Consider the following 57,671-nt stretch of genomic DNA (forward strand, 5'->3'; position numbering starts at 1 on the left):
GGAGTGAGGAGTGAGGAGTGAGGAGTGAGGAGTGAGGAGTGAGGAGTGAGGAGTGAGGAGTGAGGAGTGAGGAGTGAGGAGTGAGGAGTGAGGAGTGAGGAGTGAGGAGTGAGGAGTGAGGAGTGCTCGGCGGGTGATGGGCCGAGAGATTGATGGTGGAGATCGATCGGGAATAACGTGAAGCGAAAAGCCGGTTGTTCGGGCTTCATCTTTTTGTCACCCATTTTTTTGCCTGATTTTGTCGTCAGCGGACGTCGTTTTATTGAGCTCAGGGGGCGTCAATTTGCTTCGTCCTTTAGGCAATGAGTCGATCGCTGCCGCCGCTCCCGCGGCAAGGCGGTGTTGTCGATTCCGAAACCCCATGCTTACGCATGGGGCTAAGTGCTGCCGCCGCTGTCGCGGCTGACCTGCTTTGCCAATTGTGGCCACGTAGGAACGATACGTTGTCCAGAGCACCGGATTGTTACTCAGTGCTAGAGCGACGGCGAATTTGGTTCGGTCGTTGCTCGAACAATGGGTAGACAGAAAAATGGGCGCGACAGAAAAATGAGAGTGCCATGGCGATTCCCGTTTCATTTCCAACGCTGGCGTCGTTGCTATTTTCTAACCTTCCATCTTTTAACCTTTTGCTTTTTCCGGTGGTGCGCTGCATCAGGAAGGCGATCGCTGTTGTTGTGTTACAAGAAGTTGATGCGACGAATGAGCTGAAACTCTTGACGGCTTGTTGATTTTGTCCAAATGCAAATCGTATCGGTGAGCCGTAAGGCAGCGGGTGGTGCCTGGGACCCGGCCGCTGACGCGTCTCGGCTCAGTAAATCAATAAGCCTTTGGCGTGAGCGATGGGGAGAGTGTCGGAGCGAGAGTATCGCGTGCATCGATCATGGGGCGTATGGGCGGTGGCGGTTCCAGCTTGGAAAGCTGGCCGACAATGGTGGGTGCCGAAACTTATGACAAGTTTCGCTACGGGGAACATTGTCGCTCGGCTTTCCAAGCCGATTGCGTGCGGTGTGGTTGGATTGTTAACGCGAGAGAATCGCGTGCGTCGATCATGGGGCGTTTGGGCGGTGGCGGTTCCAGCTTGGAAAGCTGGTCGACAATGGGGGGTGCCGAAACTTTTGACAAGTTTCGCTACGGGGAACAATGTCGCTCGGCTTTCCAAGCCGATTGCGTGCGGTGTGGTTGGATTGTCGGAGCGAGAGAATCGCGTGCATCGATCATGGGGCGTTTGGGCGGTGACGGCTCCAGCTTGGAAAGCTGGCCGACAATGGTGGGTGCCGAAACTTTTGACAAGTTTCGCTACGGGGAACATTGTCACTCGGCTTTCCAAGCCGAGTGCGTGCGGTGTGGTTGGATTGTCGGCGCGGGAGAATTGCGGGCATCGATCATGGTGCGTTTGGGCGGTGGCGGTTCCAACTTGGAAAGCTGGCCGACAATGGTGGGTGCCGAAACTTTTGACAAGTTTCGCTACGGGGAACATAGTCGCTCGGCTTTCCAAGCCGGTTGCGTGCGGTGTGATTAGAGTATCGGAACGAGGATATCGCGTGCGTCGATCATGGGGCGTTTGGGCGGTGGCGGTTCCAACTTGGAAAGCTGGCCGGGATGGTGGGTGCCGAAACTTTTGACAAGTTTCGCTACGGGGAACATTGTCGCTCGGCTTTCCAAGCCGATTGCGTTGCGCCGTGATTAGAGTGTCGGAGCGAGAGAGTCGCGTGCGTCGATCATGGGGCGTTTGGGCGGTGGCGGTTCCAGCTTGGAAAGCTGGCCGACGATGGTGGGTGCCGAAACTTTTGACAAGTTTCGCTACGGGGAACATTGTCGCTCGGCTATCCAAGCCGATTGCGTTGCGCCGTGATTAGAGTGTCGGAGCGAGAGTATCGCGTGCGTCGATCATAGTGCGTTTGGGCGGTGGCGGTTCCAGCTTGGAAAGCTGGCCGACAATGGTGGGTGCCGAAACTTTTGACAAGTTTCGCTACGCGGTGCATTGTCGCTCGGCTTTCCAAGCCGGTTGCGTTGCGCCGTGATTAGAGTGTCGGAGCGAGAGTACCGCGAGCATCGATCATGGGGCGTTTGGACGGTAGCGATTCCAGCTTGGAAAGCTGGCCGACGATGGTGGGTGCCAAAACTTTCCACAAGTTTCGCTACGCGGTGCATTGTCGCTCGGCTTTCCAAGCCGATTGCGTTGCGCCGTGATTAGAGTGTCGGAGCGAGAGTACCGCGAGCATCGATCATGGGGCGTTTGGGCGGTGACGGCTCCAGCTTGGAAAGCTGGCCGACAATGGGGGGTGCCGAAACTTTTGACAAGTTTCGCTACGGGCATCATTGTCGCTCGGCTTTCCAAGCCGATTGCGTTGCGCAGTGATTAGAGTGTCGGAGCGAGAGAATTGCGTGCGTCGATCATGGTGCGTTTGGACGGTGGCGGTTCCAGCTTGGAAAGCTGGCCGACAATGGGGGCCTGATCGTGGTTTCGAAACTCTTGACGAGTTTTGCTACGCCCGGACCACGGTAGGGGACGCTTATTTGGGCTTGGTCTTGGGCAACGACAGGTTGCTTGGGCCACAGGTGTATGTGAACCCCGTTTTGATGAATGGTACTAGTACGCTGTCACGAGCGACCGAGATGTAGATGTCGTATTCGTCGGCGTCGATTTGATTGATGGTGCATGGAATCGATTCGCGAACTCCGTTCGCGTACAGATCCAGCGTCGCTGTGAAGGTTCCTCCAGCGTCTTTAAGGTGCTGCTCCCATTCATCGATGCCAATGAACTCGTATTCCGAATGTTCGTCGTCATCCGTGGACGGGGCTTCCCGCAACGGTGGGGCTTTTACCGCGTGTTGCACCGGAACTCGATCGGTCCACGCTAATTGTTGTTGTAACTTAGGCCCTGACCAGATTTCGTCGCCACCGGACCAACGGAACGCCTTGGCGTCTTGGCCAGCGAGTTCGGATGCAATCGAAAACAATCGCAATAACGAGTTCGCTTGCTCGTCCAAGATGGCGATTTTGGTTGCCATCACCGGCGTGCTCAAGGAATCGCCAAGCCCACCGGGCAAATTGTCAGTTTGGTATTGGCGTTCACGCCAGCTGATTAGGATCCGTTGACCTGCAGTTGACTGAAATAGCCACGCTTGGGTGTCAGCATTCTTATCGCGACGATTTTCGTGTTTGACGGATTCGAAGGTAAAGGATTCACCCAAGACGGATTCCAACGCATCGGCTAATGGTTGCGGCTCGAATGACGCATCGCGTTCACGCAAGAGTTCGCCTGCAGAATCGACCAGGATATAGGGAATTCGAAGCGGATATTGCCGGATCAAATCGGCTAGTTCGGGCGAATCTACATCACGGTTCAATCCAATGGTGCTGGATCGACGCTGCAGCCATCCGGTTGCACTCGATTTTACGGCTGCATCAAGGTGGCTTTGTAGTGACGCAAAATCGCCGTTGGCGATGTCAACGACGGCTTGATCAGCCACCTCACTATCGGGAATTGGGTTTGCCGCAATCCACTGTTTGGCTTCGTCGACCTGCCCAGCACGAACCATCGCAGCGACGGCATCCTCGATCCGTTGCGGAAGGCTCCACGAATCATCACCCGAGTGTTCGACGCTCCTTTGGTAGGCGTCAATCGCATCCTGCAATCGGTTGATGCTGAGGTAGTAATCACCGATTTCGGATTGCAAGCCGGGATCGAGATTGTCCGAATGTTGCGGCAATTGTTCCGCACGTTGCAGCCAAGCGGCGAGTTCGTTGTCGTCCGCGATCCGGATGGACTCACGAATGGCGGCACTTGTCAAAACATCCAGATCGATCGTGTCCTCGAAATCGAGATCGTCAAGCGTGGTGTCGGCTGGAACCGCATGGGCGTAGACCAGATCACTCGCAAATTGGCGGATTAGTTCGTTAACGAAATAGCTTTCGTCGGCCTCGTATACCGAGGACCCCAAATCAATCGCTTGGCGATGATAGGTCATGGATTGTTCGGCTTCTTTGTTCGCCGTCGCCTCGGCGGCCTGGATACGCAGTCGCTGGAGGCGAACCGAATCCGAGTGGGTTGTGGCGGTGGATTCAAGGAAGCGATCGACCAGTGCCGAATTGGTACGCAGTAGCAGAAAGCTGCCCACACGATTGTGTTTGGCGGCATCGTCGGGCCATCGCTGGAGGATCTCGAGAGGACGATTGAGTTCCAGCAGCGAGTCGACGAGATAGTCCGCCGTGACATCGTCAAGCCAGCTGTCGTCGTCGAGTTCGTCTTCTGTCGCCTCGTCCAACTCGTCTGTCGCTTCCCACGGCTCGGTGTTTTGCGATTCGTTTGTTGGCTGGGAGTCGACCGAGTTCCGCCAAGCCAGGAAAGCGTCGAACGACGTCACTGCTTGTTCGTAGTCACCGTTGGTGTAGTTCGCCCACGCGGATAGCGCGGTGTGCCAACCGTTATGGCTAAGTGGGCTGTCCGACTTTAACGCCGAGAGCAATTTATCAAGATCGCAGTACAGCGAATCATCGTAAGCTCGCAGGACTAGGCTGCGCAACAAGTCATCATCGGGAGGTGATTCGGCAAACAGTTGATCGAAGTCATCGTTTTCCAAACGGACATCGAGATGATTTTCAGTCGCAATCGTCTTGAGGTAATCGGATTCCGCGTTCTTTTTGCCTGCTAAGAAATGGGCAGCGGCGGCGTCGAGTTGATCGTGACTCCAGGCCAAATTGCCCAAGGCAATTTCCAGTAACCCTGATGGTACATCGGATCGACCTTTGAGTTCGTCGACGATCGCCTGGGGCAATTCAGAGGACTTGCGAAACGTTTGCGATAGCAGCTGTGTCCATTGGTATTGTTCGTCGTGCTCGGCAATGATATCGATGATTTTGGCAACGTCCTGCGGGCGTGCCTGGGCGATCGCGTTGTAGAAGATGACCGAATCCAAGGGACAGACGCGAAGTGCCTGGATTGCCGCAACCGATGCTTTTTCGTTTTGATCCAGTTCGTCATAGATCAACGATCCGATCCAGAATCCGTTGGGATGATTTGGCGATTGTTTCTGAGCCTGGTTGACTGCTTGCAGCGCAAGATCGTACTCGGCGAGGTTGTAATAGCAGACCGCTAGCGATGGCCACACGCCCCACATCGAGTTGGGCGATTCAATGGACTTTAATACGCGTACGGCTTCATCGTATTGCTCTAGCCGCATCCACGTGTACGCGGCTTGTAATCGCAGCACCGGACGGTCTTGCGGCAACATCGGCATCATTTCCGCTTTCCGGATGATTTGCTTCGCTCGCTCGAGGTCGTCGTCATACCATGCGATTTCTGCTTCGCTTAACTCAGCCAACGCATTGTCGTAACCTTCGTCCAGTGGCGGATCGCCATGTAGGTACGAGGCATATTCATCCGATAGCCGCCGGCCAAACTCGAGCCGCTGCCAGTCATAAAATTTCCACTTGCCGTTTTCGTAAACTAAGAACCACTGCAACGATTCGACTTGATCGTCATCGGAATAACCCATCAGGTCGACGACGGCGAGTTTGCCAGTCGAGTCGATGCGAACATCGAGGATACGTACTTCACCCGAGATTGCATCGGGATTCGGTTGGAATTGCGTCAGCCAGTTTCGCAGTGCCAAACGATCGATGATGCTGAGTGAACCGCCACTCTCGTTGCTCATCGCAACGGCTTCGATAAACATCGTCAAGCTAAAGGGGACGTCATCGCCGTTTTCCAGTCTGGCGTTGCTGGCGTTGACAAAATCTTCGATCGCCGGGTCAATCGAAGAAGTGGATTGCGTTTGTTTTTCATCGAGTAAACGGTCCAGCGACCGATTGAAATCGACCGCGTCCTGCTGGAATGCATCTTCGCGTGCTGCCAGTTCCACCTCAGTTGCCGGTCGTGCCATTCGCTGCATGGCAACGTAGGCGATGGTGCCCAATCCAGCACAAAACAGGGCCATCGCCGCCATGATGATCGCAACAATGATCAACACGCGTTTGGTGGATGGTGATGCCGGATCCGGTTGATGAGCGGGATATTGTTCCGAAAATGGATTCGATTGAGACACGTCCGTTATCCGTTGCGAATGGTGGCACTTGGGGATCGCCGGTTTAGATTGGTCGGCAGCACCGACCGTTGGGCGGCAATCATGTTACCTGCAAAACGTGTCCCGCCCAATTCGCGGTTGGCCAATTTACGGAGCGATTGGGCCAATTCTCGAGTCGATGTAGCGAATTGGGGAGTCTATTTAGCGGATTCGCGGGCGTTGAATTCCATTTTCCACTTTTCGTCGCCGCGTGTGCTATGGCACCACAACTCGAACATCCCCAATTCTGTGATCCGGCTGGCGAATTTTACAGGGATGAACGCTTCGCCCGAAGTTGATTCGGAGGTCAGATGGACGGTGATCGGTTCGATCTCGACGACTTCCTCGGGACTCCAGCGATCGAGTTTCGACCCGGCTTGGTCATCCGAGCGGACTGCGGAGCTGAAGAAACGAAATTGAGCCGGTTTTCCGACGACGATTCCGACTTCTTCGCTTGGTACTTCGGTTTCGGTGCCCTCTTCCATCCCGCGAGCCGCAACGCACAACGCACGCAGCGGTCGCGGTACGCCGGGGATCGCCAATCCGGCGGTTTCGATGCCCACGTAATACGAGCGGGCCGTTCCGCCGCGGATGCGAATTCCGCCGCTTTGCTTGCTGAATCCGTAATACGCGGCGCCCATCGCGACAGAGGTATCCAGATCATCAAGCCCACCAAGGACGACGGGATCGTCATCGTACCAGCTGTTCAGCGTGTCCAGCATCCGGGTGCGAAGCGTTTCGCTACGGAAAACGCCGCCATTGAACAGAACGTGCGTTGGCGTCACGTTGGCGCTCGATTCGTCGGACGACTGGGCTGCCAAAAACGCAGCCACATGTTTGGTGATCGCCGCATCGGCTTCGTAGGGAAGTCCGATGTCTTGGAACCCCGATGCCGCGTTGTGTTCGGGTCGCGCTGCGGCGTCACATTTCGGGAAGAAACCTTCAACGATCAACTGCTGAGTTTCCGCCTTGCCAATTTCGGCGGATATCGTGCCACCGATCAGCGAGCTGCCGCGTCCCAACACCGAGACGGTTTGTTGTTCTGGGCCATCGGGTGACAGCAGTTGCTCTTTGGCATCGCGACACGCGTGCCATAGTGCCACGCTTTGCCAGGGATCCAAATCGTGGCCTGATTCCGCGAACTTGGTGCTGGCGAAATGTGCGAGCGCAAGGTCCATGTTGTCACCCCCGAGCAGCAAGTGGTTTCCGACTGCAAGCCGCTCGAGGTTCAGTTCCCCGTCTTTCTGTGAGACGGACACAAGTGTCAGGTCGGTGGTCCCGCCACCGACGTCAACGACCAACATGACATCGTCGGCATGCAGCGTTTGACGCCAATCGTCACCCTGGGCCGATAGCCATCGATACACGGCGGCTTGCGGTTCCTCGAGCAAGACAAAGGTTTCGGGCAGCCCCGCCGCCACGGCGGCTTGCCGCGTCAATTCACGTGCCGCCGGTGCAAAGGACGCAGGAACGGTCAGCACCACCTGCTGCTCGCGCAGCGGAGCGTCGTCGTGTTGTTCGTTCCACGCGGCGACCAGGTGTGACAGGAAGCGGACGGTGCATTCGTACGCCGACACCTTATTGACTTCGGGTGGTGATTGCCAAGGCAGCACGGCATCGGTGCGACCGACGCTGCTGTGGCAGAGCCAGCTTTTAGCGGCGACGACGACTCGCTGCGGATTGTCGGCGGCTTGAGATCGGGCGTACGCACCAACGACTCCACCAGCGGGATCCGGGTTATAGGCGGTGCGTAGCGAGTCGACTTCGGATTCGCGTGGCAGGTACAAGAAGGACGGAAGCGATTCACGGGCTTCGATTTGCCCCGGTTGGACCAATTGCGGAATCTTCATCAGTTGAAGATCGTCGGGGGCGTCCAACGGGCAAAACGCCACCACCGAATTAGTGGTGCCGAGGTCGATTCCGATACTGTAGCGGGCGTTCATATTGGAATAGTCTGTGGAGTCAATCGAGAGAGAGAAGACGCGAGCGCGATGGCCCCTGCGGTGGTATTGTCGACGCAAAATCGAAGCGTGCAAACGTGCCCTTTTGCCGAAGCGGCGGAGGTGTCCATTAGCACGCGATTATGACCCGATCTCGGCCTCTATCAGGCAACGCTGGCAAACCGAGTCCTATATCAACCCTGAATTTTCCGGTAGCGAAAGTCGTCGACGGCTTGTTGATTTAGCGAAGTTTCCTGCGGCAAGGGGTGTAGGATGGACTTCCTAGTCCGTCAATGGTGGATTCGACGGACTAGGAAGTCCATCGTACGACTAAATCGACAAGCCGCCCGCGACTTCCGCAACGCCACAGACGCACGAAGGCTTAAAAAAGATCGTTCACGGCGTTGGGCAGAAGTCAAGAAACGAGTGGCTTACTAACGCTGGACTTGTGCCGGTGCGATCACGTTGGCGTCACGCTCGCTGCCGCGGTACGTCGGCAATTCCACCTTGGTCGCTTGCCAGCCTTGGTGGATCAGTTTGCCTGAGGTCGCCGATCCTTCGCCGATCCACTGGTAGCGTTCGGGCGATCCGTCTTCGCCAACGTCCAACTGAGCCCCTTCGCCCACATCGCTGACGGGCGCGAGTTCAAAGAATCGGGCCAACGTCGATGCACACTGTTGCAAACAGGGTCGGGCGGCTGCGCCGACTTGAGCGTCGGCATACTTGGTCAGATCCTCTTGAACCAGATCAACAAAGCGGGCCTCGCGCTGCAGCGCCGACAGCAACGTGATCGCATCGCTTCGCACGGGCTTTGCCGCCGGCGGTGGAGCGGCCGCGGCGGGCTGCGGTTCCGTTTTCGGCAATAATTTCGGTTCGGTTTCCGGCGACGACTCGGGCTGTAACGCCTGACGAATTCGTTCGGAAGCCTGGTTGTCAAAAAGTGCTGCTGAGAACGCTCGAAAGGCGATTCCTAAGCCCATCCTACATGTCCCTAAAAATAAGGCCGTACAAAGGTGTCGTGATGACAGGCTAGACGCCTATCCCGGGGTTACTCGTTTTCGCTCTCGGCGATTTTCAGATCTTTATATTTTTCGTTCAGCTCTTCGACCAACAGGAAGCCGATGTCGGTGTTCGCGACATTGATGTACTTCAGTTTTGGAAGCGAGGCGAGTTTGCTGAAGCCTTCGTCCGTAAACCTTGTGCCGGCGACATTCAAACGTTCGAGGTTTTGCAATTTCATCAGCGTGTCGACCGACTCGTCGCTAACCTTCGTCGACATCAAATTGAGTTCCGTCAGATTGGTCAAATTGCCAAACGCGTTGACCGCCTCGTCATCGGTTTTGGTTTCCCATAGCCCGAGGTAGGTTAGCTTGGTCAAACCGCCGATGGTTTGCAGGCCTTCGGAGCTGACCAGCCGACATTCACTGATGTCGAGGAATTTGACGTTGGGCAGTTCGCTGATGATTTTCATTCCATCGTCATCGAGCGAGGTGTCGCGAAGTTCCAATCGTTCGAGCGTTTTCAGGTCCGCGATCGATTTAAGTCCTTCACCGGTCACATCGGAACCACGAATACGAAGTCGTTTTAATTTGGTCAGACCCTCGAGCGCCGGCATCCCTTCATCGTCGATCTTGGTGTAGTCGAGTTGGATGGATTCGAGTGATTTCATTTTGCCCAGCACTTCGAGCGACTTGTTGCTGATCGACGTGCAGTAGTTGGCGTTGAAAGATTTAAGCGAAAGTCCATCGAGTTTGGCGACGCCTTCGTCGGTCACCTTCGATTTTTCGAGCTGGATGTCTGCGAGCGACTTGATTTTGGCCAACGAGTCCAATCCCGCGTCAGCGATGTTGGTGTTACGCAGATCGATCGCACGCAGCTTTTTCAGCGGCGTCAAATGGGCGAGACCTTCGTCGGTCACTCCGGTACGACGCAGAAACAACGCCTCGAGATTTTCGAGTTTGCCCACCGATTGCAGCGTCACGTCGCTGATTGCCGAATCGGTCAAGGTCAAACGCTTGAGTTTGCCGAGTGACTCGATCGCCGCCATGCCTTTGTCGTCAACGCCGGGACCGTTAAAGATCGCCACCTCGACGCTGGGGAGGCCTCGCAGATGTGGCAGCGAGTCGGCGATGCTGACATCGCTTGAAACCGCGAGTTCGACCACGTTACCCGCGTGGTTTTTCTCCAACACATATCCCGCTTCCTCCAACGCCTCGACATCCTCGTCGTTGTCTGCGATGACCGGAGCCTTTTTAGGCTGCGAAACGGCCGCCGAGTCGCCCGGTTGTGACTGCGAATTCACTCCATCGGAATCCGATCGCGAACATCCAATCAGCATGGCAACGGTCAGCAACATGACGAATCGTGCTGCAGCGATGGGATGAAAACGAGTGTCGAAGGAGTGTTTTTGAGTCATGGAAGCTACTCGTGACTGAGAGAGGGAAGGAGGGGGGGATTCCATTTTATCGAAATGGCACGTTGCCGAAAGGGAGTCCGTTTCGTCAAAGGTGAAACCAACGATCGGTGAGCTGACCGATCGGTGATCCGACCGAGCGGTGACCGTCTGACAAACAACCTTAGTTTCAATGTTTTGCAGGGGAAAATACTAAAGTGTGAGGCTGTTTGTGGCAATCACGTTACGTCGGCGTAAAATGCTATAATCGTTAAATGTTGCCGCCGTGAGCTGCCGTTGTTATGGTAGCGTGGCGGTTTAACGCCCCATTCTCTCAACCTACCCCATCCTGTTACTTCCCTCCTTAAGGACCTTAGATGAGCAAGAAAACAACACGTCGAAACTTTATTGGCCAAAGTGCCGCATTAACAGCGGGCGTTGGTTTTTGGTCGGGAACTTCGCTAATTAGCCACGGCCAGGATTCGGCACTGCAAGGACTTTCGGCGGCCTGTATCGGCGTTGGCGGTAAAGGCGGCAGCGATACCAGTCACATCGGCGAACAAGGCGTCAACATCGTCGGTCTATGTGACGTCGATGGCGGCACGCTGACAAAGAAGGGGCGTGAATTTAAAGACGCAGAACAATTCACCGATTTCCGCGAAATGCTCGACAAACTTGGCGACAAGATCGACATCGTGACCGTCAGCACCCCTGACCACACTCACGCTGCGGCCGCGGTTCGTGCGATGCAGATGGGCAAACACGTTTATTGCCAAAAGCCTCTGACATGGTCGATCAGCGAAGCTCGTTTGATGCGTGAGACCGCTGCGGAGATGGGAGTGGTCACCCAAATGGGTAACCAAGGCACCTCGGCTGACGGGATGCGAGAAGCAGTCGAAGTCATTCGCAGCGGCGTGATCGGTGACGTCACCGAAATCCATATTTGGTCCAACCGTCCCGTTTGGCCTCAAGGCAAGGGACGTCCGGCCGGCGAAGATCCGATTCCAGAAGATTTGAACTGGGATGCTTGGATCGGCCCAGCACCGATGCGTCCGTTCAAGAAAGGCGAATACCACTCGTTCAATTGGCGTGGTTGGGTCGACTTCGGTACCGGAGCACTCGGCGACATGGCTTGCCACACGACCAATTTGTCGGTGATGGCATTGAATTTGTGGGATCCCGTTGCGGTGACCGCGGTCAAGAACCCCGGTATCTTCGAAGGCGAAACGTTCCCCGCCAGCTCGGCGTTGATGTTCGAGTTCCCTGAGCGTGATGGCTTGGCGGCTTGCAAGTTCCATTGGTACGACGGCGGTGAATTGCCATCGGACGACATCATCAGTCAATTGCCTGAGTCGTTCCAGAAAAAGATTGCTAACCAACGATCCGGTGGTGGCAAAACCAGTGGTGCCGTGCTTATCGGAACTAAGGGCGTTCTGTTTTCACCGGATGATTACGGTGCCCAGTACATCTTGTTGCCACGTGGTGAATTCGTTGACTTCAAACCACCAGCACAAACGTTGCCACGCATCCCATACAAGGGCGGTGGCGATGAGCGTCAAAAGTGGGAATTTGTGCAAACGGTCAAGGGCGACTACGAGCCTGGCACAATGGCAAACTTCGATTACGCAGGCCGCTTGACCGAAACCATCTTGGTCGGCAACCTCGCACTGCGAGCAGGCGAAGGCAAGCGAATCGAATGGGACGCCAAGACGATGCGAAGCACTAACGTTCCCGAAGTCAACCAATTCGTGCAACGTGAATATCGCAAGGGCTGGGAAATTCCCAAAATCGCAGCGACCGCAAACCGCTAAATCACTGCGTTGATTTGAGCTAATCTAGAAACCGCGCAGGCCGCAAAAGCCTGTGCGGTTTTTTCGTTCGGTTGTGGGATCGGCTTCCAGCGAGTCCGCCGTCCTATCATCGCGAATCACGCCACAGGTTTCGCGACGATTTCCTACCGTTCAAAATCCGGACTGGTTGCCCAACGGACTGGTTGTCCAACAATGCGGCAAGCGATTCTAATTGCCACGATGCAAATGTGCCTCACACCGCTCAACGAAGAAAGTCCATCATGTCCCGTAAGATTTTGATCCAACTCGACACGGATGCTCACGCCAGCACGTTCGATAGTGTGGTGGCGTACGATTCGGGAGTGGACGCATTGCTGAGCCACGCAAGCGTCACGTCGGAGAATGTCACACCACTGGTTCATGGAGCGATGTTTACTCGCGGCGGCGATGATCTAAAAAACACCGCGATCTTTATTGGCGGTTCGGACGTGCGACGTGCTCAATCGCTACTTGGAAAGGTCAAAGATTGCTTTTTCGGGCCCGTTCGCAACTCAGTCATGCTCGATGCTAACGGATGCAACACGACGGCGTCAGCGGCGGTGGTTTACGCCAGCCGCGAAGTTGATTTGGCCGGAGCCACTGCGGTCGTGATGGGAGCCACCGGACCAGTCGGCGAGAGAGTCGCTCGGCTGTTGGCGGCCGATGGTGCCAACGTGGTGGTCACCAGTCGATCGCTGGAACGGGCGAACGAAGTCGCCAACGTGATCAACGAACAAACCGAAGGTGGCTCGGTCAGCGGAGCTGCCGCCAGCGGGGCGGAGGATGTCAAAGCGTTGCTTGCCGACGCGAAGATTCTGATTGCATGTGGGGCGGCGGGTGTCCAGCTGGTCGACGGAGCGACTTTGAAAAGCAGCTCGTCATTGCGGGTGGCAATTGATTTGAATGCGGTGCCGCCCGCAGGGATCGAAGGCATCGGCGTGACCGACAAAAGCAAATCGATCGGCGAATTGAAAGTCTACGGCGCGATCGGTGTCGGCGGATTGAAGATGAAAACGCATCGCGCTGCGATTGCGTCGCTGTTTGAAACCAACGACCGCGTGCTCGATTACAGCGAGATCTACGCGATCGCCAAGAACGTGTCGTAGCGGAACTCGCGGGCGGCTTGTTGTTTTATTCGTACGATGGACTTCCTAGTCCGTCGAATCCACCATTGACGGACTAGGAAGTCCATCCTACACCCGTTGCCGCAGGAAACTCCAATAAATTAATGAGCCGTCACGAGTTTCGACAGATCACGGCCGAGCAACGTCCCTCGGCTTACCTTCGCTTTAATCTCGCACGTTCGGCCTCGTACCGGCGTTTAGCGCGTTTGTACTCACTCGCTTTGGTGCTGGCGTGAATCGCGCCAAAAAGACCAACGGCGATGAACACCAGTCCGAACAGCGGAAAGATTTTGGCCATGCTAAACGGTGATCGCGAAGTGATCGCAAATGCCATCACCGTCCAAAAGCCGCCGAATACCACAGCGACAATGCCGCCTACCATCGCGGTTCCTTCGGTCGGCAGATGGGTGCGACCATTTTTCCCCGTGATCATAAAGTCGTTTCGTTGCAGCTCCCATTGACGATCCAGGTCTGCGATTTCCTGGTTCGCTGTCAACTGGCTGACTTGATCGCTCAGCGATTTGGTGGTTTCCGTCAGCTTGTCTACCGCTTCGGTAAACGTCACATCATGCTCGCGATGCACCGCCAACTGGGCGCCGCAGTGATTGCACTTGATGAAGCGGGCCGAGTTGGGCACTTGCATCGGCGCCCCGCACGAATTGCAAGCCAAGCTCTCCAACATTTGTCTTCCTTCCCTCAAACGCAGCGGACTGGTCACTTTCATGGTTACAAACAACATAACAGCCCCACGATGACGCGGCTGTTAGCTAAGGGCCTGATTGTCGCATCGAAGGGGCGCAAAATCGCAGAAATGCAGCAAGAAAACATCGTTCGACAGGGGTGATCATGCAAAAGTCCGCGGTTCCCGCTGAAATCATTCGCCCACCGCAGTCGATTCACCAACCACGCTTAAGGTGGCCGGATAGTCGAGCACGAGTTGTTTCACGGCCGTTCGCACGAAACTTTTGGGCATCGTTTGATCAAACGCAAAATTGACGATTCTAGCGTTATCACTCGCGGAATATTTTTTCAGATGTGGCAACAGATCACCCTCGACATCTTTGTTGACATCGACCGTCAACGCATCGCTGGCGGGATCAAAATCGAGGTCGTCGAGGTCGAGTGTGCGAAGGTTCGATGCGGTTTGAGTCGAGAAAGTGATTCGTTTTTTGGCGGGCTCATACACGATGCTCCACTGCGTCAAACCAGGTTGAGCGACTTTGGACAGCGATTGGCGGGCGTATTGGATCGGATCCGCCGTCGCGGCATCCTCGTTCGCCAATTGGACTTGGCATACGGCTTGGTAGTAGCGATGCTCACTATCGTTTCGCCAACGTTGCTGGCGGAAAGCGTCTCGTGAATCGATACAGGTTGAATTGGCGAGCGCACAATCTTGGATCTCGTTGCCGCGATGCACGTTGGCTTTGCCGCCCAAGAATTCGATCGACGCAACGTCGCCGGATGCATCCGTTACAAAGTAGTGCACGCGTTCGATGCTGGGGACCATCGGTGTCGGGTAAATCTTTTCGAGACTGGCGACTACGTCGGCGACCGTCGCGGCGGTGTCGAGTTGATATTGCACCCACTGGACCACATTCACTGAGTGTTTACCGGGTTGGATGACCGGAAACTGTGCTTGATCCAATTGCAGCAAATCAACGGTCAGTCCTTTTTCGTTCATACCTGCAAACGGTATCTCGCGTCCGAATTGCACGAAAGAAACGCTGCCGTAGGTGGACACCCATTTGGCAGGCTGGACCGGAGAAATCGCCTGTTTTTGAATGCCTCTTGGGTTAACGACTAACAAGCCTTCGCCAAAGAACCAATCATGATTGCGAGCGACAACGATCCGTCCGTCGAAGGAAAATCGCATCACCGTACATGCATTGGCAACGTTGCGGATCGGCAGGCACCCCATGCAGACGAAGGCGGCCAGCAGGATTGAGATTCGAATGTGACGTGATTTCATGACAAATGCCTGTTGGTCATTGGGAGCGAAAGTTGACAGACGGGCCGCGTTTGTGAATCGCATTATGTCCGATACACTACAGGAATGAAACAAGAACCTCCGCATGGCGACCAAGCCGATCACCCGTCGCACCAAAGCCCAAGTCCGGCATTGGTCGCGACGGCGTATCACGAAGCGGGGCATGCCGTGATGGCGCTGTCGCTGGGCCGTCCGATCGACAAGGTGACGATTTCGCCGCGTCGACTGCAAGTCGAGGGGGGTCGATTGGGGGCCTGCAAGATTCAAAAGGGGCGAACCAAATCGAGCCGAGATTGGCTCGAGGACGAAGTGTTGATTCTGTTTGCGGGCATGGTTGCCGAAGCGATCATCACTGGCGAATATTGCGAATCGGGCGCGGCGCAAGACCTGCGTACCGCCCGACGGTTGCTGCATACGCGTCCCGGCACGCCACAGCAGATGGAGCGGATCGAACGACGCTTGGTCGACAAAACCGCCCATATCCTCAGTGATGAGGGGCACGCCAAAGCGATCACGATGATCGCGGAAGAGCTGCTCGCGAAAACGACAATCAGCGGCCGCGCGGTTCGGCATTTCTTTAATATGGCCGTCAAGTCGCATGATAAATAGCCAAACGTGCAAGGCACCGGGGATCACGTGGGACCCGGCCGCTGACGCGTCGCGGCTCACTAAATCAACAACCCGTCAAAGTTTTTGTCCGTTTTCTGGTCCACTCGACAAACGGCGATGCAAGAGATTTCTGGCAACGCAAGCGACACCTGGTAACGCAAGCGGAAACGTTGCTTCTGGAAGATGCTAATGACATTGAAGTGGCGGCTAGCTAGAATCCGCCGCCCTGCTGACAAAATCGACAAAACATTTCATTGAGAAATCGGATGGCTACGAAAACGGAAAACGTGTTTGATATCGATGCTGCGACTAAAGCGATCGCAAAAGAGCTGTCATTGCCACTAAAACAGGTTCAATCGGCCGTTGAACTGCTCGATGCTGGCAATACGATTCCGTTTATTGCGCGTTATCGAAAGGAAGCCACCGGCGGGCTCGACGAAATTGCATTGCGAGCGATCGAAGATGCGATGGAAAAGGCGACGGCGCTTGCCGCTCGCAAAGCCACCGTGCTGAAGACGATCGACGAGCAAGGGTTGTTGACCGCGGCCCTTCGCAAACAAATCGAAGATTGCACCGACATGCAAACGCTCGAGGCGATCTATTTGCCTTACAAGCCGAAACGGCGAACGCGAGCGACCATCGCGCGAGAACGCGGGCTGGGGCCATTGGCCGATCTGCTGCTCAGCCAGAGTAAACTCGGCAAATCAAAAGACGATGTTTTAAAAGCGTTCGTCGACGCGGCCAAAGAAGTTCCCGATACCGACACGGCGCTGAAAGGTGCGCTGGATATCGTGGCGGAACAATGGTCCGAAGACGCCGACACACGGACCTGGATGACCAAGAAAGCCTTTTCGCAAGGCCGGATTACGTCGTCGATCAAACGAGGCAAGAAGGATCAGGCCGAGAAATTCGAACTTTATACCGACCACAACGAATCGGCTGCAAAAATCCCCGGTCACCGTTTGCTGGCGATGATGCGAGGTGAATCCGAAGGCGTGCTGAAAGTCGGCATCCAGCTCGAAGATTCGCAGGTGCTCGCGGAACTGAAGCCCAAGCTTGTTCCCAATCGTGATTTCGAGTTTCGCAACGAATTGCTTGAAACCGTCGACGATTGTTATCAGCGGTTGTTGATGCCGGCCACCGAATCGACCGTGATGCAAACGTTAAAGGAAAAGGCGGATGAAGAAGCGATCGCAGTATTCGGCAAAAATCTGCGAGAGTTGCTGATGAGTGCACCCGCGGGGCCGCGAGTGACGATCGGGATTGACCCCGGGTTTCGTACCGGTTGCAAGGTCGCGGTGGTTGATGGCACCGGCAAATATTTGACCAACACCACGATCTATCCAACCGCGCCCAAAAACGACACGGCTAATGCCGGAAAAACGCTGTTGGCGCTAATCCAAAAGTACAACGTCGAGTTGATAGCGATCGGCAACGGGACGGCGTCACGGGAAACTGACAGCTTTGTCGGCGATTTGATTCGCCAGCACAAACTTGATGTCACCAAGGTGATGGTCAGCGAAGCGGGAGCGTCGATCTATTCGGCAAGCGAGTTGGCGTCCAAGGAGTTTCCCGATTTGGACATCACGGTGCGTGGTGCGATCAGCATTGCGAGACGTCTGCAAGACCCGCTGGCGGAGTTGGTCAAATCGGATCCGAAATCAATTGGCGTCGGTCAATATCAACACGATGTCAACCAAACACAGCTTCGCAAGTGTCTCGATCGGACGGTCGAGTCGTGTGTGAACAGTGTCGGGGTCGATTTGAATATGGCGAGTGTTCCACTGCTTTCGTACGTCGCAGGGATCGGTCCCAAGTTGGCGGAGAACATTGTCGAGTATCGCAACGCGAACGGTCGCTTTGCAAATCGAAAACAGCTGAGCAAGGTGCCCAAATTGGGCAAGAAGGCGTTTGAGCAAGCGGCAGGCTTTCTACGGATTCGCGGCGGCGATGAGCCGCTGGACAATTCGGCGGTGCATCCGGAAAGCTACGTGTTGGTTAGCCAGATGGCCAAGAAATTGGGGACCGATTCTCGTTCGCTTGTCGGCAACGCCACGCTGAGCCAGAAATTGAAGCCAAGCGAGTTTGTCGACGATCAATTCGGATTGCCCACGGTGGCGGATATCATTTCCGAATTGGCCAAACCGGGACGCGACCCACGCAGTGAGTTCCGCGCGGTCAAGTTTGATGACAGCGTCAACTGCATGGAGGATCTGAAGCCGGGCATGGTGCTCGAGGGAGTGATCACCAATGTCACGCACTTTGGCGCGTTCATTGACATCGGCGTGCACCAAGACGGGCTGATTCACATTTCGCAGCTTGCCAACACATTTGTGCAGGATCCAAGCGATGTCGTGTCGGTCGGCGATGTCACCAAAGTGAAAGTGCTAGAGATCGATCTGCCACGCAAACGAATCTCGGTGACCCGCAAGTTTTAAGAGAACCGGTGGTGCGTGGTTCCACTGCAGCGATGAAGAGATAACTGGAGTAACTTCAGTAAGCAGGAGCGCGTACTGTCGCCTCTCCCGAGCTTTATCGCGGGAGAGGTCGAACGGGCCCTTTAGGCCTCGTTCGGGTGAGGGCCGACCGCGCATCGGAACTTGCAGTAGGCCGCTAGCTTGCTCTGACGGCCCTCACCCGAGCATCGCTATAGGCTCTGCTCGACCTCTCCCAAACTACGTTCGGCAGAGGTGACACGACGCAAGCCACCTCTCCCGAGCTTTAGCTCGGGAGAGGTCGAACGGGCCCTTAGGCCTCGTTCGGGTGAGGGCCGACCGCGCAACGGAGCTTGCAGTATGCCGCTAGCTTGCTCTGACGGCCCTCACCCGAGCAATCGCTGAAGGCTCTGCTCAACCTCTCCCAAACTACGTTTGGGAGAGGTAACACGACACAAGTAACCTCTCCCGAGCGTTAGCCCGGGAGAGGTCGAACGGGCCCTTTAGGCCTCGTTCGGGTGAGGGCCGACCGCGCAACGGAGATTGCAGTGGGCCGCTAGCTTGCTCGGACGGCCCTCACCCGAGCAATCGCTGAAAGCCCTGCTCGACCTCTCCCAAACTACGTTTGGGAGAGGTAACACGACACAAGCCACCTCTCCCGAGCTTTAGCTTGGGAGAGGTCGAACGGGCTCTTTAGGCCTCGTTCGGGTGATGGCCGACCGCGCAACGGAGCTTGCAGTAGGCCGCTAGCTTGCTCGGACGCCCCTCACCCGAGCAATCGCTATAGGCTCTGCTCGACCTCTCCCAAACTACGTTTGGGAGAGGTGCACGACGCAAGCCACCTCTCCCGAGCTTTAGCTTGGGAGAGGTCGAACGGGCCCTTAGGCCTCGTTCGGGTGAGGGCCGACCGCGCAACGGAGCTTGCAGTGGGCCTCTGGCTCGCTCGGACGCCCCTCACCCGAGCATCGCTGAAGGCTCTGCTCGACCTCTCCCAAACTACGTTTGGGAGAGGTAGCACGACACAAGCCACCTCTCCCGAGCTTTAGCTTGGGAGAGGTCGAACGGGCCCTTAGGCCTCGTTCGGGTGAGGGTCGACCGCGCAACGGAGCTTGCAGTATGCCACTAGCTTGCTCGGACGCCCTTCACCCGAGCAATCGCCGACAGCTCTGCTCGACCTCTGCCAAACTACGTTTGGGAGAGGTAACACGACGCTAACACACGCACCGCTGTCGTCTCACGCGGATGCATCGCGTAGCAGCGGATCGAGTTTCTTGCGAACCTCGGATTCGCTGACTCCGGCGATGGAGACGGTTTTGCGTCGCGATGTGGATCCGCGAACCACTTCGACATTCGATTTGGCGACGCCAAAAATCGCGGCGATTGATTTTTCGACCGCCTTATTGGCTTTCCCTTTATCGGCCGGCGCGGTAACCGCGATGCGGAGAGCGGCATCATGACAGCCACCGATTGAAGCCTGTTTTGCTTTAGGGGTGACATGCACGTCGATCGTGCAACGATCGTCGTGTTGTTTGATGACGATCACGAACCATCCTCCCGCACCTGATTTGCCGCCGGAGTTACCATGCCAAGAATCGCTTGAGCAGTTCGATCCCAGGCTGGGTCAAAAAGCTTTCAGGGTGAAACTGCCATCCCTCGAGTTTGTATTCTTTGTGACGCACGCCCATGATCTGACGCTTGCCTCCGGTGTCAGTCCATGCACTTGCGATCAGATCGTCTGGTAAACTCGAGGGTTCGATCACCAAGCTGTGGTAACGCGTGGCAACAAACGGGTTTTCGATTCCTCTGAAAAGCCCCTCGTCATCATGATAGATTTTATCGGTCTTGCCGTGCATCAATTCCGGAGCACGAACGATATCGCCGCCGTAAGCTTGACCGATCGATTGATGGCCCAGACAAACGCCGAGTAGCGGCACCTTTCCGGCAAACTGTTTGACGCACTGGACACTGACTCCGGCTTCGTTGGGCGTACAAGGCCCGGGGGAAATCAGCACTCGCGATGGCTTCAAGTCTTGCAGCTGTTCGATCGAAAGCTCGTCGTTGCGAAACACGCGAACATCGATGGCCGCATCAATCTCACCAAGCCGCTGGACCAGGTTGTAAGTGAACGAATCGTAATTGTCGATGACGATAACCATGGTACAGAAAACACTTGGTGCAAGAATAAAAAGGGCAAATTCGAAGGACGTCGGAAAGCTCAGAAATGCCGGAATGTCAATGGGAAATGAGGGCTGTGAACAAAAAGAATATTCTTTGTTCTCATCCGCGTAAACGCTCTTTGGTTGGAAACACTCCACAGCGTATAATGGGCATGACACGACAACGCTGGGCGAGTGGAAATACGGCGAAACGCGATTCACACGTATCGACAGACGTTAGTGGCATAAGACCGAGCAGAGCGAAGTCGGCGATATCTTACTGAAAAATATTTTCATTGAGTATCAACGAGCTCAAACATTCCGTCTTGACAATCAATTTATTTACTCGCGTTCTTCTTCATAGATAAATTCCCATGCTTTCGGTTCGCCCCAAAGTCGCCGAATTGGCGTTTCACGTTTTCAGTCGCTCGCTGCATCCCGAGCTGTACGCTTTACACCAACGCCGGCGTGTGGAGCGTTCTGACTACGAGGTCCAGGTCGACATCACCAATTGTGGTCACGTCGTCACATGGCGGGGGGCTGGGATGACGATTTGTGAAGTCGCTACGAGTGCCCAGCAACCGCTTCCCAAGCGTCGTTGCCTGCTTTCGCGGCCTCTCAAAGGAAGTCGTACCGAGCGTGCGGAATGCCGCGGGGGAGTCCAGTACAAGACGCATTTTCAGTTGGAACCGGTGGCTCCGGACATGTTTTGGATGGTCCAACAACAATTGGGCACTGGGCAAACCGAAGGGCTGCTGCACCGATTTGACGCCAGCGGCCGAATGGCGTTGGGGGCTCTGAGCTACGTCAATGTCGAAACGCGACGAAAGAGCGTGCTGATTCAAGCCATTCATACTTTTCCCGACGATTATGCTATCGTCAAAGTCGAATCGCTCTTTTCCATCGGCGATAACGCAAAGTAACGAGTCGGCGTTGCTGTGATTTCCAGTCACGCATGGTTGGATGCGACCATCCGCGAACAAATCGTCGCCGTGGTCGATCTCAAGTCGGGGCTCGCCGTGCACGCAGTCGCCGGCAAACGAACAGCCTACCAGCCGATAGCAATTCAGGGGGAAGCGGACGGCGATCCGTTTTCGTTGATTGCCCATTACCGTCGGCTCGGAATTCGATCGCTGTACATTGCCGATTTGGACTCGATCCTGCAGGGGCAACCTCAGGTCGAGTTGCTTCGCGGGCTGATCGCAACGACACCGGACTTTGACGAGGTTCTTGTCGACATTGGTTTGCCCGAAACCGATGCGATGGCCTCATTTCTTGCACTCGCCCGCCAACACCCACGTGTTTTTGTGATTGCCGCGACGGAATGTGCCACCGGCGTTACGGCGCTGAGGCGTTTTGAAGGGCAGTTGCCGTACAGCCAAGTCAGCTTGGGGATGGATTATCGCGACGGTGCATTCTTGGGTGGCGAGGATGCGGAGGAACGTTGGTTGGAATTCGCACAGCCGTTGGGGATCGAGCGAGTCGTTGCGCTGGACATGGCGACGGTGGGGACATCGCGTGGTCCGTCGGTCGCTGCGATTTGTTCGCGAATTCGTTGCCATTGGCCGGCAGTCAAACTTTATTCGGGCGGTGGTATCCGAGACGCCTCGGACGTTAAGCTATTGCAGCAAGCGGGCTGCGATCGCTGTCTGGTCGCCACCGCGCTGCTGGAGCCGTAGCGATATCGCCCGGCGACCATTGGTTCTCGCCACATCTGATTTTTCGTTTTTTCCCAAAAGAGCCGATCATGCTTTCTTTATCCCTGCGACGCACGGGCATTGCCACGGGATTGTTGATCGTGACGCTGGGCGTTTCGTTTGCACGATCGCCTTTCGATTTCCCCCCCTCCGCTCAGTCGCCTGCGGTGCCCGCGGAAACAACACCGGCGGAGATAACACCGCTGGAAACGGGCCCCACTGAAACGGCGCCTACTGAAACCTTACCCACCGAGGCGTCGCCCGAGCCGAGTTCGACGCCGAACCCTATCGAGCAAAAGATCCGCAGTGTCTTGGAAGGGGCATCCGATGACGTCCGCTCGTCCGACCCACTGCTGGACGACGTGCTTGGCATCATTAAATCTCGAGGCAGTATCTTGGACGGTTCTTCGCTTGACCCCGCCCTAGACGCTGCCACGGGGCCCGCGGGAAACGATCGAGAGGCCAGCGTGCGAGCGGCGGAGTCGTTGTTGCGATCGGCCCGTCTGCTGAGCCAAATCGAGCCCCAAGATTCGGCACGAACCGAACTTGTGGCAAAGCTACGGTACGAAGCGTGGCGTTTGTTGAGCGAATCGGTTGCTGTGACGAAACAATAGCGGCGATTTTTGCGTATCATGGATTGGCTCGCTTTCCGCGGGGCGATCCCTCCCTCCTCATCCGCTCTTTGTTCCCCACGCCGATTTTGTCCAAAACATCCAACACGCCCAATTCGACGCGTCCGATATTGCCGCTTGCGATCGGTGGCTTGATCCTACTGCTAGGCGGGGGAGTGTTTGCGGATTATTGGTCTGCAAAGCCAGCGGGCATTGAGGCTGAGTTTGTCGGCCGTAGCGGATGTATCGATTGTCACCGCGACCAAGCCAAAGCGTTCGAGGGGTCGCATCATGATTTGGCGATGGACGTTGCCACCGACGAAACCGTGCTGGGCGATTTCAATGACGCCACGTTCGAGCACGATGGGCTGGTGAACCGCATGTATCGCGACGGCGAACGGTTTATGGTCCACACCGAAGGCCCGACCGGCAAGATGGAAGATTTTGAGGTCAAGTACGTCTTCGGCGTCACGCCGCTGCAGCAGTATATGGTCGAATTCGATCGCAGCGACGACATGCCCGAGGACGAATTGTCGCGTCTGCAAGTGCTGAGGATTAGTTGGGACACTAAGGCGAAACGATGGTTCTATCTACGTCCCCCGGACGTTAACGACAAACTCGAACCCGATGATCCGCTGCACTGGACCGGCATCGCCCAGCGCTGGCAAACGATGTGCGCCGATTGTCATTCAACGAATCTGAAAACGAATTTTGATCCCAAAGCGAACCGATACCACACGACGTTTTCCGAGATCGACGTCAGCTGCGAAGCGTGTCATGGTCCCGGCAGTCTGCATGTGGAACTTGCCAACAGCAAGTCACTGTTTTGGGATCGCCGCTACGGATACGGGCTGACGAAACTGAAGGGGGAAATCAACGAACCGCAAATCCAAACGTGTGCTCCCTGCCACAGTCGACGTGGCGTTTTGGACGGCAACTTTCATGGTGGCGATACTTATTTCGACCACTACGCACTCGAGCTGATGAGCCCCGCGACCTATCACGCGGATGGGCAAATCAAAGACGAGGTCTACGTGTTCGGTTCGTTCATTCAAAGCAAGATGTATCACAAAAACATCCGCTGCAGCGATTGTCACGACCCCCACTCGTTAGAGCTCAAACACAAAGGCAACGAAACCTGTACCTCGTGCCACCAACACGCGGCCGGCAAATACGATGTGCCGTCGCATCATCACCATGTGCCTGGGACAGCGGGTGCAATGTGTGTTAACTGTCACATGCCGCATACAACGTACATGGAAGTCGATCCACGGCGTGACCATAGTTTGCGTATTCCGCGGCCTGATTTGTCGGTGAAAATCGGAACGCCCAATGCATGCAGCAGTTGTCATGTCGAAGACGTCCGCAACGAGCTGGATCCATCGACACGTGAAAAGGTCGACGAGTACGCGGATTGGTTGCGGTTGGCCGAGATGGGCAATGACGAGGTGGCTGCGGCGATCGCCAAAGTTGATCAGTGGTGTGACGATGCTTGTGACAAATGGTATGGCGAACAGCGTGCCACACCGCCTCATTTTGGCGAAGCGTTTGCGGCGTTTCGTGCCGGTGAACCCGACGCGGTGGATGCGATGACCAGTTTGGTCACGCAAACGAACGACAAGGTTCCCGCGTACGCTCGTGCCACCGCACTATTCGAGCTCGGTCAATCGGGAGTGGCTGACGCGCTGCCGGTCGCTCGGAAGGTATTGAAGATGGATTCCGAGCATCCGTTGGTTCGTACCGCGGCGGTGACCGTTTACATGACGGCATCTCCCGAGCGAATTGCGAAGGAGCTGTTTCCGTTCGTCGACGACGAGATGAAACCGGTGCGCAATGAGGCGACTCGCGTGATCATCGCCTCGGGTGCAGTGCGGCTGTTGGACGCGACGAAGAGAAGCCAAGTGGAATTGGCTGCTCGCCGTGTCAAAGAGACCTTGATGAACACTGCCGATCGAGCGGGCGCCCACATGGCTTGGGCTGCATTGGCCGAGCAATTAGGTCGTTATGGCGAATCGATCGAATCGTACCAGGATGCGATCCGGGTCGAACCGAACACGACCGGGGCGAGGTCCAATTTTGCCGAATTGTTGGATACGTTGGCTCAATCCAACGGACCGCAAGCCGAGGAAATGAGGGCGTTGGCGAAACAGCTGCGAGCGGCCGAATTGCCGCTGATCGCTCGCGATGCGGGATTGGTTCCCGATAACGCCCCCATGCAATACCGCTACGGATTGGCGTTGTATCAATCGGGAAAATACAGCGAGGCATTGGAACAGCTGGAAAAAGCCGCCGAATTGGACCCCGAAGTCGAGGTTTACCACACGGCGATACGGCTGCTGAAAGAGAAAATTGCCGAGGAAAACGAAGGCGAAAAATAGTCGCCCCAAGGGCCCATCGATCGATTTGGGGTTTTAGGGGTACAATCAAGGCAGGCGGGGAGCCGATTTTTTGCCGGCTCGACCGTCAAGGCGACTATTTTTGATATCGAAGGACCACCGTTGAACGCGACCATCACTCAACACGACCAAGACGCAATCCACTCGCTCGCGTCGTATCGCACGCTTCAGCCCGAAGAACTGCAAACCCGCATCGAAGCGGTTCGCTCGGAACTTGGCGATTCGCTGCTGATCCTGGGGCATCACTATCAACAAGACGAAGTGATCGCGCATACGGATCTTCGTGGCGATAGCTACAAATTAAGCGAGATGGCGGCGGCCAGCCGTAGTTGCCGCACGATCGTTTTTTGTGGCGTTCACTTCATGGCCGAAACCGCCGATATTTTGGCGAACCGTCCCGAAAAATTGGCCCAACGCGATGGTCAACGCGTCACCGTGTTGCTGCCCGACATGGCGGCCGGGTGCTCGATGGCCGACATGGCGGCAATCAAACAGGTCGAAGCCGCCTGGGAAGACATGTCCGAAGTGATCGACACCGAACGCGTCATCCCGGTCACGTACATCAATAGTGCCGCAAGCTTGAAGGCGTTCTGCGGTCGTCATGGCGGAATCGTTTGCACCAGCAGCAACGCCAGGGCGGTGTTGGAATGGGCATACGAGCGAGGTGATCGGGTCTTCTTTTTCCCCGATCAACACCTCGGTCGCAACACGGCGCTTGGCTTGGGGATCGGCGAAGATCAGATGCCGGTGTGGGATCCGTATGCACTCGAGCTAGGTGGCAACACCGAGGCCGGCTTGGAAAAGAGCAAAGTGATCCTTTGGAAGGGGCACTGCAGCGTCCACCAAATGTTTCGCCCCGAACACGTCGAAGGATTCCGCAAACAACATCCTGGTATCAAGATCCTGGTGCATCCCGAGTGTCCTCGCGAAGTCAACGACATCGCCGACGTGTCCGGTAGCACGGGCAAGATCATCGACACGGTTCGCAACAGTCCGGCGGGCACCAAATGGGCGATCGGGACCGAGCTTCACTTGGTCAACCGATTGAAAGCCGAGCATCCAGAGCAGGAAATTCATTTCCTCAGCCCAGTCGTCTGCATGTGCGCCACGATGTACCGCATCGATTTGCCACATCTCTGTTGGACATTGGAGAATCTGCGTGACGGAGCGATCGTCAACAAGATTGAAGTCGACGACGAGATTTCAAAATGGAGCCTCGTCGCATTGGAGCGAATGTTGGCGGTCAAGTAGTTTGGGATCTGGTTAGCCAGTGACTTCGACATTGACGCGAAGTAGAAAGCGTTTGTTGCGATGCTGCGCGCCGGGGGCTTGTGAAACAGACTGTATCGGTCGCAGGACAGGGAGGTTGGAACTTTCATGTTGACGTCGGGCATCGAGGAAAACTTGTTCAAACTTGGTGAATACGGGGATTTCGCGTTCGACGAATGCGAGTGGCTAATAAATTTTAGAGATAAATCGAGAATTTTTCTCAAACTTTAGACAAATGGACTGCCGTCGCGCATCCTTAGGTCTGATGGCTAACTTTGAAACCTTTTCCGAACGCGTGCGGATGCATGCCCAGCGAATTGCCGAGAGCAGTGCTCCGGCATTGTCGGGGCTGTACGATTTGACCGCCCAGCGGTTGGTTCGGTACGCGACGACCATCACTCGAAACCAACACGACGGCGAAGATGCCGTGCAAACTGCACTCGTCCGCGTTGCGGTGGAACCTGAAAAACTTGCCGCGGCGGAACAGCCGTGGGGCTATTTGTTGAGCATGGTTCGTAACGAGTCGCTGGTGATCCTGAGGCGGAAACAGCGATGGTCGCTTGTAAGCAATTTGACTGATTTATTGACTCGCCGCGTCGTCGATTCGATTGAACTCGAAGACCAGCATCGCGCTGTTTGGGCTGCGATGCGGACGCTGCCGGCGGAACAAAGCGAAGTCGTTGTGCTGAAGATCTGGGAAGAGATGACGTTTGCTCAGATTGCATCGGTGCTGGAAATCACTCCGTCCACTGCGGCGAGTCGCTATCGCTACGCGATCGGAAAATTGGCCGACAAACTCCATGCCAACGATGCGGAGGTCGCTTATGAGTGAGTCGCATCATGACGTGGACTTTGGTAACGACAACCAGGGTTTTGATGAAATCGAACAACGGATTCGGGCAGCGGGCAGCTATGTCCGTGTTTCCGATGACTTGCGTCCTCGGACGCTCGAGGCGGCGCGAAGCGTCTGTGACGACACCTTGTTAGAGCGACGCATGGGCGGCTTTTTCGTCTGCGTCCTACTGATGTTTTGTCTGGCATCACCCCTCGTCGAGTTGCTGGGCGATTATCAATCGCGTTTCAGCGGTCCGACGTCCGTCGAGGTGCATCGCAAGGCGGCGGAGCTGTCGAGACGATCGGATATTGGTCCCCAATGGGGCATGTGTGAGGCCTTCAGCCAATTGCGGCAAACCCAGGCAAGCCGGTTTCGCTTGCCGCGATGATCTTCGGCACCGATCACGCTGCGTAATGACCGCCGTTCATGACACTCACTCATCGTCTGCGGTGACGCTGCGCTATTACCGTTAATCCATCGCTACCATTCTCTTTCCTCCTTTCGATGCGGGACGAACTGTCAAGTGACTGAGTTTGATCAGATAGTCGAATTCAATGAACAGCTCGTGTCGATAGCCGACTCGGGGCTGCCGGTCGCTATTCATTCCGAAGCGACGCCGCAATCGGTTGACGAGACGGTTTCTCAGCTAAACGCCAGAATCGGGGTGCGTGTCGCACGCGGTGATACGGTGCAAGCGGCGATTGCCGAGGATGCAGCGATCTCGCCGCAATATCGCCAGTCGCTGTTAACGCTGCTGCGCACCGGAGATTCCGCGGCGGCGCTGGATGCCGCGACGGCGGCAGCGCGGTCGCAGCGAGTGTTGAAACGAAATGTCAGTCAATGGTTGTTTCAATTGTCCATCCTTGTTGTGTTGGCGCTGCTGGCGTTTGTATTCACGCTTTCGTTTACCACGCCACAGCTCGAATCGTTTTACCAGGACATGGGAATTCAGGAAGGTTCCGCGCTTTCGCTGGTGGAAACGCTACGTGATTGGATGGCCGTTTGGTTACCGGTTTTATTGATCCTGGTAGCAATCGGTTACATCGCGTGGCGAGCGTTCGGCGATCATTTGCAATGGTCTGCGGTTCCAGGCGGGAAAGGCTATCGGCGTGCCATCAAGAATTCGCAGTTGGCCGAGCAGATGGCGGGTTTGATCCAACGGGGAATCCCGCTGTCAGACGCCCTTGTCATTTGCGATGTCCACACCCCAGCGGAGTCCTCCGCGGATACAGCCGCAGAGGACGGCGTCGATGCGGCGCCGCTGCTGCGATGGGCACTTGGTGAAGGCGTGGATGAACCGTCTCGTGGCGAAGTGCTGCGATTTGTTGCCGCGATGTATCGGCAAAAGGCCGAGCGTTCAGCGGCCGTTTGGCGATTCCTTGTGCCTTCGATTGCCACCGCCGTGGTGGGAGGAATCATTGTGCTGATCTATGCGTTGTCGCTGTTTTTGCCTTGGGTCCATTTTCTCGGCGTGTTGGCACTCACGTGAAACGCTTACTCCCAATCATGAGTCTTGTGTTACTAGCCGGTCATTGACGCTCTTCCATCACCATCATCATTTGCAATGCCAATTTACGTCCCATCTCCCGAGTCAACGATACGCAAGCATGTGGATCACATGCTGTTGCATCGCGATGAACTGATTGCGGTACTGGCAGCCGTCGCCGACGAGATGCCACGTGGCAAGAGCCGCCGAGAGTTGGTCCATTTGGTTGATCGGCTGCGAGCAGGAGCTTCGGCAAACGAATTGCTGAGTGATCCCGCGGCCGCGGTGTGGTTGACCCACGCCAGTGCGTCCAGCGGAAAATCGTCTCGTGCCGCCGTCATGATGAATGCCGTCGCGTATGCCAACGCCGAATCCGATTCGCGGTCCCAGTTCCGCTTTGCGATGTTGTATCCAACGATTGTTGTGTCGCTCGCGTTGATCGTGTTAATAGTGTTGGCTTTCACCGTGGTTCCGTCCTTTGCGAAAATGTATGACGAGTTCGGATTACAGCTCCCCGCTCCCACGCTTTTGTTGATTTGGATTAGTGAATCGATCACGAGTGATCCCTTGACCGCATTGGCGGTTATTGTGGCAGCCTTCGCCGCCGTGTTTGGCGTCTACCAGCTGTGCCTTCGCTTTTCCTTGGGGCTGCGTTTGTTTGGGCGTTTTGCAGCGGGAAACACCGGCAGCGTGGCGGCAATGGCCAAGTTTGTGAACCAATTGGCCGAGATGCTCGAGATGGGCGCGTCGGTCCCCGAGTCGTTGTGGTTCGCCGGACAGACATGTGGCAACCGGCATTTACGCAATCTTGCCGTCCATCTCGCGAATCATGCGAATCAAGGCTCGACGCCGCTGCACAAATCCTCGGTGTCACATCAATTGCCTGCGAATGTGATCGATGTGCTGTCGTTCGCGCAGGACGGAAAACCCAACACCGTCGTGCTTCGTGAAATATCGACGATGTATCGCCAACGGGCACGGACGCGAGTCGATTGGATGAGCGGCATTGCGTCACCGGTTGCAACGGTTCTGGTTGCCGCGGTGGTGGTGTTCGTCGTGTTTTCGCTGTTCACACCCCTCGTTAGTCTCGTATCGGGGTTGTCCTAATGATCGACTCAATCTTGAATGCTTGGTACACCTGGAGCCGGCGGTGGAAGTTAACGCCGTGGTGGCCCAGTGACACTCGCAGCATGTGCCAGCAATCGCTGATTCGAATGTTGGCGGTGGCAATGTCCCAGCGTCTGGAGATGTGGCGAGTCGTTGGGAATCTGGCTCAAGAGCATCGTGGTTCTTATCGTCGACGTCTGCTTCGGCTGGCAAAACGGCTTGGCGAAGGCAGTTCGCTGATCGAGGCGCTCGAGCAGACGCCGAGCGTGCTGACCCAGGACGCAGTGTTGGCGATCCGTGTGGCGACCCAAAACGGCACGTTGCCGCAAACACTCGCGCGGATGGCACAACACCACGACGAATCTCTCAACCGCCGCCAATCGCATCTGCGGCAAATTGTGATTTACGGAGCCATCATCGCGATCGTGATGACGCCGATCTTGTTGTTGGTGCTGATCAGTTTGGTTCCAATGCTTTTGGAAATGGTCGGTGAAGTCGGGGATGCGGATGGTGAATTTGTGCTTCCATGGACGTTTCATCTGCTGAAAAACGTCAGTGCGTTTGTTTCCAATGCCGGGATGTGGTTGGGGCTCGCTTTTATTGCTGCGGTGGTAATTGTCTTTAGTCCACTTTCTAGCATGCTTCGCCGATTCGCCAGTCGAATGTTCCCATCGGCAAACGCGACCGGACGCAATGCGGAACTATTGCGTGTGTTGGCCGACAGCATTGATGCCGGGCGTCCCATGCCCAGTGCGGTGTCAACGCTCGCCCGCTATCACTTTGATCCACGCATTCGTCAACGTTTGTTACTGGTTCGCAACGAAGTCGAACAAGGTGCCGATTTATGGAGCAGCATGGCCGAAGCGCGGCTAATCACCGCGGCCGAGGCGAATGCGATCACACGGCTGAATTCAAAGCCGGCAATCAGTTGGATGCTGCGGCGTCTGGGACAGTGGAAACACGAGCAATTTGATCGTCGTTGTGAGCGGTGGCTGAGCCTTGTGCATCCTGTTTTGATCATCCTGGTCGCGTCCATCGTCGTATTAGTGTGCGTGGGGTTCTTTGAGTTCCTGATTCAGCTGACCTATTTTGTTTCGAAGCCTCAATTTGAATTATGAACAGTTTTACCAGACAAAACGTCCGGCAACACCAACGTGGGCGACCTCGTCGGCGTAGCGGGGCTACGTTGTTCGAACTGATGGTTACCGCGACCTTGGTGGTCAGCGGCGTCGGCATGGTCGCTCCGTTAACGGTTCGCTGTGGACGATTGTGGCAACAGACGCGGCATCGCCAAATGGCACTTGATGAATTGAACAATCACATGGAACGGTTGATCGCATTGCCGACCGAAGAACTCGAAAAACAAGCCGAAGCGGTTACGGTGTCCGACGCCGCGCGGACGTTGCTTCCTGAGGCCGTGATGGAAGCAGAAATCGTTCGCAGCAACAACGAAACGCAATTGCATCTATCGATCGACTGGAAACGCGTCGGCGATCCAGATCCTTTGACATTGGTGGGTTGGATCAAAAGCGAGGACGATCTATGAAGCGACATCAGCAAGGACACACCTTAATTGAATTGGTCGTTTCGATGGCCGCCGGCAGTACGCTGATGGCGTTAGCGATCGGATTGGTTCATCAGACGATGACGATGTCCAACATCTCAAGCGAACGTGCCAGTCATGATCGTGATTCGCAGCGTCTCGTCGAACAATTTCGCTGGGATGTGCATCACAGCGAAGAGGTCCAAAATACAGCGGATTCGTTTGTCGTGGTGCGAAATGACGGACACACGGTGGACTATCAGAGCCAGGGAAATGAGGTGATTCGCATTGAACAACGCGATCGCGACGAGGTGCGACGGGAAAGTTACACGCTAGCCGAATCGTATGTCGCAACGTTTTCTAAGAAGCAAGATCAGCAGCAAGCAACGCTTGAAATCCGCTTCGTTCCTGATCAGCGTGGTTACTCGGACCGTGTGGATCGCCAAATCACTGCGACCGCCGGTCGCTACCGTCCGTTAGTGGACCTTGGCAATCGCGACGATGCTATGACACGTGCCCAGGAGTCGCCATGAGACGTCTTTCCACTTACGCCCCTGCGTCCGGAGGTGGTCGCAACCAAACCTCGCGTCGCGGTATCGTGCTTATTTGCACGCTTGTTTGTTTGATCGTGGTGTCAACGCTGGTGATGACCAGCGTGGCATCGGCGGTGCGTGGCCAGCGTGAAACCGTACGTCGACATCAAACGATGCAAACCGAGTGGTTGTTGGATGCGGGGATCAATCGTGCCATCGCCCAGATTGCGGCCGATGATCAATACGAAGGCGAAAATTGGAACCCCGCGTTTGAGAACTCGCGTTATGCCAAAGCCAACGTCGAAATTAGCGTCACTGCGGCCACTAGTGATGACGACGCATCAAATCTGGTTTCGGTCGACGTGGTTGCGACGTTGGCGCGATCGGTCGACAGCCCTGCGATGGAAATCGCGACCCGCACACAAAAAAGTTACACGTTCCAAGTTTCAAAATCGAATCCTCAATCTGCAGATACCAATGATGAGTAGAAACATGCATATACGAACAACCAATCGGCTCGACTCGACATTTTCCTCTGCTGCAATTCCCGACGTTTGCTCGCAGCGGAGGTTCGCCACCAACCGCTCAACCAGCGGATTCACCCTCGTGGAATTGTTGGTTGTGATCGCGATCATCGGAGTCTTGGTTGGGTTGCTGTTGCCCGCCGTTCAGGCGGCCCGCGAGGCGGCTCGCCGATCTTCGTGTCTGAACAACATGATGCAGATCGGACTCTCGGTGCATCATCACGATTTCAGTCACGAGCGGTTGCCGGCCGGAGTGATCAGCGAAACCGGCCCCGTGCGGAACGAGCCGATTGGCAAGCACATTAGTTGGATGGTGCAGATATTGCCGTTCATCGAACAGCAGAGCATGTTCGAGCACTTTGACCTGGAAGCCGGTGTCTATGCCACGGTCAATAGCCCGGTACGGGTGAGAAACATTGCCACGTATATGTGCCCATCGTTTCCATCGGCGAAGTCCGACTTCTCGATTCCGCTAGACGACAGCATGGAACCGGGATATGCGGCGATATCCAACTATGCAGGATGCCATCATTCGGTCGAGGCTCCGATCGACTCGAACAACAATGGGATGCTGTTTCTAAACAGCCATTTGAGATACAGCGATATTCGTGACGGCAGCTCGCAAACCATCATGATCGGCGAAATGATTCCTTACCGCAATTCACTTGGATGGTGTTCCGGCACCCGAGCGACGCTTCGTAATACGGGCTCGAAGATCGAAGGTCCTAATCGCTTTTTTGATCTCAGCCTTCAAAGCGATCGTGAACTGGGGTCGCTCAAAGTCGGCGGTTTTGGGAGCGCGCACCAAGGCGGCGGAAACTTTGGTTTCGCAGACGGTTCGACACGATTTTTGAGCCAAACGATTGACCCCGCATTGTTCACACAACTCGGCGATCGTGCCGACGGTGAATTGTTGGTTCAGGATAACTGGTAGCTCAAAATGCCACCCGTTCGGCCCGACTGGCGTTTGTTAAGCGGACCCGGCGTCGGGGGCGGCATCGTGGTTGTAATGGTCTCGGTACTCAGCTTGGACCTTCAAAATCTCGGGAACCGCAGCGAAAAAGGCGTCCAGCACTCGGGGGTCAAAGTGGCTGCCGCGGCTCTCTTCGAGGATCGAGAAACATTTCTCACGCGGCATCGGTTTCTTGTAGGGACGTTCGGATGCCAATGCATCGTAAACGTCTGCGACCGCGGTGATGCGGCCTTCAAGTGGAATGTCTTCGCCAGCCAAACCGAGCGGGTAACCCGAGCCGTCGAATTTCTCGTGATGGGTTTGAGTGATGCTGGCAGCCAATCGCATCAACGATCCACTATCACGCTCGATGGGGCATTCTTCATAAGACGATCGACGCCGTGAACTGCCATCGTTGATCGTATGTGGTTTGATGATTTGGTGACCCAATTTGACGTGCGTTTGAATCACGGCAAATTCGCTTGGCATCAATCGACCGGGTTTCAGCAGAATCGCATCGGGAACTGCGATTTTACCCACATCGTGAAGCTGGGCAGCAAGTTCAATGTCTTCGACATACCAATCGGGCAGTCCCAATTGGCCTGCAATCAATCCTGCAAACCGACCAACACGAATCACGTGATTTCCGGTGTCATTGTCCCGCAGCTCGGCAGCGCGAGCCAAACAATAGATCACCTCGCGGCGTGAACGTTCCAAGTCCGCAGTACGCTGCTGGATTGTTTCTTCGAGGTCTTCGGTGTGGTGTTGCAGTTGGTCTTGGAAGCACTTGTTCTGTAGCGCATTGCGAACACGAGGTGCCAATTCCATCGGATCGACGGGTTTGATCAAAAAGTCCGTGGCCCCAAGTTCCAAACAAGACAGTTTGACCGACGCGTCGTCATTGGCGGTCAGAATCAGCACGGGAAGATGGCGGAATCCCGGACGATTCCTCAGTTCACGCAGGATCTCGATGCCGTTCGCATTGGGCATGTTCACATCGAGCAACAAGACGTCGGGGCCGGCGGCAATGATCGATTGTAACGCGTTGGCGGTATCGACGGTCGTTTCAAAATTGCTATATCCGGCCGCTTGCAGGTGTTTCTTGGCTACCAAGACGTTCACCGGCTCATGATCGACGATCATGATTTTGCCATCCAACACCTCGACCGGCCGCGCAGCGGACGTCGACGCAGCCGCAAGCGGCAGAGCCGTTTGGGATTGAGGCGTTTGGGCGGCAGAAGGTGGAGACGTGGGCATTAAGTTCAAAGCGGCAGAGACGTTGGAAAGCAATCGCCGAATCCAATGACGGAATTCGTGACGCAAAAAACGGTAGTCACTCAGTTCAAAGCATGCGACGTGATTTGCAGCGGTATGCCGCTGAGCTTGCCGAACGGAGTGAATCAGTTCGCGCCGCTGGTACTTTGGACCGATTGTGCGGCTTGGAACGAGTAAAGTGTGCTCAGCGGGGGGGCGGTATGTCGGACAAACGGTGGACGATATCGCCTCGCCGAATAGCCGTCGATTGTCGCTGATTGGTCTCAGTCGTCGTCGTCATCTTCGCTAATCATCAGCCCTCGTTGCTTCAGCCCGCGGCCGTGGGCACCGGCCCATTCAGCGGGATAAGGCACGTCGTCGCCACGAGCGGCATGCCACAAAATTCGGTTCAACGTGTCTTCGTCTGCACGGTTAAAGCCCTCGAAATCTTCGTTGGCAGTCGCGACGAACCATTTCTTCATATTTTCGGGATAAGCCTCTGGGCCACTCATGATCTTGTTTAGCGGCGTTTCGGGAACCACGGATTCGTACGCAGTGAAATCAGGGGTGTCACGGAAGCAATCAAACATGATCGGCGCGGTAGCATCCATTTGATTCATCGGCGGCAATCCCAGAATCCGCTGCATGGTGTGCAGCACCGAAGTTTGGTTATAGAAATTGCTGACGACGGCTCCACGCCGAGTGTACGGACTTGCGACCAAGCATACGCTACGGTGTCCGTCGATGTGGTCGTAACCGGCTTGCGGATCATCTTCGACGACAAAGACCGCAGTTTCCTTCCAAAATGGGCTTTTCGAAATCGCCTCGACCACTTGGCCGAGTGCCAAGTCATTGTCTGCCATATGAGCCTGTGGATGAGGCATTCCTGAAGACATACCCGATGTATGGTCTTGCGGTAGATAGACAATCATAAAGTCGTACCATTCACCTTTTCGCTGGGCGATTTGCAATTCATCAATGAACGCCTTCGCACGCAAGACGTCGGGAATCCGCATGTTCCAACCGGGATAGCTGGGGCAACTGTATCGCGCCAGCGTCTCGATACCGATCGACTTGGTAAATCCAATCTTGTGAGTGCCCGATTTGAAATCCTCGTAGATTTGGCTAAAGGACGCGTCTTCGGGAATCGTACCTGCGTAATCCATCTCGCCGTAATTACGAAAACTTAAACCGTGTAGCAGAACGTTGTCCCAGACAAATCCGGTGCTGCTATAGTTCAGCGGATCATCCCCAAACGAGTAACTTCGCGTAAACCCGCCAAACGATTTTTCCAAGTGGTCGGTGACATTACCTTCGGTGGCCCAGGAGTGTCCGTCGGAGCTGTTCACACCGTTACAGTAAAAATTGTCGAGCAGTACAAATTGCTCAGCCAAACGATGATGGTTGGGGGTGATCGCGCGAGGATAATCACAGAGTTTTGGCTCGCCATCGCCTTGCGGCAAATCCCCCAACACTTGGTCATAAGTCCGGTTCTCTTTGATCACATAAACCACGTGTTTGATCAAACTGGGATGTCCGACTTGTTTGGGAACCGCGACCGGAGCGACCACCTTGGTTCGCTCGGATTGGATTTGTTGACGCAACATCCGCGGGACTTGGATCAACCGCCGTGCATCTTCGGTGTATTGGGCAAGCTCGGTGTCCGTTGGAACCGCGACTTTGGACACAACACCCAAAAATTGCTTGACACTGAATTTGTTGGGATCGGCGTTGTTTCGCGATCCGATTCCTTTGGTATTGGCAACAAAAATCGATTCGTCGGCGAAAACCACTGCCGCAGGATACCAGGCGGTGGGAATGAATCCGGTCAAACTCCAGGCGGTGTCGGTATCGTTGCGTTTGAGCACGCCGATCGCATTGTTTCCGCCATTGGCTGCGTACAACGTCCGCCCGTCATCGGAGAGCGCCAAGGCATTCGTCGCGGAACCGTACGGCAAATTTGGGTCAGGACGGACCACAATCGATTGCAGTATCGACATGTCCGAAGTGCGAATCATGGAAACGGTGTCCGAGTTCGCGTTGGCGACATAAATTGTTTCGCCATCCGCAGCGAGTTCGAGGTCGGCGGGATGCAGCCCTGTGTGGACCTCGCGAACTTGCACCGCCGATGCCAAATCGACACGTCCGACCGTACCGCTCTTGGCGACGCCACGATCGTCGACTAACACATCAGTGCCACTCGACGGTGCTGATTTTTCATCATCGCGTGGATGACGGCCTCCCCAATTGCTGACGATCAATGATTGCTGCTGAGGTAACAGCACGACATCATAAGGAGCGACACCGACAGGAATTTCTCGCAATAGCTGCCCCGTGTTCAAATCGATCTCGGCAACCGTGTTGTTGCGTGATAAACAAACGTACAAACGATCACGATCTGCGTCGTGGGCGATGCCGCAGGGATGCGAATGCCCGCCATCGGAACCGGGAAGTGCGATCACTCGTGTCCACATCCATCGATTGGCTTTCTTGGTGGCTTCGAACAACGACTGCTGCGCGTTGGTGGCCCACAGCGTTTTGCCATCCGCGGCAAAAACGATCCCATGCATCGACGCACCGCCATCAGGAAAGGGCAGACGATCGATGACCGTCCAAGTCTTGGCATCAAGAAACACGACGGCAACATTGTCTTTGACCGCGATCACCGCATTGTCACTCGAGATTGCAGCGTCCACCGGTCGAGCCGGATACATCAAAGTGTCACCGGCCGGCGCGATCAGCTGGGCATTGGGCAACCGAGCGGATTCCGAATCGTCTTCGGATTCCGTTTCGAAGCGGCGAACGGCAAACCCATCAAGTGGATCGTGCTGGATAAGTGGTGTATCGGGATATCGTTCCCGTCCGACGGTGTAAAGCTTTTGCACCGCGTCGGGCGACCATACCACGGGAGTAATCCAGCATTCGCCAATGCGTCCGTTTAACGGATGCGTCTCGTCTTGGTCGACATAGGCGCCGATGACCAACCGTACGCCTTGCTTCGGATACAGCACGTCGCCTTTTTGTTTCGACGATTGATTCACCAATTTGCCGTCGACGAACAATCGCATCGTGTCACCGTCATAGGTGGCACTCACCAATGACCAGCGACCCGCCAGACTAGACAGCGGTGCTTTGCAATACGTCAGCAGTCCGTTTCCATCATCCGATTGCGTGCTTGCCAACGCAAAGGTGAACGAACTGCCCTGCAACCCCAGCATCCACCCGTATTCTTCACCGCCATTGTCTTCGATGGCACTGATGATTCCGGTCCAATCGGAAAACTTGTCCGTCCGAACCCATGCGGAAATGCTGAACGCCGATTTCGGAAGGATTGCGGATTGATTGGGCGTGTCAATTTCAATGAAACTCGATGCCTTCTTGATCCAACCAAACGGAGCGTCCTTGTCGATCGAATCCGAATGGGGCAGCGTTAAACGGATTTCGCCTTGAAGGGCAGAAAGCGTCGTCCCATTGAGTGACGCGGGTGAAAAATCCCAGTGATGAGCTTGATTCTGCTGTGCGTTAGCGGATAACGCGGAACCTAACGCGAGAACAAGACATCCGGTGACAAGGATGGAACAGCGGCTTCGGCCAAGTGTCATATCGATCATGGTGCGTGCGTTCGGAAAAGGGTGTGTTCTAGCGGTGCGGTTATCTGCTTGCCTTGGTTTTTACCCCAGCAGGAATCGGCATGTCACCCAAGCCCCCAATTGTTCAGTGCGAAGAAACCTGAAACTTCTTTGCACTTTCATTCGGTTTTTAAAATCCGCAGGGGAGAGTCCCTCGTCGTACTATTGACGCTCCCGCGTTGGGGGTGCTCGTATTGAACTTGCCATGACAAAGCGAGAAAGCACGACGATGCCAATTCGACACGACATTTTCTGGAATCACCTGCTGATCGTCACCACGTTTGCCCTGATGGTGGTGGGATGTGGTGAGAATCCGAATTCGCGATTTTCAGGCAAGATGGACATGATCGAATCATCGGCGGCGGTCGATTCGGATCTCGCCGCCACCGCAGACGCGGTGAGTCGCCAGGGCCAAAGTTTGGCGAATGTTACAAATTCGACTTTACAGAGAGACGAGGAAGGCTCCGACGAACAATCCGTTGAAAAAGAGAAGGCGAAACGCCGCATCATCTACAACACTTCGCTTGGATTGATCGTCAAGACATACAGCGAGTTCGAAACCTCGCTGCCTCGGTTGGTCCAATCCGTCGACGGGTTCATTTCCAAAAGCCAAACCGATCGCCGCTACAACGATCGGCAAAGCGGGACGTGGGTCGTTCGCGTTCCGGTTGATCGCTATCACGAATTTGTCAGTGGTGTCGGCGGATTGGGATTTGCCGAATCACGTCGCGAGGACGCTCAGGACGTGACCGAGGAATATGTCGACGTCGAGGCTCGTGTGCGAAACAATCGCAAACTCGAAGAACGGATCATCACGATGTTAGCAGAGCGGACGGGCAAGTTGTCGGACGTTTTGGAAATCGAGCGTGAATTGGCTCGTGTGCGAGAAGAAATCGAACGCATGGAAGGTCGATTGCGATTGCTTGCCGATCGCACATCGCTGGCAACGGTGACGATCGACGTTCGCGAAGAAAAAGAGTATGTCCCGCCGGCGGCACCTACGTTCACCGACCGCATCGCAACCGCGTTCGGTGGATCGCTGCGTTCGCTACGTCAACTCGGTGAAAACGTGTTGATTGCACTGACCGCCGTCTTGCCGTGGGCGATGGTGTTGGGGATTCCCGTGATCATCGTCGCTCGGACGGTGCGGCGGCGGATTTACACTCGCAACGCGATCTAGCGAGCCTTCGCGTGAGTCGGGCTACTAACGCGACGCAAGGACTTGATCGACGCGGGATGCGATGTTGGCCGCAACCACGTCCATCGATGGGGTGCAGTCAAGCAGTTCCACTTCGTCACATCGCTCGGCCATGTGATGAAATGATTTACGGATTTCGGTGAGCGCTTCCTCTTGTTCAAATTCATTGGGTGCGTCGCCGCGTGTTTCCGAGATCCGCTGTAGTGCCACCGCGACCGGCAAATCAAAGAACAATGTCAAATCGGGGATTGGAAACTCGGTCCTCATCTCCGCAAGCAGCGCGTCGGTGTCGGCGCCCCGGATGCCTTGGTAGGCGACGGTTGAATAAAAATAGCGATCGACAACGACGATTTGGCCGTCGGCAAGTGCGGGTTGGATCAGCGTGGAAACGTGTTCACGTCGATCTTCGACAAACGCTCGAAGTTCGTCTTCGAGCGACAAACGGCCCGTCGTTGCGCTGTTGCGAATCATTTTTCCCCACGTCCCATCGGTCGGTTCACGAGACTGGGTCACGCGAAACCCCTGTGTCCGCAGCGAGTCACACAACCGTTGCACTTGGGTCGATTTTCCGGCGCCATCAATGCCGTCAATGACAATAAACACGCCGCGAGGGGAAGCAGAGGACATAGATAAGAACGGAAACAGCGGGGATTCTTCAGAGACGATGAGTGTTTGATTCTGACGATTTTGGCTCGAGATGACAGGGGGCAGGTCGTAAGAGCAACGATCGATGAAATCGCTGCGACGCGGGCAATGCCATTAACTTCGGCAGCGGCACGGCGCGAGCTGTCCGGTTGCGGCGAGGAAAGCGTTCGATTTTGACCGGGCGGCTCGCGCCGCGCGGCTAGCAAACGCAATCAGAGCGGTGTGGTGGCTGATACCGCCGAAACACGATCACTCCAACGATGAACCGATTTTATTCGGATCGGCCGTTGGGCAGCACGACGATCGTGAACCAGTACTCGCCGATGTACTTGATCACTTGCTGGAATTCTTTGAAATCGACCGGTTTCAGGATGTAGGAACTGCATCGCAAGTCATACATCGTCAACAGGTCTTGGTCGGATTCCGAGGTCGTCAGCACGACGACCGCCAGCCGCCGCAGCTGCTCGTCGGCGACGATTTCCGACAGCACCTCGCGGCCATCTTTGACCGGCATGTTCAGATCGAGCAGAATCAGATCGGGAGTCGGCGCATCGGCGTATTGACCCGTTTTGCGAAGAAACTGCATACACTCTTCGCCATTTTCGACGCGATGAAGATTGACCGGCAGGTCCGATTTGTTGAACCCACGTCGTGTGATGATGACGTCGTCTTCGTTGTCTTCGACCAACAACACTTCGGCTGGTCGACCACTATCCGCGATTTTCATACGTCCCTCAGCGCCTTGTCGTGTCCGATGCTGATCGCATCCGGGTTGTCGGCGTCGAATTCATCGACTTCAGGTTGGTTCACGGGGATCGTAAACACGAACGTGCTTCCTTTGCCTTCTTGGGATTTTACTGAAATATCACCGCCATGGCGGTTGACGATTCGGCGACAAACGGCCAGTCCAATTCCGGTGCCCGGGTACGCGGTTTGAGTATGCAGGCGGCGAAAAATTTCGAACACGCGTTCGTGATGCTGCGGGCTTATGCCGATGCCGTTGTCTCGCACAAAAAGCGTGTGAAATTCGTCGTTGGTTTCAGCCCAAACGTGAACCTCGGGCGGTTTGTCGCCATGATATTTCACGGCGTTCCCAATCAAATTGGTCAATAATTGAGACATTTGCGACTTATCGGCCTGAATCGTAGGCAATTCATCGCGGGTCACGCGAGCCCCCGTCTCGGCGATCGATGAACTTAACATCTCTAGGGCATCCTGAAACGCATCATTCAGGGACGTTGGTTGGAACGGAGCCGCTCGGGATTCGACGCGTGAATAGCCCAACAGATCGCGAATCAACTGTTGCATCCGATGAGCCCCCTGGACGATCCGCTGCAGATAATCGTCGGCGGTCGCATCCAGTTTTCCCGCATAATCATCTTGTAGGAATTGGGCAAAATTGGCGATCGCCCGCAGCGGCGTCTGCAGGTCGTGAGAAGCGACGTAGGCAAATTGCTGAAGATCGATGTTGCTCGAATGCAACGCGTCGATCGTTCGCGACAGCTCGCCGTTGAGCCATTCCAGGATCTTTTCGTTTTCGATCTGTTCGTGAATGTCGATATGCACGCCGATCAAACGCAGTGGTTTGCCGGATTCGTCGAACTCGCCATGCCCCTGTGACAAAATCCAGCGGTAGGTGCCATTCTCGCAGCGCAGCCGAAACGTCGACTGGTAAACCTCCCCGCGTTCTTGAAAGTATTTCTTGACGCACTGCAACGCCTCGTCATGATCATCGGGATGTAGTCGAGTTTCCCAATCACGAAAATGCGTCCACGGCATCTCGGCATCATATCCCAGCTGGGTCTTGGCGGTTTTGGAAAAATAGACTTCGTCGGTGACCGCATCCCAGTCCCACAGCCCCACATTGGCGCCTTCGAGTGCCAGATCCAAGCGGTCCCGCATCGCAACCAACTCTTGGTCGTGTAGTGCGACTCGGCCTTCGAGCTCTTCGTACCGTTTCGTTTGCAGATGCTCGCGTCGTTTTCGATCGGACGTATCGACAAAGGTCACCACGGAACCGCCGAGCGCGCCTTCGACATGGACCGGATAGGACCAATATTCGACCGAAAACGAGGTGCCGTCCTTTCGCCAAAAGTGCTCGTCGTCCACATGCACCCCTTCGTTTTTACGAAACGCCTGATAAATCTGGCAATCGGACTGTGCATAGGGCGTGCCATCGATTCGCGAATGGTGAATCAATTGGTGCATGTTCGCGCCAAACAATTCCTCAGGCGTGTCGTAGCCAAGCAACCGGGCACAGGTTGTATTGGCAAACGTACAGCGGCCTTCCAGATCGATGCCGTAGATGCCTTCGGCGGTTGAGTTCAGTAGCGTCGTGATTTGCTGATCGCGTTTGCGAAGTTCCTCGAGGGTCGCTTTGTGTTCGGTGATGTCACGGATAAAGACGCTAAATTGGTGGTCATCGTCGCAGCGAAGCAAGATGATGCTCAATTCAATCGGAAACTCTTCGCCGTCACGACGCAGCGCCGACATTTCCATGCGTTGATCCATGGTCGTGCCGTCGCCATCTTGTTCAAAACGTTGCAGACAACGGAGATATTCTTCGCGGAATCGATCGGGGATGATCAATTCGGCCATCGATTGCCCGAGTGCCTCGGAACGCGCCCAACCGAATGTCAGTTCGGCTTGTTTGTTCCATCCAATGATTTGGCTGTTTTGGTCGATCATGACCACCGCGTCCAAGGCCGCGTCGATCGTCAATTTGCAGCGTTCTTGCACCTCGGTGAAGCGATGGTGTTCTGACTTCAATTCCTGCTGCAAGTGTTCACCAAGCAAATTGCTAGTATTGCGTTGAGCATCCAGTGACAACGCTTTCCAACACAGCCCGGCGGTAATCCAAATCGCCAGCAGCGACAGCACTCGGTTCCAAACCGCGTCGATTCCACCGGCATCGCCGGGCGATAAGTACCATCCCAGCGGCGTCAGCAGGCTGCATACCGCGGCGGCGATTAAAACAACGCTTCGGCGATGCGTCGCGTAGGCGATCCAGACAGCCACGATGTACAGCACGCTGATCGCCAGATTTCGCTCGACATTGCAGTCGATGACAAAGATAGCCGTCGCAACAGCGGCAGCGATGACGAGTCCACGATGATGTGAATTGAAGGCGTTCAAACGTTCAGCGTGTTCGAAAAGAGAATAGGGCAGCGTCTGTCGCTAAATTTTAACCCATTCTCGACTGGCGGGTTTGGTTCCCCACTGTCTCGCGATTGTTTTTCGCCTCTGATTTTTTTTTCGGTGGTTGGAGCAAGCGTGCCTCAGCGTCGGCTCTCGCCAGCATTGACGGAACCGCCGGCGCCGACGGTTTCGGGTTGCGTGTCGGTGTCTAGCGAATCCGCCGCAATCCACCCGCTCATCAACACCATCGGCATGCCGGGACCGGGATGAGCCGCACCGCCTGCCAAATACAAGCCCGAAATGTCACGGCGGCGATTGGCAGGTTTGAACGCACCCAAGTACTTGCCGTGGCTTGCCAATCCGTAAATCGCTCCGTTGAGCACGCGGTAGCGATGATGGATGTCTTCGGGCGTCAGCGCCGATTCGTAGACGATCGCGTCGCGAATTCCGCCCATTCCTGCTGCCGATTCCAATTTGTTCAAAATCGTTTCGCGGTACGCCGGCAACATCGCGTGCCAATTGTGGTTGGGACGCAAATAGGGTGTGTGCACCAAGACATACAACGCTTCGCAGCCCGGTGGGGCAACGTTCGGTTCGCTGATCGCCGGGGCGCAGACGTAGGCCGACGGATCCGGCGCCGGCTCGCCGCGGTTGTAGATAAAGTCAAACTCGGTCTCTGGGTCGCGCGAAAAGACAAAATTGTGATGCAGCAGTTGCGAGTAACGGCGGTTCAGTCCGAGATACAACACCACGCCACTGCAGGCCGGTTCGTGGCGATCGGCTTTGCCAAACTTGATCGATTCGGGCGTGCCGTCGAGCAGTTCTCGATACGTCCGCACAGCATCGCAATTGCTAACGATCGCATCGCAGGCAATTGTTTCTCCCGTTGCGGTGACAACACCGGTGACGTGTGTTGATTTCCCCGGTCGCGGCGACGAAGTGGTGATTCGCATCACGTCGGTTCCGGTGCGAAACGTGACCCCCAATTCCTCGGCCAATCGGGTCAACGCTTCGGGGACAGCGCGGGTACCGCCGATCGGGTACCAAATGCCTTCGTCGGTTTGCATGTGCGCGATCCCACAAAGCACCGCGGGTGACGCGTAGGGAGACGAGCCGACGTATTGAGTGAAATGGTCCATCATTTGAGCGACACGTGCGTCGCTGACGTGTTGGCGAACCACCGAAGCGACACTTTTGCCCATGCGTAGCGCCATCACATCGCTTAGCACGGCCGCCGAAAACGCGCCGCCGACTTGCATCGTGTCTCGCAAACCACCGACGCTTCGCCAAAAGAAGAAACGATCGGAAACGCCATGCAGTTTTTCGCTGATTGACATGAAATTGCGGTAGCCGGCGCCATCGGTGGACGCTCCGCTGAACTGGTCGATGTTCGCCGCCATCGTATCGACATCCGCCACCAAATCGAGCACGTTTTGCTCGCCGTGATTGTCCTTTTCAAAGAAGCAGCGCCACTGTGGATCGAGCGGAACCATGTTGAGGTAATCATCCATGTTTCGCCCCGCTTCGGTGAAGATCCGTCGCAGCACACTCGGCAGCGTCACGATGGTCGGTCCCATGTCGAACCGAAACCCCTCTTCGCTGAGCACGGCCGCTTTGCCTCCGAGCCAATCGTTTTTCTCAAGCACCGTGACGCGGTGTCCTCGCGCGGCCAACACACACGCCGCCCCCAGCCCCGCTAATCCGCCACCGATCACGATTACCTTGGACTCTGTTATGGTTGTGGCACTCATGATGCTTGGATTCTTTGAAAAACGAGGTGCAGCAGGAATCAAAAACGGAGGTGGCGACTGATGTAGTGTTTGTAAATGGCTACGACGTGCACTGATGGCGGTGGGCCCGCGTTGACGATTAGGACCGCGTTGACGATTAGGCCCGCGTTGACGATTAGGCCCGCGTCACGAGATCAGTCGCCGCATCGCTCGCCAGCGGGCGGCCATGCCTTTGGCATGCAGTAGTTGTAGCAGGATCGGCATTTTGTGACGTGTTGTTTCATTGCGTGGCAACAGATGAGCGGCGAAACGACCCCGTCGCCGGCTGATCACTCTCGGCACCGTCATCGCCAGCAAACCTTCGTCACCGCGAGTGATTCCGAATCCGCTGTTCCCCCGTCCGCCAAACGGTACGCGTGGATCGGCCGTTGGTGCGATCAAATCGTTAATCGCAACCGAGCCGACGTCCAACTGATTCGCGAACGCGACCGCATCACGATCGGGACCAAATACCGAGGCCGCCAAACGATAGCGGTTTTGATTGATCGCAGCGACCGCGTCTTGGATTTTCGAGACACGGATGACGCTGGTCACCGGGGCGAACAGATCCGCCGACGCGATTTCATCCTCGACGCTGACGTGGTCCAGCACCAAAGGGGGCATCGTGCCGTTGGAGGCTAACGTCGCGGCATCGAAACGATCGGTGACATCGATTGCACCGGCAGCGATGGCGTTAGTAATCGTTTGGGTCGCTCGTTCGCGTGCGGCAGGATGGATTGTAAAGGGCGTGTCAATCGACTCGAGTTGCCGGCACAGATTTTCTACCAATTGGTCGGCCTGCGGCGAATCTTCGACAATGATCCGTCGAGGGCCGATGCAGGTCGCACCACTGTTGAGGGGTAGGCCAAATTTTAGAAACTCGCAAACTCGCGGGATGGACGCGCCGGGCAGCACAACGACGGCATCACATCCGCTTAGCTCCATGATCGACGGCGTCAACGAATTCGCCGTCTGCTTGAGTATCTTTCGTCCCGTGTCCGCCGATCCTGTCAAAACGACAAGGTCGATTCGTGGGTCGCCGGAATCGGTGGACGTGTTGTCGAGTGTTTCTCGAGCCGCCTCTACCGACGAATCGAGTTGCACCAGCACGTCACGTGGGACGCCTGCCTCGTAGAAACATTCGACCAATCGGCGAGTCAACGTTTCGCAGCCCTCGGCCGGTTTTAGTTGCACGCGATTGCCGGCTGCTAACGCTTGAGCAACTTGCACTCCGACCAAAAACAATGGGTAGTTCCACGTCCCCAGGATCAGCACGGTGCCATGGGGAATCCGCTGCACCACGCTGTGGACTCCCCACATCCAAAGCGGACGTCCGACCACGCCGATCCGGCGAGTTCGTAGAATTGCCGCCCCTTTGCGTCCCAGGTAGTGCAGCGCATCGCACAAGGGAATGAGTTCGGCGGTGACCGTTTCGAGTGAATCGGTGCGTTGTTGGCTGGCACACAGCCGAGTCAAATCATCGACGTGGCGAGCGATCAAAAAGCGAGCGGCCGCGACCGTTTTGCAGCGTTGGCGAATTGGCAAATCGCTCCACGGTTTCGCAGATCTGTATTGCAATCGAGCGGCCTTCGTCGGTGTCGCCACGGAAATCGAAATCTTGTCGCTAGCCGTTTGGGTGCTTGGCGTAAGAAAAAGGAATCGCATGCCAGCCCCCCAGAATAAGTGCAAGCCGAATGCGCGTTGTTTGCGTGATCGGCCCGGCGGGCAGCAAGGATCGAGGATGACAAAATTTTAGTCGGTCGGGAAGCCGCCCAGCCTAGCCCGGATGGTTTCTCCGACGCCGATCGGCGGTGTTGTTTCGATGGTGATCGAATTACCGTCAAAACGGGTGACCGAATATTACTGAATCCGAAGCATCATCGGTCCGTGGGGTTAGACGGACTGTCGCACCCCGGCCGCAGTGGACATTCATTGTCGATGGGGAGTACATGTAAGTGTATCGAACCGATACACTGTGAACCGTTCAGCGAGATGATGACGGTTCTCGACAACGGATCGGGTTTGCAGCGAGATCGAGCTTGCAGCGGAAACGTGGTAACGCGGCGGCATGTAGATGTACCGCTGGGTGGTTGTTGGGGCGGATTATAGCACTGCGTGAAAGGCACCGCTTATCCGCGATGTCTAGAAATGAACGGTTAAACGAGACGACCGGACTGTTTTTGTTCTTGGGGGCTGAAAAACGGAGGGTCGTCTGAACCCTCTGAACGATGCGAGGGTTACAATATAGGCCTGTATGACTTTGAACCACCTCGACGCGAGTCAACTATCTGTGTCGGAATCTTGGAAGCCTGGTATTCACTATTCGCAGCTGACGGATGTCGGTATGCGGCGCGCCAATAATCAAGATTCGATGGCGGTGTTGATGGCGGGAAGCCCCGAGCGGTTTTATCACCGCGGGCATCTGTTTGTGGTTGCCGACGGGATGGGGGCCCACGCGGCCGGCGAATTGGCTAGCCGCTTGGCGACCGAGCACATTGCAATGCAATATTTTCGCTCGACCGAAGAGGATTCATCCGAAGCGCTGCGGATTGCGGTGCGAGAATCCAATGCGGAAATTCACCGTCGCGGTCAACAGAATCCCGAATTTCATAATATGGGAACGACCGCCAGCAGTTTGGCGATTTTGCCGGTTGGCGCGGTCATTGCGCATGTGGGTGATTCGCGGGCCTACCGATTGCGCGACGGCATCCTCGAACAATTGACGTTCGATCATTCGCTGGTTTGGGAGATGGAAGCGAGCGGTCAAATCCATCCCGATAGCGTGTTGGGACAATCGATCCCAAAAAATGTGATCACGCGTTCGCTTGGTCCCAACGCCAATGTCGAAGTCGATTTAGAAGGCCCTTTCGAAATCCAGGCTGGGGATCAATTCCTGCTGTGCAGCGACGGACTATCAGGCCAAGTCGAAGACGAGGAAATCGCGACGATCATGGATTGTTTGCCAGAGGATTTGGCAACGCGAGTCTTGATCGATTTAGCCAATCTAAGAGGCGGCCCCGATAATTCGACCGTCATCATTGTCCGCGTGGCCGAAGACTTTGCCGAGCAGACCAGCAAGCCGACTCAATCGAAGCGGCACTTGCGAAAACAGGAACCGGCTGCGGTATCGCCGCTGTTGATTGGAACCGCAATCATCTGTTTCGTCGGCGCTTTGGGACTGGGGTTGGCGATGGTGGTGCTGCAGACCCCGGTCAGCAAAGCGATGGGGCCAATGATCATCGCATTCATCCTGGGCGTCATCGCGGCGGGTTTTTGTGTCGCACAGTATCTGCAGAGCAAACCCAAGCACAAGACACGGCCGCTGGTAAAGACGACTGGCGGCAAGGGGCCCTATCGCCGTTACCAAGCCAAACCCAACAAAGAGATCTATGATCGCTTGGGCGAAACTGTCGAAGAGCTTCGCACCGCCGCGTCGCAGCGAAATTGGTTGATGGATTGGGATAAAATCGACAAGCTGCAAAAACAAGGCAATGCGTGTGTCGAAGCGGCGCAGTTCAAACGCGCCATTCGATTGCAGGCCGAAGCGATTATCGAGACGATGCACCAACTGCGTGAACTGAACAATCGCGCCGCCAATGAGACGGACATCGAACGATAGCGTTGGTTAACGAATCCTTTGACCAGCCGCGGTCAATCCGCCAACGCCCATGGTCGCAGCAGTTTGCGCGGCACTCCGATCGGGACGACTTCGATGTCGCCAAGCAGCGATTGCGTTCCTTCGAATTCAAACCCGGTCTTCTTCGCAACAAACGTGATCGTCAATTCGGCTTGGAAGGTGTGCGGGTCCGCCTCGCCGCTGTCGACATCCATCCCCGTCGGCACATCGATCGCGATTCGCGTTGCTTTAATTTGGTTGGCGACTTTCACCGCGTCGGCGTAAATGCCTCGTAGCGGCCCCGTCGCTCCGGTGCCGAGCAGACAGTCAACAATGACATCCGCATCGCTTAAATGAGTTTTAATTGCCTCGGCGGTAGTGGCGACTTGCACGTCCAGTTCGGCCTTTTGGGCGATCGCCGCGTTGGCGGCGGCATCACCCGACAACGAGTCAATTTCGACGACCGAGACGACACGGACTTGGCGTTCCATCAAATCCAAATGACGCGCGATCACGTAGCCGTCGCCCCCGTTGTTGCCTTTGCCACACAAGATCACAACGCGGCCGGTCGCCGCGTTTTGCTGGATCACCTCCGCGGCACCCCGTCCGGCATTTTCCATCAACACCAAACCTGTCATGCCATAGTCTTCGATCGCCTGCTGGTCGATGGATCGAACCTGTTGACGGCTAAGAGATTTAATTTTCATTGCGGCGGCCAAACATGTTTTGCGGAAAATGAAGTGCTTTGTCTATAATCGAGGCAACAAACTCTTCCCTTGCAGAGATTTTACAAGACGATGCCCCTCTACGAATACGAATGCAAACCCTGTAAACAGGTGGTCGAAGTATTATTGCGTCGTGAAGACGAAGTTGCCGAATGCCCTCATTGTGGCAATAAAAAAATGGAACGGCAATTGAGCGTGACCGCGGCTCCGGCGGTCCGCAGCGGCGCGTCGTTGCCGGTCGCCGGCGCAGGCGAGGCATGTGGGATGCCCCGCTGCTGTGGCGGCGGTTGCCAGATGTAGCGTGGGCGGTATGCATACATTTCATCATTTTGCTTACGGGTCCAATATGTCGACGTCGCGGCTGCGCGCCCGATGCCCTAGCGCGACCGTGTTGGGCGTTGGGTTTGTTCGCGGGCGGACGCTGCGTTTTCATAAACGGGGTATGGACGGGACCGGCAAAGCGAACGCGTTTGCCACCCATGACCACAGCGACATCCTCTGGGGCGTGATCTACGAAACGCTGCTCAGTGAAAAAGAGGAGCTCGACCGCTGCGAGTCACTCGGGGTTGGCTACGAACACGCCACGGTCGAAGTGCATGTCGAAAATCGGACCGTCACCACGTTTCTGTATCAAGCCATCACCGATCGCATCGACGATTCGCTGGTCCCCGCCGACTGGTATCACGACCATGTGATCAAGGGGGCGATTGAGCATGGCTTGCCAACGGAATATCACGCGATGATTGCCAGCGTCGTCCCCCACCGCTCGCCGCCAATCAAAGATGCCATTGGCAATCGTTAGCGAGTCGCATACGACCCCCGGGGGGGCTAATCATCTAGTGATTTGAAGAATCGCTAACCAGTGGTGGTGTCGAGTTCGGTCGCCGGATTGGTGTCGCAGTTCTCGTCGATCTGATTGATCCGGCAAACGATGGCTGAGATATTGTCTTCACCGCCTGCGACGTTCGCCGCGTCGATCAATTTCTTAACGCTGGTCTTGCTGTCCTTGTTCGCCGTCAAGATGGACGCAATGCGATCGTCGTCAAGCATGCCGGTCAATCCGTCGCTACATAACAGCAGGACATCGCCGGTTCGCAGTTGACAGCGGACAGCTTCGGGGCGGACCGCTTGGTTTCCACCGCCGACGCAGTTCCACAGCACGTGTCGCCATTGCTGAATCGCCTCGTCGGATTCTCGCAGGGCTCCGGCGTCAATCAATTGTTGGGCGACGGTGTGGTCGGTCGTCAGTTGTTTCAGCGTTTTGTCGCGGAGCAGGTAACAGCGGCTGTCTCCGGCGTGCACCACGTACATCCGTGATCCGAGCAAATAGGCCATCGTAACGGTTGTGCCCATGCGGCGATGGTCACTCTCGCCGACCGACCAAATCTTTTGCTGGATCGTGGTTAGCGATTCGGATAATTCGTCGATAAAGTCTTGTTCGTCATCGGAACACAGTTTCAGAAACCAGTGCATCATGTCCAAGACATACTGGGCCGTCGCTTCGATCGCCGTACGACTGGCGCGTTCTCCATCGCGATGGCCGCCCATGCCGTCGGCCACGACCAACAGATTGCCTTCTTGGCATCCAAACATTTCGCGATGTTCCGCACTCGGGACGTCCGTTCCGCGAACAATCAATTGCCGTCGTAGATCCGCGATCAAATAGTGATCCTGGTTTTCGGATCGCTTTTGACCAATGTCCGAACCGCCAGAGATATCGAAAGGGACGCCATTCATCGGGAATTCCTAGTTCAATGTTCGTTGCCAAGGGGAGGGAGGGGCAAAGCAGCAAACGCTGTTCCGATCGAGATTGGTTGCAAGCATTCCGGTACAACGTTTGCTCTCGAATTTTTTGACGAGCGAGTGTTTGACCCAAGGATTGGTCATCGACCACTACGTTTTTGTTTTACCCCTCTGATCTACCGGCGTTCCCGCGAATGAATTTCGAAGTCTATCAAGCAATCGCAATTTCCCTAGGCCTTGGTCTGCTTGTCGGACTTCAGCGTCAATGGAGCGAGTCCGAGATCGCGGGGATTCGTACGTTTCCATTGATCACGTTGTTGGGGACGTTTTGTGGGCTGTTGGGCGAACAAGCGTCTGCCGAAAACCATCTAGGATGGTTGGTCGCGGCGGGACTGATCTCCGTCGCGATCGTGCTGGCGATCGCGAACGTAGCAAAAATCGGTGCAGGCGAATTTGATTTTGGAATGACGACCGAAATGGCTGCGCTATTGATGTGCGTGGTTGGCGTCGCCGTCGGTGTGGGGTTGTACGGACCGGCGATCGTGACCAGCGGGATCGCGGCGGTGTTACTGCACTGGAAAAAACGCCTGCATGCGATGGTCGTGCGGATGGGCGAGAACGAGATTCGTAGCGTCATCCACCTTGCGCTGATCGGGTTGGTCATCCTGCCCGTGCTGCCCAACGAAACATTTGGTCCTTACGACGTGCTAAACCCCTACAGTATTTGGCGAATGGTTGTGTTGATTGTCGGGATCAGCATGGTCGCTTACGTCGCGTTTCGATTGGTGGGGCCGCGTGCGGGAGCCGTTCTAGGCGGCGTGTTGGGTGGTTTGATTTCAAGCACCGCAACGACCGTTAGCTATGCCCGGCAAGCCAAACGCGGCGGCGACGCAAATGCGATGGCCGCTTTGGTGATCGTGATTGCTTCGACCATTGTGAACGTGCGGGTGTTGTTCGAGATCGCGGTGGTCGCGCCGGCATTGCTACGTGTCGCAGCGCTACCATTGTTGGCAATGTTGCTGTTGATGACGGTGGAGTGTGTGGTACTGTTCATTCCTTTGCGAAAACAAGCGACGCAGCCCCCCAAGCACGATAACCCTGCCCAACTGAAACCGGCGATTGTGTTTGGGGTGCTGTATGCCGTGGTGCTGTTTATCGTGGCGGCAGCCAAAGATCTGTTTGGAAGTGGTGCCTTGTACGGGATCGCGATGATTTCGGGTTTGACCGACGTGGACGCGATCACGCTGTCGACCGCGAAGCTTTTTAATGACGGCCGCGTCGACGGCTCAACCGCATGGCGTGTGATCTTGATTGCCACCATGTCGAACCTTGTTTTCAAAGCAGGCGTCGTCGCGTTTTTAGGAAACAGGCGACTGTTGTGGTACGTCGCGTTGCTGTTTGGCATCGCGCTGTTGGGGGGCGGTGCGCTGCTCGCTTTCTGGCAAGACGTGAACATCGAAATGCCGGCCGAATGGTTTGATTCGCAGGTGCAACCGGATGCAGAGATGCAGTCCGAAGCAGAGCTGCTGGCTGATTCCGAGGCAACGGATGATCCAGCAAGACAGCCAGATTCCGAATCATCCGACTAAACGCCGCATCCGAGGCGGCTGGCTGCAGAATTGAAATGCCGCGAGAGACTTAAACCTGAGATTGAGACTCGCATCAAAATTTACACGAGCAACGATGAACATGAAGGAACTGACAACACACTATCGAACATCGTCCGGTATCCCGATGGCGATGACGTCGTTGGTATTGAGCGGTTTGCTTTGCTGCGGAGTGGGGTGCTCACGATCGCCGAGCGAACATCAAGCCGACGCGGTTCGCAGCGAAGCGGATCGTAAGGCCGAAATGACGCGAACCGCGGTCGAGATGCTTGCCGAAGAAACTCGGCAACGCGATGACCGGCCGCAAGCCGAACTCGAGCGAATCGCGGATCGCGTCGAGGTCGAAGGCGAAGCATTGGCCGACCAGGTCGAGGCCGAGGCCGAGGCGAAAGCAGATCAGATCGAATCATCCGATGACGACCGCGGAAATTAGTCGCTTCGATTACGGTGGAACGTCACATCTGAGAACGAACATCCGTGCTGATTAATCCAGCCCGGGCGGTTCCTGTTTACCCCGGCATGGCGTCCCGATTTCGTAGCTTGGGACGCGTGGAGCGATCAAACCCACGTTCCCATAGTACCCCCATTCGGTCTATCATTGATGGTATGGACGAATCTGGAAGTGAATTTCTCGAGCTTCTCGAACGAGTCCGCATCGGTGACGAGGCGGCAACCGAGACGTTGTGGAACGACTATTACCAAAGTTTGGTGCGATTGGCGGCCAAACGGATGCCCCCCAATTTGCGTAGAACCGCAGACGAAGAGGACATTGCGATTGCGGCGTTCCAGAGCTTCATTGCAGGGGTTCGCCGAGATCAATTTCCGGATCTGCACGCCCCCGAGAACCTTTGGGGCCTGCTAATCACGCTCACCTCACGCAAGGTCAACGCCCATTTACGGCACCACACCCGGCAAAAACGCGGGGGAGGCAACATCCGTGGCGAATCGGTTTTTATCGATCCGAACGAGCAAGGCCGAGAGGTGGGCATCGGAAATGTCCCCAGCGACGATTCATCGCCCGATGTGCGGGCCGAACTTGCCGAAGCATGTGAAACGTTGCTGGAACATCTGGGCGATGAACAACTTCGCCAAATCGCCGTAATGCGGATGGACGGTTTTCTCGTTGACGAGATCGCAGAACGGCTTGAGCTCAGTAAACGCGCGGTTGAACGACGTTTACAGCTAATTCGGCGGATGTGGACCGAAGCCAAAGCGGACGAACCGGGTTAAAGAACATGTGTGCTAAAAGTACCGTGTGGGTTTGCCGACCGGGCTGCCACGAAGTGACACGTTGATTCCTTGGCTATCGGACGCACTAAGGGCGTTTGGTGTTCCCGTGTGCGTCGATTTTGTTTGTTTCGAAGACGCAGTCGGACGCTGGCCGATCGTCGGTAGCGGCCTGCGAGAGCCGGTCGGTTTAGGACAGTGGGCTGTTCAGTGAATGCAATGCAGAATGGAAGCTGCCAACGCTCGTGTGATGCTGGAGTAAAAAATGATGGATCTGAATGATTTGACTGCAACCGAACTGGCCCGACTCGACGCGATCTGTCTCGACTACGAAAAGGCTCTGCGAAACGGCAACGCCCCCTCGATCGAGAGCGTGATTGAAGCGCAAGCGGGAAAACATGCTGAAATTTTGCGGAACGAATTGATCGCGATTCGTGACGAAATATCCAAGTCTGATTCAACCGACCCGGCTCGGTCCACGTTTGCCTTTACCACGCACGCACTGCCGCTTGCGGGGGGGACGTCTGAATCAATTGGCCACAAAATAGGTCCTTACTTGATTAGCCGCATCCTCGGCCAAGGCGGGATGGGGATCGTCTACGAAGCGATCGACACGCGGCTGGATCGTAAGGTCGCCATCAAAATGCTGGCTGCCGGCAATTCGATTCGGGACCAAGAAAAACGGGCGTCGCTCTGTGAACGCTTTGAACGCGAGGCGCGTGCGGTCGCCGCATTGAGCCACCCCAACATTGTCGAACTGTTTGACGTGGGGGTGAACGATGCGAATCCGTTTGCCGTGATGGAACTGCTCGAAGGCGAGACGTTGGACCAATATTTGGCCAAAACGCCTTGCAACGCAGCGACCGTCCGTCACATCGGGGCTCAGATCGCAGACGCGTTGGCAGTCGCTCACCGTGCCGGCGTGGTCCATCGCGATTTGAAGCCGCAAAACATCATGGTCATGCAGAGTGGTTCAGCGGAATCAAAACGGCCGGAGCGAACCTCGTCGAAAAACGGGGCGATCGCGCGGCCGATCGCCGTCAAGCTTTTCGACTTTGGATTGTCGCGTTCCGAACGTGGGTTGTTCGACGGCGATCCCGGTGGACGCACAAGCGAAGGGGTCGTCATGGGGACGCCCGGCTACATGGCTCCGGAACAGGCCCGGGGTGAAACGGCGGGACCCGCCGCGGACATCTTCGCACTGGGATGTTTGTTGTTCGAAGCGTTCTACCACAAGCGTGCGTTTGACGGCGCAACCGCCAGCGCTCGGTTTGCTTCGACGCTCGAGTCGACGCCCGAAACCGATCCGCTTCGTCGACGCACCGACGTCGAGCTGGCCGATTTGATTAACGAATGTTTGAACAAAGAGGTTTCCAAACGTCCCGCATCGGCGGACGACATCGCGTTGCGACTGCGTCGCCGCGGAGCGGCGGTCGATCCAATCGAACAACAGCTCGAACATGGTTACGGCGCCGGTGTGTTCGTGCGTCGCCGCTTCTTTGAACTTGTCACGGGCGGTGCACTGGGAGGCATTCTCGGCGGCTTGGCTGTGCAGTACCGAACCGAATCGCTCCGTGATATCGATAGTTTGGCGGTTTTGTCCTTCACCAGCATGCAAGGCGAACCCACTCGGCTCGCGTCCTTAGCCGCGGGGCAACCGCTCGGCGATCAAACGATCGAAGGCGGCGACGAGATAGCCATGCTGTTGGTCAATGAACTCAGCCGACTCAAAGACGTCAACGTGACTCCGTTTCGTCCTTTTGTCGCGCACAACCGCGATGAGATCCAGGCGATTGGTCGCGAGCTTGAGGTCGATGCACTCGTGACCGGAAACCTTAAAACGATTCTTCGCGGCGAAAAACTGCTCGAGGAAATCAACTTGCAAATCGTTTCGACGCGAACTGGAAATCAATTGTGGGGGGCATCGTTTGTGTCCGAACCCGGAGCAAGTCTGCTAGAAAAATCTCAGCTTGCATCCGATTTGGCGGCTGCGGTCGGTCGCTCGCTGACCACGTCCGGTGGTAACGAATCGCCACTCAACCAAGGATCGTTTAGCTGTTTAGTAGATGGCGTTGGGCGTGCGGATCCAGACAGCCCCGAAGGATTGCGAAAAGCATTGTCGTGTTTCCGGTCGGCACACCGGCAAGACAAAAGCTGGGCAGCACCGCTGGGCGGCATCGCGTTGACCTCGATCACGTTGGCCGCGCAGAGCCCGACGGAGGAATCGATCGCATTGATCCAAGCTGCGCGTGAATCGGCCGAGGAAGCATTGAAGCTCGATCCCAATTTGGCGAGTGCGCGTTTGGCCGACGCGATGTTGCTTTGGCAAACCCTGTATCGGTACGACGAGGCCGCACGAATCCTAAACCAATTGCTTTTAGTGGAGCAAAATTTTTGGCAGGTCTATCGCCAACTTGGACTGCTCGAATTAACGCGAGGCAACCAAGCCGAGGCGCTGCGTCTGCTTCGTGAGGCGACGCAGCTCAATCCGTTGTCGGTCATCGCCAAAGTGGGGCTCGCTCGGGCGCATTGGAGTTTTGGCAATATCGAGCGTGCGATCGCGGATGCGAAACGGCTACGCAATTCCCATCCGGACAATCGGCTCGCTCGCGGCCTGCTGATCGATCTGTATGAACACAGCGGCGACTTTGACGCGGCCGCTGCGGAACATGTTGGCGTCGATTTCGGCACCAAGTTGACAGCGGAAACCTACTATGGCATCCGCCAAACGGTTGACCTCGCCGAGTATCCGTACGGGCCATTTGGCACGCTGTTGAACCAAGCGATCTTAGATTCGCGGATCAGCGGCGGGATTGACGATGTCGAACTGGGGACGCTCGCCGATTCAACGCCGCCGATGTTGCCGCTGCTGTTAGCGGGCCATCCCAGCTTTGCCTCGGCAAGACGGTTGCCGAGGGCTGCTGAAATTCTGCCGCTGACCTATTCGCCCTTCTCGTCGGCAAATGAATAGATTCGGTACGGCTGCAAGTCGTCCACTTCGCTGGAAACATCCAGCTTGCCGTTGTCCTTGAAGATCAGCACACTGCCGGGCTCTTTCAAATCGTCGCTCGTGACGATTGAAAGCGGATTCCCACCGTCGATTGCGATGACCGTCGAGCGATTGCTGATTTTCGCGTCAGGAAGCTTTTTGATTTCCAATGTCAATGGATCAATCACGTCGGTCGATTCGGCCGTCTTGCTCAATACGGTGCCCTCGGTGGCATCGATTTGCATTGGGACGCGGGTTCGCAACGCGGCGTCAAATTTTGAAACCACCATCTTCGCGGTCGGCTCGTTTTTAGCATACGGGATGCTGCGGTTTCGGAAGTTCAGCGTTTTGGTCGAAGGTGGAACCACCGGACCAGCCAACACGGTGTTTTCGGTGGGCAGTGAAACCGGCTCACTTGGTTCGCTCCAAGGCGTCCAGCGTTCAAAATCTCGGAACTCGCTGATCGATCGACGGGTTCCTTTCGCTCGTTCGGGGGCGTACTTCTTTTCGGCCTTGGCTTGGAGTTCGCTTACGCGTTCGTAGGCCTCAGGATGAAGCGTTTTCGCAGCAGGTTGTAGCAGCGGATTGTCAGGAAAGTTCGGGTCTTTGACCGAAACCCGGACACGATAAACGTATTTACG

47 protein-coding genes (1 of these 47 running past the window's edge) are annotated in these 57,671 nt (G+C 55.8%); 29 read left to right on the plus strand and 18 right to left on the minus strand.

Features of this window, described 5'->3' with window-relative positions:
- Positions 1-557 precede the first annotated feature (557 nt).
- Together ABEA92_RS26970 and ABEA92_RS26975 are read left to right on the plus strand one after the other, a co-directional pair.
- Complete coding sequence (locus ABEA92_RS26970) at positions 558-728, plus strand: hypothetical protein (RefSeq protein ID WP_345688183.1); 171 nt, start codon at positions 558-560, stop codon at positions 726-728.
- Positions 729-832: 104 nt separating this feature from the next.
- The gene (locus tag ABEA92_RS26975) at positions 833-1,519 is read left to right on the plus strand and encodes a hypothetical protein (protein ID WP_345688185.1); all 687 of its coding nucleotides are present in this window, start codon (positions 833-835) and stop codon (positions 1,517-1,519) included.
- Positions 1,520-2,513: 994 nt separating this feature from the next.
- On the opposite strand, the gene ABEA92_RS26980 is transcribed toward ABEA92_RS26975, so the two are convergent.
- From ABEA92_RS26980 to ABEA92_RS26995, 4 genes are all read right to left on the minus strand, one after another.
- Positions 2,514-6,047: a tetratricopeptide repeat protein gene (locus ABEA92_RS26980; RefSeq protein ID WP_345688187.1), complete on the minus strand. Its 3,534-nt coding sequence runs from the start codon at positions 6,045-6,047 to the stop codon at positions 2,514-2,516.
- Positions 6,048-6,223: 176 nt separating this feature from the next.
- Positions 6,224-8,008: an Hsp70 family protein gene (locus ABEA92_RS26985; protein WP_345688189.1), complete on the minus strand. Its 1,785-nt coding sequence runs from the start codon at positions 8,006-8,008 to the stop codon at positions 6,224-6,226.
- Between the two features lie 431 nt (positions 8,009-8,439).
- On the minus strand, positions 8,440-8,985 hold the full coding sequence (locus ABEA92_RS26990; protein ID WP_345688191.1) for a DUF2760 domain-containing protein: 546 nt from the start codon (positions 8,983-8,985) through the stop codon (positions 8,440-8,442).
- 68 nt (positions 8,986-9,053) lie between these two features.
- On the minus strand, positions 9,054-10,421 hold the full coding sequence (locus ABEA92_RS26995) for a leucine-rich repeat domain-containing protein (protein WP_345688193.1): 1,368 nt from the start codon (positions 10,419-10,421) through the stop codon (positions 9,054-9,056).
- Between the two features lie 353 nt (positions 10,422-10,774).
- On the opposite strand from ABEA92_RS26995, the gene ABEA92_RS27000 reads away from it, so the two are divergent.
- Entirely contained in the window at positions 10,775-12,208 is a 1,434-nt protein-coding gene (locus ABEA92_RS27000) for a Gfo/Idh/MocA family protein (protein WP_345688195.1), read from the plus strand.
- A 260-nt stretch (positions 12,209-12,468) separates the two neighbouring features.
- A complete protein-coding gene (locus ABEA92_RS27005) occupies positions 12,469-13,332 on the plus strand; it encodes an NADP-dependent methylenetetrahydromethanopterin/methylenetetrahydrofolate dehydrogenase (RefSeq protein WP_345688197.1) in 864 nt (287 codons plus the stop codon).
- A 172-nt stretch (positions 13,333-13,504) separates the two neighbouring features.
- Here the strand turns inward: ABEA92_RS27005 and ABEA92_RS27010 are convergent, their stop codons facing one another.
- Positions 13,505-14,032: a hypothetical protein gene (locus ABEA92_RS27010; RefSeq protein WP_345688199.1), complete on the minus strand. Its 528-nt coding sequence runs from the start codon at positions 14,030-14,032 to the stop codon at positions 13,505-13,507.
- Between the two features lie 192 nt (positions 14,033-14,224).
- The gene (locus ABEA92_RS27015; RefSeq protein WP_345688201.1) at positions 14,225-15,319 is read right to left on the minus strand and encodes a linear amide C-N hydrolase; all 1,095 of its coding nucleotides are present in this window, start codon (positions 15,317-15,319) and stop codon (positions 14,225-14,227) included.
- A gap of 84 nt (positions 15,320-15,403) precedes the next feature.
- On the opposite strand from ABEA92_RS27015, the gene ABEA92_RS27020 reads away from it, so the two are divergent.
- Positions 15,404-15,946 (plus strand): ATP-dependent metallopeptidase FtsH/Yme1/Tma family protein, encoded by a 543-nt coding sequence (locus tag ABEA92_RS27020; protein ID WP_345688203.1) that lies wholly within the window; start codon positions 15,404-15,406, stop codon positions 15,944-15,946.
- A gap of 266 nt (positions 15,947-16,212) precedes the next feature.
- The gene (locus ABEA92_RS27025; RefSeq protein ID WP_345688205.1) at positions 16,213-18,384 is read left to right on the plus strand and encodes a Tex family protein; all 2,172 of its coding nucleotides are present in this window, start codon (positions 16,213-16,215) and stop codon (positions 18,382-18,384) included.
- A 1,231-nt stretch (positions 18,385-19,615) separates the two neighbouring features.
- On the opposite strand, the gene ABEA92_RS27030 is transcribed toward ABEA92_RS27025, so the two are convergent.
- Positions 19,616-19,924 (minus strand): DUF167 domain-containing protein, encoded by a 309-nt coding sequence (locus ABEA92_RS27030; RefSeq protein ID WP_345688207.1) that lies wholly within the window; start codon positions 19,922-19,924, stop codon positions 19,616-19,618.
- Positions 19,925-19,958: 34 nt separating this feature from the next.
- The gene (locus ABEA92_RS27035) at positions 19,959-20,537 is read right to left on the minus strand and encodes an anthranilate synthase component II (protein ID WP_345688209.1); all 579 of its coding nucleotides are present in this window, start codon (positions 20,535-20,537) and stop codon (positions 19,959-19,961) included.
- A 374-nt stretch (positions 20,538-20,911) separates the two neighbouring features.
- Between ABEA92_RS27035 and ABEA92_RS27040 the strand changes: the two genes are divergently transcribed.
- The 14 genes from ABEA92_RS27040 (at position 20,912) to ABEA92_RS27105 (ending at position 33,472) form a co-directional block, all read left to right on the plus strand.
- Entirely contained in the window at positions 20,912-21,460 is a 549-nt protein-coding gene (locus ABEA92_RS27040; RefSeq protein WP_345688211.1) for a DUF2617 family protein, read from the plus strand.
- Between the two features lie 15 nt (positions 21,461-21,475).
- Positions 21,476-22,216 carry a HisA/HisF-related TIM barrel protein gene (locus ABEA92_RS27045; protein ID WP_345688213.1) on the plus strand — a complete coding sequence of 247 codons (741 nt, stop codon included), beginning with the start codon at positions 21,476-21,478 and terminating at the stop codon, positions 22,214-22,216.
- A 68-nt stretch (positions 22,217-22,284) separates the two neighbouring features.
- On the plus strand, positions 22,285-22,848 hold the full coding sequence (locus ABEA92_RS27050) for a hypothetical protein (RefSeq protein WP_345688215.1): 564 nt from the start codon (positions 22,285-22,287) through the stop codon (positions 22,846-22,848).
- A gap of 86 nt (positions 22,849-22,934) precedes the next feature.
- Positions 22,935-25,223, plus strand: a complete 2,289-nt coding sequence (locus tag ABEA92_RS27055) for a tetratricopeptide repeat protein (protein ID WP_345688217.1) — start codon at positions 22,935-22,937, stop codon at positions 25,221-25,223.
- Between the two features lie 120 nt (positions 25,224-25,343).
- On the plus strand, positions 25,344-26,492 hold the full coding sequence (gene nadA, locus ABEA92_RS27060; RefSeq protein WP_425572512.1) for a quinolinate synthase NadA: 1,149 nt from the start codon (positions 25,344-25,346) through the stop codon (positions 26,490-26,492).
- 283 nt (positions 26,493-26,775) lie between these two features.
- Complete coding sequence (locus ABEA92_RS27065; RefSeq protein WP_345688219.1) at positions 26,776-27,342, plus strand: RNA polymerase sigma factor; 567 nt, start codon at positions 26,776-26,778, stop codon at positions 27,340-27,342.
- The gene (locus tag ABEA92_RS27070; protein ID WP_345688221.1) at positions 27,335-27,733 is read left to right on the plus strand and encodes a hypothetical protein; all 399 of its coding nucleotides are present in this window, start codon (positions 27,335-27,337) and stop codon (positions 27,731-27,733) included. Before ABEA92_RS27065 ends, ABEA92_RS27070 begins: the two co-directional genes overlap by 8 nt.
- Before the next feature lie 135 nt (positions 27,734-27,868).
- Positions 27,869-28,834: a type II secretion system F family protein gene (locus ABEA92_RS27075; protein ID WP_345688223.1), complete on the plus strand. Its 966-nt coding sequence runs from the start codon at positions 27,869-27,871 to the stop codon at positions 28,832-28,834.
- Positions 28,835-28,909: 75 nt separating this feature from the next.
- On the plus strand, positions 28,910-29,938 hold the full coding sequence (locus ABEA92_RS27080) for a type II secretion system F family protein (RefSeq protein ID WP_345688225.1): 1,029 nt from the start codon (positions 28,910-28,912) through the stop codon (positions 29,936-29,938).
- On the plus strand, positions 29,938-31,056 hold the full coding sequence (locus ABEA92_RS27085; RefSeq protein WP_345688227.1) for a type II secretion system F family protein: 1,119 nt from the start codon (positions 29,938-29,940) through the stop codon (positions 31,054-31,056). Before ABEA92_RS27080 ends, ABEA92_RS27085 begins: the two co-directional genes overlap by 1 nt.
- The gene (locus tag ABEA92_RS27090; RefSeq protein ID WP_345688229.1) at positions 31,053-31,484 is read left to right on the plus strand and encodes a hypothetical protein; all 432 of its coding nucleotides are present in this window, start codon (positions 31,053-31,055) and stop codon (positions 31,482-31,484) included. The genes ABEA92_RS27085 and ABEA92_RS27090 overlap by 4 nt, the downstream gene beginning before the upstream one ends.
- Positions 31,481-32,014, plus strand: coding sequence for a PulJ/GspJ family protein (locus ABEA92_RS27095; protein WP_345688231.1), 534 nt, complete (start codon positions 31,481-31,483; stop codon positions 32,012-32,014). The genes ABEA92_RS27090 and ABEA92_RS27095 overlap by 4 nt, the downstream gene beginning before the upstream one ends.
- The gene (locus ABEA92_RS27100) at positions 32,011-32,502 is read left to right on the plus strand and encodes a hypothetical protein (protein WP_345688233.1); all 492 of its coding nucleotides are present in this window, start codon (positions 32,011-32,013) and stop codon (positions 32,500-32,502) included. Before ABEA92_RS27095 ends, ABEA92_RS27100 begins: the two co-directional genes overlap by 4 nt.
- A gap of 4 nt (positions 32,503-32,506) precedes the next feature.
- Positions 32,507-33,472 (plus strand): DUF1559 family PulG-like putative transporter, encoded by a 966-nt coding sequence (locus tag ABEA92_RS27105; RefSeq protein ID WP_345688235.1) that lies wholly within the window; start codon positions 32,507-32,509, stop codon positions 33,470-33,472.
- 36 nt (positions 33,473-33,508) lie between these two features.
- Here the strand turns inward: ABEA92_RS27105 and ABEA92_RS27110 are convergent, their stop codons facing one another.
- Entirely contained in the window at positions 33,509-34,747 is a 1,239-nt protein-coding gene (locus ABEA92_RS27110; protein WP_345688237.1) for an HD-GYP domain-containing protein, read from the minus strand.
- Positions 34,748-34,792: 45 nt separating this feature from the next.
- Between ABEA92_RS27110 and ABEA92_RS27115 the strand changes: the two genes are divergently transcribed.
- Positions 34,793-34,942, plus strand: coding sequence for a hypothetical protein (locus tag ABEA92_RS27115; RefSeq protein ID WP_345688239.1), 150 nt, complete (start codon positions 34,793-34,795; stop codon positions 34,940-34,942).
- Between the two features lie 86 nt (positions 34,943-35,028).
- Here the strand turns inward: ABEA92_RS27115 and ABEA92_RS27120 are convergent, their stop codons facing one another.
- Complete coding sequence (locus ABEA92_RS27120) at positions 35,029-38,355, minus strand: LamG-like jellyroll fold domain-containing protein (protein WP_345688241.1); 3,327 nt, start codon at positions 38,353-38,355, stop codon at positions 35,029-35,031.
- 247 nt (positions 38,356-38,602) lie between these two features.
- Between ABEA92_RS27120 and ABEA92_RS27125 the strand changes: the two genes are divergently transcribed.
- Positions 38,603-39,553 carry a DUF4349 domain-containing protein gene (locus ABEA92_RS27125; RefSeq protein WP_345688243.1) on the plus strand — a complete coding sequence of 317 codons (951 nt, stop codon included), beginning with the start codon at positions 38,603-38,605 and terminating at the stop codon, positions 39,551-39,553.
- Positions 39,554-39,577: 24 nt separating this feature from the next.
- Here ABEA92_RS27125 and tmk read toward each other — a convergent pair whose 3' ends face one another.
- From tmk to ABEA92_RS27150, 5 genes are all read right to left on the minus strand, one after another.
- Positions 39,578-40,198 carry a dTMP kinase gene (gene tmk, locus ABEA92_RS27130; RefSeq protein WP_345688245.1) on the minus strand — a complete coding sequence of 207 codons (621 nt, stop codon included), beginning with the start codon at positions 40,196-40,198 and terminating at the stop codon, positions 39,578-39,580.
- A gap of 289 nt (positions 40,199-40,487) precedes the next feature.
- Positions 40,488-40,943 carry a response regulator gene (locus ABEA92_RS27135; RefSeq protein WP_345688247.1) on the minus strand — a complete coding sequence of 152 codons (456 nt, stop codon included), beginning with the start codon at positions 40,941-40,943 and terminating at the stop codon, positions 40,488-40,490.
- Positions 40,940-43,351 (minus strand): PAS domain-containing sensor histidine kinase, encoded by a 2,412-nt coding sequence (locus tag ABEA92_RS27140; RefSeq protein WP_345688249.1) that lies wholly within the window; start codon positions 43,349-43,351, stop codon positions 40,940-40,942. Before ABEA92_RS27140 ends, ABEA92_RS27135 begins: the two co-directional genes overlap by 4 nt.
- Before the next feature lie 143 nt (positions 43,352-43,494).
- The gene (locus tag ABEA92_RS27145) at positions 43,495-45,105 is read right to left on the minus strand and encodes a phytoene desaturase family protein (protein WP_345688251.1); all 1,611 of its coding nucleotides are present in this window, start codon (positions 45,103-45,105) and stop codon (positions 43,495-43,497) included.
- Between the two features lie 165 nt (positions 45,106-45,270).
- Positions 45,271-46,788 (minus strand): aldehyde dehydrogenase family protein, encoded by a 1,518-nt coding sequence (locus ABEA92_RS27150; RefSeq protein ID WP_345688253.1) that lies wholly within the window; start codon positions 46,786-46,788, stop codon positions 45,271-45,273.
- A 679-nt stretch (positions 46,789-47,467) separates the two neighbouring features.
- Between ABEA92_RS27150 and ABEA92_RS27155 the strand changes: the two genes are divergently transcribed.
- Entirely contained in the window at positions 47,468-48,742 is a 1,275-nt protein-coding gene (locus ABEA92_RS27155) for a PP2C family protein-serine/threonine phosphatase (protein ID WP_345688255.1), read from the plus strand.
- Between the two features lie 32 nt (positions 48,743-48,774).
- Here the strand turns inward: ABEA92_RS27155 and ABEA92_RS27160 are convergent, their stop codons facing one another.
- Positions 48,775-49,446, minus strand: coding sequence for an NAD(P)H-hydrate epimerase (locus ABEA92_RS27160; RefSeq protein ID WP_345688257.1), 672 nt, complete (start codon positions 49,444-49,446; stop codon positions 48,775-48,777).
- A gap of 90 nt (positions 49,447-49,536) precedes the next feature.
- On the opposite strand from ABEA92_RS27160, the gene ABEA92_RS27165 reads away from it, so the two are divergent.
- Positions 49,537-49,764, plus strand: coding sequence for an FmdB family zinc ribbon protein (locus ABEA92_RS27165; protein ID WP_345688259.1), 228 nt, complete (start codon positions 49,537-49,539; stop codon positions 49,762-49,764).
- A 10-nt stretch (positions 49,765-49,774) separates the two neighbouring features.
- On the plus strand, positions 49,775-50,266 hold the full coding sequence (locus ABEA92_RS27170; RefSeq protein WP_345688261.1) for a gamma-glutamylcyclotransferase family protein: 492 nt from the start codon (positions 49,775-49,777) through the stop codon (positions 50,264-50,266).
- A 53-nt stretch (positions 50,267-50,319) separates the two neighbouring features.
- Here ABEA92_RS27170 and ABEA92_RS27175 read toward each other — a convergent pair whose 3' ends face one another.
- Complete coding sequence (locus ABEA92_RS27175; protein WP_345688263.1) at positions 50,320-51,201, minus strand: PP2C family protein-serine/threonine phosphatase; 882 nt, start codon at positions 51,199-51,201, stop codon at positions 50,320-50,322.
- A 200-nt stretch (positions 51,202-51,401) separates the two neighbouring features.
- On the opposite strand from ABEA92_RS27175, the gene ABEA92_RS27180 reads away from it, so the two are divergent.
- The 4 genes from ABEA92_RS27180 to ABEA92_RS27195 all read left to right on the plus strand — a co-directional run bounded on the left by ABEA92_RS27180 (position 51,402) and on the right by ABEA92_RS27195 (position 57,012).
- Positions 51,402-52,796, plus strand: a complete 1,395-nt coding sequence (locus tag ABEA92_RS27180) for an MgtC/SapB family protein (protein WP_345688265.1) — start codon at positions 51,402-51,404, stop codon at positions 52,794-52,796.
- A 100-nt stretch (positions 52,797-52,896) separates the two neighbouring features.
- A complete protein-coding gene (locus ABEA92_RS27185; protein WP_345688267.1) occupies positions 52,897-53,247 on the plus strand; it encodes a hypothetical protein in 351 nt (116 codons plus the stop codon).
- 173 nt (positions 53,248-53,420) lie between these two features.
- Positions 53,421-54,044, plus strand: a complete 624-nt coding sequence (locus tag ABEA92_RS27190) for an ECF-type sigma factor (protein WP_345688269.1) — start codon at positions 53,421-53,423, stop codon at positions 54,042-54,044.
- Positions 54,045-54,306: 262 nt separating this feature from the next.
- Complete coding sequence (locus tag ABEA92_RS27195) at positions 54,307-57,012, plus strand: protein kinase domain-containing protein (RefSeq protein WP_345688271.1); 2,706 nt, start codon at positions 54,307-54,309, stop codon at positions 57,010-57,012.
- Here the strand turns inward: ABEA92_RS27195 and ABEA92_RS27200 are convergent.
- Positions 56,982-57,671, minus strand: partial view of a hypothetical protein gene (locus ABEA92_RS27200; RefSeq protein ID WP_345688273.1) — the 3' portion only. It continues 1,374 nt past the right edge of the window; only the last 690 of its 2,064 coding nucleotides appear in the window; its start codon lies off the right edge, out of view; it ends in the stop codon at positions 56,982-56,984. The two genes, ABEA92_RS27195 and ABEA92_RS27200, sit on opposite strands and share 31 nt — an antisense overlap.

It is taken from the genome of Novipirellula caenicola (assembly GCF_039545035.1).
Classification (GTDB): domain Bacteria; phylum Planctomycetota; class Planctomycetia; order Pirellulales; family Pirellulaceae; genus Novipirellula; species Novipirellula caenicola.

Excerpts from the sequence above, each read along its gene's own strand:
- ABEA92_RS27105 (WP_345688235.1), top strand. The coding sequence starts at position 32,507 with ATGCATATACGAACAACCAATCGGCTCGACTCGACATTTTCCTCTGCT.
- ABEA92_RS26985 (WP_345688189.1), bottom strand. The coding sequence starts at position 8,008 with ATGAACGCCCGCTACAGTATCGGAATCGACCTCGGCACCACTAATTCG.
- ABEA92_RS27150 (WP_345688253.1), bottom strand. The coding sequence starts at position 46,788 with ATGCGATTCCTTTTTCTTACGCCAAGCACCCAAACGGCTAGCGACAAG.
- ABEA92_RS27025 (WP_345688205.1), top strand. The coding sequence starts at position 16,213 with ATGGCTACGAAAACGGAAAACGTGTTTGATATCGATGCTGCGACTAAA.
- ABEA92_RS27010 (WP_345688199.1), bottom strand. The coding sequence starts at position 14,032 with ATGTTGGAGAGCTTGGCTTGCAATTCGTGCGGGGCGCCGATGCAAGTG.
- ABEA92_RS27170 (WP_345688261.1), top strand. The coding sequence starts at position 49,775 with ATGCATACATTTCATCATTTTGCTTACGGGTCCAATATGTCGACGTCG.
- ABEA92_RS27110 (WP_345688237.1), bottom strand. The coding sequence starts at position 34,747 with ATGCCCACGTCTCCACCTTCTGCCGCCCAAACGCCTCAATCCCAAACG.
- ABEA92_RS27080 (WP_345688225.1), top strand. The coding sequence starts at position 28,910 with ATGCCAATTTACGTCCCATCTCCCGAGTCAACGATACGCAAGCATGTG.
- ABEA92_RS27135 (WP_345688247.1), bottom strand. The coding sequence starts at position 40,943 with ATGAAAATCGCGGATAGTGGTCGACCAGCCGAAGTGTTGTTGGTCGAA.
- ABEA92_RS27120 (WP_345688241.1), bottom strand. The coding sequence starts at position 38,355 with ATGATCGATATGACACTTGGCCGAAGCCGCTGTTCCATCCTTGTCACC.
- ABEA92_RS27190 (WP_345688269.1), top strand. The coding sequence starts at position 53,421 with ATGGACGAATCTGGAAGTGAATTTCTCGAGCTTCTCGAACGAGTCCGC.
- ABEA92_RS26970 (WP_345688183.1), top strand. The coding sequence starts at position 558 with ATGGCGATTCCCGTTTCATTTCCAACGCTGGCGTCGTTGCTATTTTCT.
- ABEA92_RS27040 (WP_345688211.1), top strand. The coding sequence starts at position 20,912 with ATGCTTTCGGTTCGCCCCAAAGTCGCCGAATTGGCGTTTCACGTTTTC.
- ABEA92_RS27065 (WP_345688219.1), top strand. The coding sequence starts at position 26,776 with ATGGCTAACTTTGAAACCTTTTCCGAACGCGTGCGGATGCATGCCCAG.
- ABEA92_RS27050 (WP_345688215.1), top strand. The coding sequence starts at position 22,285 with ATGCTTTCTTTATCCCTGCGACGCACGGGCATTGCCACGGGATTGTTG.
- ABEA92_RS27165 (WP_345688259.1), top strand. The coding sequence starts at position 49,537 with ATGCCCCTCTACGAATACGAATGCAAACCCTGTAAACAGGTGGTCGAA.
- ABEA92_RS26995 (WP_345688193.1), bottom strand. The coding sequence starts at position 10,421 with ATGACTCAAAAACACTCCTTCGACACTCGTTTTCATCCCATCGCTGCA.
- ABEA92_RS27070 (WP_345688221.1), top strand. The coding sequence starts at position 27,335 with ATGAGTGAGTCGCATCATGACGTGGACTTTGGTAACGACAACCAGGGT.
- ABEA92_RS27095 (WP_345688231.1), top strand. The coding sequence starts at position 31,481 with ATGAAGCGACATCAGCAAGGACACACCTTAATTGAATTGGTCGTTTCG.
- ABEA92_RS26990 (WP_345688191.1), bottom strand. The coding sequence starts at position 8,985 with ATGGGCTTAGGAATCGCCTTTCGAGCGTTCTCAGCAGCACTTTTTGAC.
- ABEA92_RS27100 (WP_345688233.1), top strand. The coding sequence starts at position 32,011 with ATGAGACGTCTTTCCACTTACGCCCCTGCGTCCGGAGGTGGTCGCAAC.
- ABEA92_RS27085 (WP_345688227.1), top strand. The coding sequence starts at position 29,938 with ATGATCGACTCAATCTTGAATGCTTGGTACACCTGGAGCCGGCGGTGG.
- ABEA92_RS27035 (WP_345688209.1), bottom strand. The coding sequence starts at position 20,537 with ATGGTTATCGTCATCGACAATTACGATTCGTTCACTTACAACCTGGTC.
- ABEA92_RS27115 (WP_345688239.1), top strand. The coding sequence starts at position 34,793 with ATGACGGAATTCGTGACGCAAAAAACGGTAGTCACTCAGTTCAAAGCA.
- ABEA92_RS27015 (WP_345688201.1), bottom strand. The coding sequence starts at position 15,319 with ATGAAATCACGTCACATTCGAATCTCAATCCTGCTGGCCGCCTTCGTC.
- ABEA92_RS27155 (WP_345688255.1), top strand. The coding sequence starts at position 47,468 with ATGCGGCGCGCCAATAATCAAGATTCGATGGCGGTGTTGATGGCGGGA.
- ABEA92_RS27020 (WP_345688203.1), top strand. The coding sequence starts at position 15,404 with ATGAAACAAGAACCTCCGCATGGCGACCAAGCCGATCACCCGTCGCAC.
- ABEA92_RS27145 (WP_345688251.1), bottom strand. The coding sequence starts at position 45,105 with ATGAGTGCCACAACCATAACAGAGTCCAAGGTAATCGTGATCGGTGGC.
- ABEA92_RS27160 (WP_345688257.1), bottom strand. The coding sequence starts at position 49,446 with ATGAAAATTAAATCTCTTAGCCGTCAACAGGTTCGATCCATCGACCAG.
- ABEA92_RS27000 (WP_345688195.1), top strand. The coding sequence starts at position 10,775 with ATGAGCAAGAAAACAACACGTCGAAACTTTATTGGCCAAAGTGCCGCA.
- ABEA92_RS27175 (WP_345688263.1), bottom strand. The coding sequence starts at position 51,201 with ATGAATGGCGTCCCTTTCGATATCTCTGGCGGTTCGGACATTGGTCAA.
- ABEA92_RS27005 (WP_345688197.1), top strand. The coding sequence starts at position 12,469 with ATGTCCCGTAAGATTTTGATCCAACTCGACACGGATGCTCACGCCAGC.
- ABEA92_RS27090 (WP_345688229.1), top strand. The coding sequence starts at position 31,053 with ATGAACAGTTTTACCAGACAAAACGTCCGGCAACACCAACGTGGGCGA.
- ABEA92_RS27180 (WP_345688265.1), top strand. The coding sequence starts at position 51,402 with ATGAATTTCGAAGTCTATCAAGCAATCGCAATTTCCCTAGGCCTTGGT.
- tmk (WP_345688245.1), bottom strand. The coding sequence starts at position 40,198 with ATGTCCTCTGCTTCCCCTCGCGGCGTGTTTATTGTCATTGACGGCATT.
- ABEA92_RS27125 (WP_345688243.1), top strand. The coding sequence starts at position 38,603 with ATGCCAATTCGACACGACATTTTCTGGAATCACCTGCTGATCGTCACC.
- ABEA92_RS27195 (WP_345688271.1), top strand. The coding sequence starts at position 54,307 with ATGATGGATCTGAATGATTTGACTGCAACCGAACTGGCCCGACTCGAC.
- ABEA92_RS27185 (WP_345688267.1), top strand. The coding sequence starts at position 52,897 with ATGAAGGAACTGACAACACACTATCGAACATCGTCCGGTATCCCGATG.